The organism is uncultured Bacteroides sp. (genome assembly GCF_905207245.1).
In the GTDB taxonomy this organism is placed as follows: domain Bacteria; phylum Bacteroidota; class Bacteroidia; order Bacteroidales; family Bacteroidaceae; genus Bacteroides.
This window is the reverse complement of record NZ_CAJLKP010000042.1, coordinates 1-51,051: the sequence shown is the minus strand read 5'-3', so window position 1 is coordinate 51,051 and position 51,051 is coordinate 1. Positions and strand designations below refer to the sequence as shown.

At 39.0% G+C, this 51,051-nt stretch carries 56 protein-coding genes, 1 tRNA gene and 1 pseudogene; 35 read left to right on the top strand and 23 right to left on the bottom strand.

Features of this window, described 5'->3' with window-relative positions:
• Positions 1–108: 108 nt before the first annotated feature.
• From QZ135_RS13800 to QZ135_RS13735, 14 genes are all read right to left on the bottom strand, one after another.
• The gene (locus QZ135_RS13800) at positions 109–270 is read right to left on the bottom strand and encodes a hypothetical protein (protein ID WP_294610277.1); all 162 of its coding nucleotides are present in this window, start codon (positions 268–270) and stop codon (positions 109–111) included.
• On the bottom strand, positions 267–464 hold the full coding sequence (locus QZ135_RS13795) for a hypothetical protein (RefSeq protein ID WP_294610274.1): 198 nt from the start codon (positions 462–464) through the stop codon (positions 267–269). Before QZ135_RS13795 ends, QZ135_RS13800 begins: the two co-directional genes overlap by 4 nt.
• A gap of 163 nt (positions 465–627) precedes the next feature.
• The gene (locus tag QZ135_RS13790) at positions 628–978 is read right to left on the bottom strand and encodes a hypothetical protein (RefSeq protein ID WP_294610270.1); all 351 of its coding nucleotides are present in this window, start codon (positions 976–978) and stop codon (positions 628–630) included.
• 142 nt (positions 979–1,120) lie between these two features.
• Positions 1,121–1,426 carry a hypothetical protein gene (locus QZ135_RS13785; RefSeq protein WP_294610267.1) on the bottom strand — a complete coding sequence of 102 codons (306 nt, stop codon included), beginning with the start codon at positions 1,424–1,426 and terminating at the stop codon, positions 1,121–1,123.
• Positions 1,427–1,558: 132 nt separating this feature from the next.
• The gene (locus tag QZ135_RS13780; protein ID WP_294610264.1) at positions 1,559–1,744 is read right to left on the bottom strand and encodes a hypothetical protein; all 186 of its coding nucleotides are present in this window, start codon (positions 1,742–1,744) and stop codon (positions 1,559–1,561) included.
• Positions 1,745–1,760: 16 nt separating this feature from the next.
• Entirely contained in the window at positions 1,761–2,009 is a 249-nt protein-coding gene (locus QZ135_RS13775; protein WP_294610261.1) for a hypothetical protein, read from the bottom strand.
• Positions 1,993–2,265 carry a hypothetical protein gene (locus tag QZ135_RS13770; protein ID WP_294610257.1) on the bottom strand — a complete coding sequence of 91 codons (273 nt, stop codon included), beginning with the start codon at positions 2,263–2,265 and terminating at the stop codon, positions 1,993–1,995. Before QZ135_RS13770 ends, QZ135_RS13775 begins: the two co-directional genes overlap by 17 nt.
• A 1,007-nt stretch (positions 2,266–3,272) precedes the next feature.
• Positions 3,273–3,509: a hypothetical protein gene (locus QZ135_RS13765; RefSeq protein WP_294610253.1), complete on the bottom strand. Its 237-nt coding sequence runs from the start codon at positions 3,507–3,509 to the stop codon at positions 3,273–3,275.
• Positions 3,510–3,517: 8 nt separating this feature from the next.
• Positions 3,518–3,742, bottom strand: a complete 225-nt coding sequence (locus tag QZ135_RS13760) for a hypothetical protein (RefSeq protein WP_294610250.1) — start codon at positions 3,740–3,742, stop codon at positions 3,518–3,520.
• Positions 3,739–4,023, bottom strand: a complete 285-nt coding sequence (locus QZ135_RS13755) for a hypothetical protein (protein WP_294610246.1) — start codon at positions 4,021–4,023, stop codon at positions 3,739–3,741. Before QZ135_RS13755 ends, QZ135_RS13760 begins: the two co-directional genes overlap by 4 nt.
• A 370-nt stretch (positions 4,024–4,393) precedes the next feature.
• Positions 4,394–4,537: a hypothetical protein gene (locus QZ135_RS13750; protein WP_294610243.1), complete on the bottom strand. Its 144-nt coding sequence runs from the start codon at positions 4,535–4,537 to the stop codon at positions 4,394–4,396.
• Positions 4,538–4,942: 405 nt separating this feature from the next.
• Positions 4,943–5,305 (bottom strand): hypothetical protein, encoded by a 363-nt coding sequence (locus tag QZ135_RS13745; RefSeq protein WP_294610240.1) that lies wholly within the window; start codon positions 5,303–5,305, stop codon positions 4,943–4,945.
• A gap of 21 nt (positions 5,306–5,326) precedes the next feature.
• Positions 5,327–5,476 carry a hypothetical protein gene (locus QZ135_RS13740; RefSeq protein WP_294610237.1) on the bottom strand — a complete coding sequence of 50 codons (150 nt, stop codon included), beginning with the start codon at positions 5,474–5,476 and terminating at the stop codon, positions 5,327–5,329.
• Between the two features lie 66 nt (positions 5,477–5,542).
• Positions 5,543–5,938: a hypothetical protein gene (locus QZ135_RS13735; RefSeq protein WP_294610234.1), complete on the bottom strand. Its 396-nt coding sequence runs from the start codon at positions 5,936–5,938 to the stop codon at positions 5,543–5,545.
• Positions 5,939–8,242: 2,304 nt separating this feature from the next.
• Here QZ135_RS13735 and QZ135_RS13730 point away from each other — a divergent pair.
• The 17 genes from QZ135_RS13730 (at position 8,243) to QZ135_RS13650 (ending at position 20,643) form a co-directional block, all read left to right on the top strand.
• The gene (locus tag QZ135_RS13730) at positions 8,243–8,740 is read left to right on the top strand and encodes a hypothetical protein (protein WP_294610231.1); all 498 of its coding nucleotides are present in this window, start codon (positions 8,243–8,245) and stop codon (positions 8,738–8,740) included.
• Positions 8,727–10,193 (top strand): phage/plasmid primase, P4 family, encoded by a 1,467-nt coding sequence (locus QZ135_RS13725; RefSeq protein ID WP_294610227.1) that lies wholly within the window; start codon positions 8,727–8,729, stop codon positions 10,191–10,193. Before QZ135_RS13730 ends, QZ135_RS13725 begins: the two co-directional genes overlap by 14 nt.
• 100 nt (positions 10,194–10,293) lie before the next feature.
• The gene (locus QZ135_RS13720) at positions 10,294–10,890 is read left to right on the top strand and encodes a hypothetical protein (protein WP_294610224.1); all 597 of its coding nucleotides are present in this window, start codon (positions 10,294–10,296) and stop codon (positions 10,888–10,890) included.
• Between the two features lie 375 nt (positions 10,891–11,265).
• Positions 11,266–12,099: a DUF6371 domain-containing protein gene (locus QZ135_RS13715; RefSeq protein WP_294610220.1), complete on the top strand. Its 834-nt coding sequence runs from the start codon at positions 11,266–11,268 to the stop codon at positions 12,097–12,099.
• Positions 12,084–12,626, top strand: coding sequence for a hypothetical protein (locus QZ135_RS13710; RefSeq protein WP_294610217.1), 543 nt, complete (start codon positions 12,084–12,086; stop codon positions 12,624–12,626). The genes QZ135_RS13715 and QZ135_RS13710 overlap by 16 nt, the downstream gene beginning before the upstream one ends.
• Positions 12,627–12,634: 8 nt before the next feature.
• The gene (locus tag QZ135_RS13705; RefSeq protein WP_294610214.1) at positions 12,635–12,850 is read left to right on the top strand and encodes a hypothetical protein; all 216 of its coding nucleotides are present in this window, start codon (positions 12,635–12,637) and stop codon (positions 12,848–12,850) included.
• The gene (gene dut, locus QZ135_RS13700; protein WP_294610211.1) at positions 12,843–13,328 is read left to right on the top strand and encodes a dUTP diphosphatase; all 486 of its coding nucleotides are present in this window, start codon (positions 12,843–12,845) and stop codon (positions 13,326–13,328) included. The genes QZ135_RS13705 and dut overlap by 8 nt, the downstream gene beginning before the upstream one ends.
• A gap of 270 nt (positions 13,329–13,598) precedes the next feature.
• Complete coding sequence (gene iscB / locus QZ135_RS13695) at positions 13,599–14,855, top strand: RNA-guided endonuclease IscB (RefSeq protein WP_294610208.1); 1,257 nt, start codon at positions 13,599–13,601, stop codon at positions 14,853–14,855.
• Between the two features lie 33 nt (positions 14,856–14,888).
• On the top strand, positions 14,889–15,380 hold the full coding sequence (locus QZ135_RS13690; RefSeq protein WP_294610205.1) for a lipocalin family protein: 492 nt from the start codon (positions 14,889–14,891) through the stop codon (positions 15,378–15,380).
• Positions 15,377–15,877: a DUF6378 domain-containing protein gene (locus QZ135_RS13685; RefSeq protein WP_294610201.1), complete on the top strand. Its 501-nt coding sequence runs from the start codon at positions 15,377–15,379 to the stop codon at positions 15,875–15,877. Before QZ135_RS13690 ends, QZ135_RS13685 begins: the two co-directional genes overlap by 4 nt.
• Positions 15,861–16,136 carry a hypothetical protein gene (locus tag QZ135_RS13680; RefSeq protein WP_294610198.1) on the top strand — a complete coding sequence of 92 codons (276 nt, stop codon included), beginning with the start codon at positions 15,861–15,863 and terminating at the stop codon, positions 16,134–16,136. The genes QZ135_RS13685 and QZ135_RS13680 overlap by 17 nt, the downstream gene beginning before the upstream one ends.
• On the top strand, positions 16,136–16,822 hold the full coding sequence (locus QZ135_RS13675) for a hypothetical protein (protein ID WP_294610194.1): 687 nt from the start codon (positions 16,136–16,138) through the stop codon (positions 16,820–16,822). The genes QZ135_RS13680 and QZ135_RS13675 overlap by 1 nt, the downstream gene beginning before the upstream one ends.
• A gap of 360 nt (positions 16,823–17,182) precedes the next feature.
• On the top strand, positions 17,183–17,422 hold the full coding sequence (locus QZ135_RS13670) for a hypothetical protein (RefSeq protein WP_294610191.1): 240 nt from the start codon (positions 17,183–17,185) through the stop codon (positions 17,420–17,422).
• Positions 17,423–17,687: 265 nt separating this feature from the next.
• On the top strand, positions 17,688–18,023 hold the full coding sequence (locus QZ135_RS13665; RefSeq protein WP_294610188.1) for a DUF3127 domain-containing protein: 336 nt from the start codon (positions 17,688–17,690) through the stop codon (positions 18,021–18,023).
• 257 nt (positions 18,024–18,280) lie between these two features.
• Positions 18,281–18,946 (top strand): DUF2829 domain-containing protein, encoded by a 666-nt coding sequence (locus tag QZ135_RS13660; RefSeq protein WP_294610185.1) that lies wholly within the window; start codon positions 18,281–18,283, stop codon positions 18,944–18,946.
• Between the two features lie 170 nt (positions 18,947–19,116).
• Positions 19,117–19,287 (top strand): hypothetical protein, encoded by a 171-nt coding sequence (locus QZ135_RS13655; protein WP_294610182.1) that lies wholly within the window; start codon positions 19,117–19,119, stop codon positions 19,285–19,287.
• 345 nt (positions 19,288–19,632) lie between these two features.
• Positions 19,633–20,643 carry a hypothetical protein gene (locus QZ135_RS13650; protein ID WP_294610179.1) on the top strand — a complete coding sequence of 337 codons (1,011 nt, stop codon included), beginning with the start codon at positions 19,633–19,635 and terminating at the stop codon, positions 20,641–20,643.
• Here the strand turns inward: QZ135_RS13650 and QZ135_RS13645 are convergent.
• Entirely contained in the window at positions 20,633–21,445 is an 813-nt protein-coding gene (locus tag QZ135_RS13645) for a hypothetical protein (RefSeq protein ID WP_294610177.1), read from the bottom strand. The genes QZ135_RS13650 and QZ135_RS13645 overlap by 11 nt on opposite strands.
• A 646-nt stretch (positions 21,446–22,091) precedes the next feature.
• Here QZ135_RS13645 and QZ135_RS13640 point away from each other — a divergent pair.
• Positions 22,092–22,520: a DUF5675 family protein gene (locus QZ135_RS13640; RefSeq protein ID WP_294610174.1), complete on the top strand. Its 429-nt coding sequence runs from the start codon at positions 22,092–22,094 to the stop codon at positions 22,518–22,520.
• 92 nt (positions 22,521–22,612) lie between these two features.
• Here the strand turns inward: QZ135_RS13640 and QZ135_RS24915 are convergent, their stop codons facing one another.
• The 4 genes from QZ135_RS24915 to QZ135_RS13615 all read right to left on the bottom strand — a co-directional run bounded on the left by QZ135_RS24915 (position 22,613) and on the right by QZ135_RS13615 (position 27,122).
• Positions 22,613–23,242: a phage antirepressor KilAC domain-containing protein gene (locus tag QZ135_RS24915; RefSeq protein ID WP_365978919.1), complete on the bottom strand. Its 630-nt coding sequence runs from the start codon at positions 23,240–23,242 to the stop codon at positions 22,613–22,615.
• Positions 23,243–23,591: 349 nt separating this feature from the next.
• Positions 23,592–23,786: a hypothetical protein gene (locus tag QZ135_RS13625; RefSeq protein ID WP_294610171.1), complete on the bottom strand. Its 195-nt coding sequence runs from the start codon at positions 23,784–23,786 to the stop codon at positions 23,592–23,594.
• An 84-nt stretch (positions 23,787–23,870) separates the two neighbouring features.
• Positions 23,871–25,400: a phage portal protein gene (locus tag QZ135_RS13620; protein WP_294610167.1), complete on the bottom strand. Its 1,530-nt coding sequence runs from the start codon at positions 25,398–25,400 to the stop codon at positions 23,871–23,873.
• Positions 25,401–25,406: 6 nt separating this feature from the next.
• Positions 25,407–27,122: a terminase family protein gene (locus tag QZ135_RS13615; RefSeq protein WP_294610164.1), complete on the bottom strand. Its 1,716-nt coding sequence runs from the start codon at positions 27,120–27,122 to the stop codon at positions 25,407–25,409.
• Positions 27,123–27,268: 146 nt separating this feature from the next.
• Between QZ135_RS13615 and QZ135_RS13610 the strand changes: the two genes are divergently transcribed.
• From QZ135_RS13610 to QZ135_RS13545, 14 genes are all read left to right on the top strand, one after another.
• Entirely contained in the window at positions 27,269–28,048 is a 780-nt protein-coding gene (locus tag QZ135_RS13610; RefSeq protein WP_294610161.1) for a hypothetical protein, read from the top strand.
• 128 nt (positions 28,049–28,176) lie between these two features.
• Complete coding sequence (locus QZ135_RS13605; RefSeq protein WP_294610158.1) at positions 28,177–28,719, top strand: hypothetical protein; 543 nt, start codon at positions 28,177–28,179, stop codon at positions 28,717–28,719.
• Between the two features lie 17 nt (positions 28,720–28,736).
• Positions 28,737–29,864 carry a major capsid protein gene (locus QZ135_RS13600; RefSeq protein WP_294610156.1) on the top strand — a complete coding sequence of 376 codons (1,128 nt, stop codon included), beginning with the start codon at positions 28,737–28,739 and terminating at the stop codon, positions 29,862–29,864.
• 11 nt (positions 29,865–29,875) lie between these two features.
• On the top strand, positions 29,876–30,472 hold the full coding sequence (locus QZ135_RS13595; RefSeq protein WP_294610154.1) for a hypothetical protein: 597 nt from the start codon (positions 29,876–29,878) through the stop codon (positions 30,470–30,472).
• A gap of 1 nt (position 30,473) precedes the next feature.
• A complete protein-coding gene (locus tag QZ135_RS13590; RefSeq protein ID WP_294610150.1) occupies positions 30,474–30,827 on the top strand; it encodes a hypothetical protein in 354 nt (117 codons plus the stop codon).
• A 105-nt stretch (positions 30,828–30,932) separates the two neighbouring features.
• Complete coding sequence (locus tag QZ135_RS13585; protein ID WP_294610147.1) at positions 30,933–31,208, top strand: hypothetical protein; 276 nt, start codon at positions 30,933–30,935, stop codon at positions 31,206–31,208.
• Positions 31,195–31,698, top strand: coding sequence for a hypothetical protein (locus QZ135_RS13580; RefSeq protein ID WP_294610144.1), 504 nt, complete (start codon positions 31,195–31,197; stop codon positions 31,696–31,698). The genes QZ135_RS13585 and QZ135_RS13580 overlap by 14 nt, the downstream gene beginning before the upstream one ends.
• Positions 31,699–31,738: 40 nt before the next feature.
• Positions 31,739–32,116 (top strand): hypothetical protein, encoded by a 378-nt coding sequence (locus QZ135_RS13575; RefSeq protein WP_294610141.1) that lies wholly within the window; start codon positions 31,739–31,741, stop codon positions 32,114–32,116.
• 92 nt (positions 32,117–32,208) lie between these two features.
• The gene (locus QZ135_RS13570; protein ID WP_294610138.1) at positions 32,209–32,823 is read left to right on the top strand and encodes a hypothetical protein; all 615 of its coding nucleotides are present in this window, start codon (positions 32,209–32,211) and stop codon (positions 32,821–32,823) included.
• Between the two features lie 116 nt (positions 32,824–32,939).
• A complete protein-coding gene (locus tag QZ135_RS13565; protein WP_294610135.1) occupies positions 32,940–33,452 on the top strand; it encodes a hypothetical protein in 513 nt (170 codons plus the stop codon).
• A 2-nt stretch (positions 33,453–33,454) separates the two neighbouring features.
• On the top strand, positions 33,455–33,994 hold the full coding sequence (locus QZ135_RS13560; protein ID WP_294610132.1) for a hypothetical protein: 540 nt from the start codon (positions 33,455–33,457) through the stop codon (positions 33,992–33,994).
• A gap of 80 nt (positions 33,995–34,074) precedes the next feature.
• A complete protein-coding gene (locus QZ135_RS13555) occupies positions 34,075–34,254 on the top strand; it encodes a hypothetical protein (protein ID WP_294610128.1) in 180 nt (59 codons plus the stop codon).
• Positions 34,251–34,655, top strand: a complete 405-nt coding sequence (locus QZ135_RS13550; protein ID WP_294610126.1) for a hypothetical protein — start codon at positions 34,251–34,253, stop codon at positions 34,653–34,655. Before QZ135_RS13555 ends, QZ135_RS13550 begins: the two co-directional genes overlap by 4 nt.
• A gap of 285 nt (positions 34,656–34,940) precedes the next feature.
• Positions 34,941–36,020, top strand: a complete 1,080-nt coding sequence (locus QZ135_RS13545; protein ID WP_294610123.1) for a hypothetical protein — start codon at positions 34,941–34,943, stop codon at positions 36,018–36,020.
• Between the two features lie 34 nt (positions 36,021–36,054).
• Here the strand turns inward: QZ135_RS13545 and QZ135_RS13540 are convergent, their stop codons facing one another.
• The 3 genes from QZ135_RS13540 to QZ135_RS13530 all read right to left on the bottom strand — a co-directional run bounded on the left by QZ135_RS13540 (position 36,055) and on the right by QZ135_RS13530 (position 37,824).
• Complete coding sequence (locus QZ135_RS13540; protein WP_294610120.1) at positions 36,055–36,333, bottom strand: hypothetical protein; 279 nt, start codon at positions 36,331–36,333, stop codon at positions 36,055–36,057.
• A 598-nt stretch (positions 36,334–36,931) separates the two neighbouring features.
• Complete coding sequence (locus tag QZ135_RS13535; RefSeq protein ID WP_294610116.1) at positions 36,932–37,468, bottom strand: hypothetical protein; 537 nt, start codon at positions 37,466–37,468, stop codon at positions 36,932–36,934.
• 14 nt (positions 37,469–37,482) lie between these two features.
• Positions 37,483–37,824 (bottom strand): hypothetical protein, encoded by a 342-nt coding sequence (locus tag QZ135_RS13530; protein WP_178284804.1) that lies wholly within the window; start codon positions 37,822–37,824, stop codon positions 37,483–37,485.
• Between the two features lie 151 nt (positions 37,825–37,975).
• Here QZ135_RS13530 and QZ135_RS13525 point away from each other — a divergent pair, with 151 nt between their 5' ends.
• A complete protein-coding gene (locus QZ135_RS13525) occupies positions 37,976–44,155 on the top strand; it encodes a tape measure protein (protein ID WP_294610106.1) in 6,180 nt (2,059 codons plus the stop codon).
• A 74-nt stretch (positions 44,156–44,229) separates the two neighbouring features.
• Here QZ135_RS13525 and QZ135_RS13520 read toward each other — a convergent pair.
• A tRNA-Cys gene (locus QZ135_RS13520) sits at positions 44,230–44,301 on the bottom strand.
• A gap of 93 nt (positions 44,302–44,394) precedes the next feature.
• Between QZ135_RS13520 and QZ135_RS13515 the strand changes: the two genes are divergently transcribed.
• Positions 44,395–44,892: a hypothetical protein gene (locus QZ135_RS13515; RefSeq protein WP_294610104.1), complete on the top strand. Its 498-nt coding sequence runs from the start codon at positions 44,395–44,397 to the stop codon at positions 44,890–44,892.
• A 6-nt stretch (positions 44,893–44,898) separates the two neighbouring features.
• Positions 44,899–51,051, top strand: a pseudogene (locus QZ135_RS13510) (hypothetical protein); the annotation flags it as partial.

The window sequence follows — 51,051 nt, the reverse complement described above, 5'->3', positions numbered from 1 at the left end:
TCATCTCTCCAAACTTTGCCAAATCTTTACCAAACAAAGTTCTGTCAACTGTCCTGTGATTAAACAGGATATTTTCTCTTGCTGCTTCTTCTACTGTCTGTTTCATAATCAAAATACTATTTTAAAATCCTTTCCTTTTAATGTAGGAAGCCTGTCTGTAACAAACTTCTCCAGTTCCTCTTCGTCTATCGGGAACAACGGGCAGTATTGGTATCTGAACGTATGTATAAACCGCCCGTCAAGCATTACATCAAAAACCAGTGTTTTCATATCTTGTTCACTTTTGTCCATAAACTAAACTCGGTATAGAGATATTTCCATTTATCCCTGTAACGGTATTTGTCGTTAGGATATCGGCAATGGACACAATAATCCGTCTTGTATAATACTTCATATATTACACCCCTGTGTTCAAACAGTTCGTCTATGTCAAGGGTTCCTACTTCCACCTTTTCCATCATCATAAACAAAAAATTGTGTAAATAATAACAAATATGAAGTAAGATAATGTTATAATCACCCACTTCCAAAACTTATATTTATCCCTTTTTAAGCCATATATGAATGTGGTCAATACAAGAGTGATAAATATAAAGTATATTGCAAAGCTGATTCCGTAAAATGTGTTCACTTCCTCTTCCTCCTATGTGTTTTAGGGTTCTTGTTATTTTTTCTACGTTTCGCAATTTGTTTTCTGACAAACCTATCGTCCTTGATACGGCATTTGGTTCTTGGTTCATGGATATAAATCCAATTACTTTCACCAACAACAGGTTTATCAAAATTCGTCAGAATATGCGTTTTATCACCATAACCAATACTATCCTTATCTGTTACTATAACAGCATCACAATCACTGTTTCTAGCTTCCTCAACAGAATCATAACGTTCAAGGGAATATCCTGTTTCCAATTCTTTTAATAGAGGGTATTCGGATGAATTTATCATTGAACCAACAACAGCAATTTTCTTGGTCATATTTTATACTTTTTATAGTTCTTACAATACTTGGGTGTTTTTCTAGCCGTTATTCTCTTTTGTAAAGCCATGCAATACATAAACGGACGAATAACGCACTCACTACAATGTGCTCCTAAATTCATTATTTTTGCCATAATAATTACTCCTTTACCAGTTCTATCGTAGGGCATTGACAAGACCAAACATATAAGCCCATCTCCGACATGGTTCCATCTTTCTTCACCTTGTTAAACAATGGTTCAATATTGTCAAGAGAATTAATCCTATAATCCTTGACATAGGCATATCGTTTTGATTCATTAGTAGTAATACACACCTTGCTTCCGATAGGATACTTCACATTGGATTCAATATACTCCTTCTTTAATTTTATCATTTCGTTCTTCAATTCGTTTATCTTTGAATTGATAATTTCTTTCTTTGATTTAAATTCTTCTTTATTCATATACACAAACGTTTAACATTCAGACAAAATCTGTAACACAATAAGCCATACAATGACAATCATCAATCGTCCAACATATTTCCACATATAGCTTTCATTATCATAGCAAAAACAATTCCAAAAAGCATAAATTCACTCCTTCCTAACATTATTGTCCACCCACCTCATTGCGCCCTTTAGCGCATCAGTTGTAGACCTGTAAAACATATCAACAAAGAGATCCATCCGTTCACCTTTTATTATTCGGTACATGAAGTTTTTTTCTCCTGTGACCTCTATTGTACAGCCTTTATAATATGCAACGTATTTTTTTCTCATACGGCAAAGATATAGTTTATTTGTTTTCCAACAACTTTTTATTAACTTTTATTAAGCGTTTTTCCCAGTCGTTCAGATCTACACCCGTCTTAATCTTCTCCATAACCGAAGCTATGTCAAAAGATTTGCATTTTTCATACAGATCACTCATTGTCGTTCCTTGTATGATAACTCCGTTCTTTTCCCCGGAAAAATATCCGTCAACACTCTCTATTACATCCCATTTCCGCCCTTCCAGGATGTATTGTTTATTGTTCGTTCCCATTATATTTAGCTATTATATTATTCATTTCATTGTTCTTGGCTTCCGTAAGCCCTAATTCGGATATATTTTGAAGCGCAATTTCGCATTGTTGGCTAATGTATGAGATTTCATCGGCATCAATATCACGGCTATCGTATATAAACGCTTTCGACAGCTTGATGGCAAGACCTTGACACACATCCCCGGCAACTTTTTCGGCTGCTATAATGTTAGAGCAAATAATTTGCTTAATACTTAGTTGTTTGTTCGTTCCCATATTCTTTTGTTTTTAAGTTAGTAATCAAGTTCATTTGAAAGTCTTGTGTATTTGTTAATACTATCTCTGTATGATTCAAATAACGGACAATCTTTCAACATAGTAATTTAATGCGAAAGAATACTTTTTCTTTAGTTCATTCTTACTTTGTTGTTTATCGAAGTATTCACTACATGATGATAGGCTTAATGATAATAAAGCCAAAATTGCAATTCGTTTCATAATGATTATTTTTAAATTAAATGATACTTACAAGTTTTTCAAATGAATATACCCCATGAAGTTTTCCTAACTCTTCTTTATGACGCAATATAACACGCCACGGGTAAATTATTTCATTTCTGGATAACTTTCTTTACCCCCTTTGAACTCCATCAGTTTAACGCAATAGTTGTTGAATAGTATTTGCGCCTGTCTGTCAGTAGCTAACAACTTGAATGTACTTTCCATGTCTTTTTATTTTTAAGTTAATAAATAGTTCCCGGCGGCGGTGGCGATCCGCTTGTTGTTCTCCACGCCGGGAAAATATTTCACATTATTTCCGCTTTATCTTAACTCTCTAAACGAAACAGTTTCAAAATCACTCTTAACAATCTCTATCTGTACAGGCTTAACAAAGCGGTCCAATTCCTTGCGTATCTCTCTCATTTGTTCAAACGGTACGGTTACAATGTTTCCAGCAACTAACAAATTGCGTAAAATGCTATCTAAATTATTGTATATTTTTATAAAAATCACAATACATACCGTACAGATCTATTATATCTGAGTCGGTTAGTATTCTCTTTAAAACTCTTATTACTCTAATTACTCTCATTACTTGTTCAAATATGATTTAGGAAGCAAAGGGAAAACTCTTAACACTTCATTAAAACGCACGTTCCCAAACTTTTCGATATATACGGAAAAATAACGTTCACTCCGCCTACGATCAATATTTATGCAGCTAGGTACGTCCTTTCGATTTAACGTTTTATAGTCGTTTGCGTGCTCTCTTACAAACTTAATCAATTCGGGCGTGCTCTGTATAGTTTGATTATGTTTTGTGTCCTGGTGCCGTTATGATACGCTTGTTTAACCTGTTTTTCGGGTAACTTGTGCCCGTCATAGCTTTTCCAAAACTTAATATTTTCCTTAATAAGGTCCAATGTATTAATACTTCTACTAGCTTTAAACGTTCCTATCTTAATACTTTCGTTTTCAAGGATAGGATATAATTCTTTTTGTAAGTTTTGTTTTTTCATAATACTAATTATTTAGATAATTCGTTTAACACTTCGTTGAGATTTGGTAACACCCACGTTTTTAGGTATAATTCCAGTCTTTCCCTAACATAGTTTGCTGTTTCTTCGTCAAACGTAGGGCAATCGCCTGGTACTATTGGTTTTTGAAAGCATGCTACCTTATTATTATTCATTACATTGCTTACCTTGGTAATTGCCTCCTGTAATTGTTCTTTAGCGTATTTCTTTTTCATAGGTCATTATAACGGTTTAATTGTTCATGAATGAATTGAATATGTGTTTTTTGCTCATTCAACGACAAAGAATAAAATTTGTTTTCGCTTATAATCTTACATTTGTTGTCTTTGCAATATCTTTTAAAATCTTTTTCCGTGCCGTTCCCAAAATTGAAAGCTAGTTTAATTTTTTCATTGCACCAAACAGAGTAGCCACCGTCTTGTATAGCTTCATTGATTGATTTATACCGGCGGCCTGATATACCGCCGCTAAAACTGTCAATAGTAAATTGTATCATAATTATGTTGTTTTTTATAAATGATTAATAGGTAAGTTCCGCCAATACGTCCGTATTATATACGGGTAACTGTTTTAAGTATCTGATACGTCCGTCTAGGGGTGTTTCCGTGATAGTTAGCCCTAGTAGCTTGTATAGTGGTGCATCTATAACGGCTTTTTCGAGTTCCTGTATTTCCTTGTATCTTTCCGATCCAGTTTGCATTCCGTTCGGACCGTGGTAAAACTGTTTAAAAAACTAGTGATCCTTATGCCTTAATATACAACTATATGTTATATCTTCTATTGTTGCTCTATACGATTTACATATATATGGGTAATATATCGGTATTGGTTGATATCTTTCATTACAGGGTTTTATTTGCCCTTTATTAGCGATTATTTATATAGTATTGCACACCATCAAGAATGTATTTGGCATGTTCCCGGGCCGCTTCCTGTTTTTCCTGTCTGGTGGGTGTTATCCCGTCGTACTTGTATAACAGTTTGGCGGCCTCTCTGATTATGGTTTTCATTGTGCTACAATTTGCAAGGTATTCTAATTGTGGTTGTACACCTTTGTTCGCTTTTTTGATCACACAGCTTTGCAACCATGATGTAATATTGTATATCTCACTTGTATTACGTATATACATTGCAAGTAAATTAGGTATGTCGTTTCTTCTTTTCATAATGTTACGTTTTTAATTGTTATTGTTTATGTTTTTCGATATAATCAGTTACCCGTATTGATAGATACAGGCAACATAATAGTATTAATGTTTCGATCATCGTTATTTACTTTTGATTTTTCCAAACTCTATAATCATTATCACTTTCAAAACACATATAACCGCCAAAAACCTTGGCAACATGTGCAGGGGTAAACGGGCAATTTTTAATTGCCCGATACCTTGTACTAACTTGTGCAAAAAACGTTCTCATTCCTCTTCCCTCCTTTCCATTTCATCCAAAACTTCCGAAATTGCTTGCCCTAACAGGTAACAGCGTATAGTTACGTCACATGATTCCGCGCCTTTTTCCAAATAACTCATATCGCAACCGAACTCCGTTAACGCTTCACTTAACAGATCCCAATTGTGACACAAGTATTCCTCAGCCGTCCAAGTGTTAAAGGTATAAGATCCTGATGCGTTTCCCGTTACACTATCACATGTAAACAGTGTATCGTTGAGATCTTGTTCCACTTCGTCCCGGTTTTCGGAGGTTACCACTATTCCGTTCTCATTGATATAATTCAAAACATCTTCTCTAACCGCTGCAAAATAATCGTATCTTTCCATAATTGTAATATTTAATTTGATTTATACTAATTCCCATTCCTTTTTTACAAAGCCTTTAAAGCTGCCAAACGATTTTCTAAACGCTGTTAACGCTTCTTTCTTCGTATTTCCATAATAGCAATAACGCGCTTCATTTATTCTTTCATATCCTTTAAAATTTATCTGATTCATAACTTTTGTTTATGAATTCTCATAGCTTATCCCAGTCGGTGCCGGAAATGAATATCACAACACCGATCAACCAATTATATAAGGTTTTTTCATTGGTATATATTCCATCCCGTTGAGAGAGTAGATAGGTAGGAAGTATCTGAACGAACCGTTTCCGGCATTATAAAACCCTTTGAAAACGAAGTCAGCCGGAGAAGCATTATTAATTATCTCAAGCTCTCTATACCCATATACGTTACTTTCTCCATTCTTCTTAATGAACATCTTTAACCAGTTCAAGCCCTGAACGCCTTGTTCCTCTGTCAATGGGATACCGTAACCATCTCCGATACTTTCCAACCAATCGTAATCTATAACATCTTTTTGCTGCTTGTTAGATCGGTTCTTTAATAACTGTAATTGTTGTTTAGTAATTACACCGTTTTCTTTAATCTCTGAAAAAATGCTTTCTAAAGTCTTCATAATGATATAATTTAAATCGTTAATAATTTCCCATTCATAATGTATAAGTTTATATTGTGTTCTGTATCTATACGGGCTTACAACCGTTACCAACCACACCAACCACACCAACCAGGCTATAGATGGCAGCTACATTACAATATGTGCGTATCGTATGTTTTTACGGCTTATATATACCGACCAGTATTAAGGCTTATGTATAGGATACAGATACGCGCATACATTAATATTATATCGTATCAGGAGCTAATCACATATCGCACTAAAACATTATCGCCATTATCTAACATTCCGTGCCTCTGCATCGTGGCTAGCTACACCGCTATTTATATTCCGCTTATCCTGGTTTGCGGATCTGTACTATACTGTCACTATAGCAAGCTGTTTCAATACGTCAAGTATCTATTTGTCCTTCCGACACTGCAAACATACAGCGCTTTTGATTAGGTTGTATATTTCATTAACGTTAATTATAAATTAAGCCCGTTTTTTCCAAAATAAATACTTTTTATATGCATATTTTAAATTAATATTGCATAATATTAATAGATCAGACCGCGCAAGACCAATATTATGTTTAATTTCAAGATTTTTCAATGTTAATTTATGTTAAATTTGTTTGTAAGTGTCTGGTAATCAAGGAATTACGAAATCTTCGTAGAAGTCACTTGTAAAGATATTTTATTTGTAAAGATTTCGAAATTCGATTGTCGTAGAAAAGAATTCTTTTTTATTTACAAACATTGAGAATCGCGGTAAATAAACGTGCGTAATTGCCTGTAAATCAGTACCATACCCCCTTTTGTGGGGGCTTCGCGTCGGGTGTGTCGCTCCCGATAATTTTTTTTTCTGAAAAATTTTTTTTCTCCAAATTTTGCTCGGATGGCTGATTTTGCGGTTTGGATGTGTATTTTCGGTAGTTTTCAACAAAATCGGATAAATATTTACATAAAAAGTTACGAAAATCGTAGGTTTTTTGGTGTGTTTCGTAGGTGTGGTTGCATTTTTTATGTCTTTTTTTGCAGTATAAGTTATTGGTTTACAGTATTCTTCGTTGATTTCGTCGTTTTGATATGTATCTATACTAAATTACGTATGCAGTTTTGGTGTCTGTATTTGTATGTGTTATGTATGCATTGTGTATGTATATGTATTGTAATAGAGTATGTAAGGTGTACGTGTATGTATATGTTGTAAATATATATTACTTTTAACATTTAATATGCTATTTAATAGAGAGCAAATTTTTTACGATTAACGATTCAATTTTTTTTGACAAGTATAAAACGTTGAAAATAAGCTGTTTAGTCGTTAATTTTTGCGAGTTTTTTGACAAGTGTTGAAAAACGAAGAGTTTACGAAGTCTACGAAAAATCAACGAATTTCGTAGGTTTTTTACGAATTTCTCCGAATCAATTAGTTGCATATGCAACTATCGGTGTTGAGATTTTTTATTTTATGTTAAATTAAGTCAATTTTACATTTCTTAACGTAGAAAATAATAAGTAAATAAAAAATTATAGTTAAATCATTTTAACTAAAATGAGAAAAATTATGACAAAAATAAAAAATAACAACAATCAACATTTTTTACTTTTCCTGTTCAAAGCATACTGTGGACGTGAAAGTAAAAAATCTTGTGTAAAAGAAGATAAACTATCTTTCTTGACACGTATTTGTTAACCACGTAAACATTTGCAGTTAATTAATTTAACTATTTGTTTTCGTATTGTTTTTTGCTATATATTTGCAGGTGAAATCAGATAAAATGTGTGTGTAAAGATGGAAGAAGAAATAGAGATTAAACTTAGATTGCCCGAATCAAGGCGTGTCGTATGCCTGTCCGATGCAATGCCCGACAGGGAGCGTTGGTACAAGGGGATGAGGGTTCAGACACGGCTGTTCGGGTGGGTTACGCTCGTTAACGTTGCGGACAGACAGTGTTTCCTCAAACTTGACGAGCCGTTGAAGGACGGTACTAGGACGGTTCTTGTGTCGGAAGCGTCCTTCATAAAACGCGTGCCCGTACCTTTAACTGCAAAGTCTATGGCTGCACAGGTCGCTGGTGTCAGCGTGGAGGGTGAGGTGCTGGAGTACGAGAGGAAGATGAAGGACAAATGGGAGAAGGATAGGAAGCGTATAGCCGAGATATGTGCAAGGTACGGGTATGTGCTTCCTTCCGAGTGGAAGCGGTCGTTAAGGAGATTTGCTTCGTGGTGCGAGGACCAGGTAAGACAGTACGGGCATATCGTGGATGCCGACTATCTCATGCGGCATGACACGTCCGTTGTGGGCGGAAGGAGCGTGGATGATCTAAGGTTCGTGCCCGATGTGGATATGGTGGATGGTACCGGGGCGAACGGGAAGCCTTCCGCCGCTCGCGTTTCACGGTGCGCGCTCATGCCGGGAAGCATTGTAACTGCCATACGTAACGCAGGGAACGAGATGGACAAGTCGGTGTCGTTGTGGCGGAACAGCTACTTCGTGAAGATGAGACGTTTCGGATATACGTTCAATACCTGCTGTGACGGGGCAAAGACACGTGATGATGCGTTCACATGGTTCAAGGACATTACCATACAGTACATGGCTGACCTTATAGAGTATTACGGGATAAGACGTGATTCCATCGTGTGCCGGAAGCTGGAGCACATCGCGGACGTGTATTCTTCGCTTGATGATATGGACGCACGCCCTGACATATCAACGGACGATTATGACCTGTATCCTGTTGTGATGTTCGGGAAGGTTGTGGACCGGGAGAAATCGGTAGAGAAAGGAGGGGAAGATGACTGTCGCTGAATCTGCAAAGGCTTCTTATGAATACATCCTTGATTCCGTTATGGGAAAGCTGGCGGACAAGGGTGGTGGTCGAGGTTTCCGTAAAGCAAGGGATGAAGGCGAGTGGAAACGTTCCATATCCGCTATGGTTGAGATGGATATAGCCGATGCGTGCAGGGAGTGCAATTTCAGACGGCACAGGAGCGGTTCCATCATGGCTTTTGACGGTAAGATATTCGTTCCCATGATGAAGGAGGATCTGATGCGCCTGTGTATGGATTTGTGCCGCATAAACGGTCTTAGCGAACTGTACATGACCGATACGAGCGAGCGTTTCTACCGTACCATCATAAAGAACGTGACGCATGAGATATTCAATCCCAAGCGTAACTTCATCACGTTTGACAATTGTGTCCTTGACACGGAAACGATGGAAACGTTCGATTTCTCTCCCATGATAGAATCGTGCATACGTATCAATATCAATTATGACCCGTTGGCGCGCAGCCCGTTGTGGGAGAAGTTCCTGGACGATGTGATTCCTGTGAAGGATACCCAGGATGCCTTGCAGGAGTTTGTAGGGTGTGCTTTTGTTGACAGGAAGAAGATAAAGATGGAGAAGATGTGTTACCTTCTCGGTTGTGGTAGTAACGGTAAGTCGGTGTTCTTTGACGCTGTTGTCAACGCGCTAGGGAAAGATAATGTTTCTTATATGGAGATGGCTGACCTGTCGGGTGACAAGTCTACGTGCGAGTACAATATAGCTATGATAAACGGCAAGCTGCTCAACTACGCTTCCGAGATGGGTGGGAAGGATGTGAGCGGTGGAAAATACAAGAAGTTCATTTCCGGTGAGCCTACTATGGCGCGCCTTCCGTTCGGTGAGCCTTTCCTTGCCGACATGATGCCACCGTTTATGGCCAACCTTAACAAGATGCCTTCCGTTTCGGACCAGACTTACGGCCATTTCAGACGCTCCCTTGTCATTCCGTTTTATCGTGTGTTCAAGGAATCGGAACAGGACAGGTCGCTTCCGTTGAAGCTGTCAAAGGAATCAGCTGCTATCATAAACTGGATCATAGAGGGTGCAAGACGGTTTGTTAAGAATAAAGGTGAGTTTACGAGAAGTTATACGATAGAATCCGTTACGGAGAATGCAAGACGTGATTCCAACAGTGTCCTGTCGTATCTTTACGATTCGGGGTATGATTCTTCGGGAGATATTGAGGAATCGGCTATTCGTGACCGTGACCTGTATGTTAAATACATAGCATACTGCAATGACTGTGGTGTAAGACCTTATAGCAAGAGAAAGATGGTTGACATGATACGCCAGGAAGGCTATTCCGTCACTTCCGCGTGGGATGAGAACAGGAATAGGCTGTTTCAGGTCGTATTAAGACGGAAGTATAATCCTGACGAATATCTTCTCCAACAGGCTGATGATATAATGAAGGAGGATTTGCCGTTTTAAGAGTGGTTTGTTTCGTATTTCTTATTTTAATATTGTTTAACCGTTATTGTTTTTACCATATTGCTTTAATATGTATTTTTGCTGAAAAATTTTATTGTGTATGGATAATAAAGAGATTATTTTATTTGATAGAAGTATTCGTGTTACTTCTGATTGGTATGTATGTGTGTCTGATGCCCAGTGTGCGATAAATGAAGCCCGTAACAGGGTTGGTTTGAAAAGGTATAATTTCAGCCAGTGGTTAAAGACGCTTTACGTAAGTGATATGGTTTGCAGTATTAATGAGAGCGGAAAGGATGCTTTCAAGGTTGAGTTTGACAATGGTTCGGGTAAGATAGAGCAGTATTGTCATTTTGGTGTGTTTGTTAATATGATTTTGTCGGCAAGCCCTGTTAGTGGTGTGCTTGACGATGAGGATTGGTTTAATGATTACGTTTGTGATGTATATTCCATTGACGGTCATGTTTATGAACACGCCAAGATACTTGCCATTGGCGGTTTGTGGCGTTATACTACAAAGAATGCCAGGTTCAGTGATGATATCCGTATGATGGATGATATCATGTATTCCGTTCCCGATGGTGACAAGGATGCCGTGTATAGCCTGTTCTTTGATTTGCTAGGTACGTTTTATTACAATTGGGAGTTTGCGTTGCGTTATGCGAAGAAACTTCTTTTAGGGGGTATGGAGGAATGATTATGAGGTGTTTTATTCGTTTTGTCATGTTTCTCATATATGTTGACATTGTATTTGTTCTTCTTGTGTTTATGGTTCCTGCCGAAATGGTGTACAGGTGGACGAGTGGTCGTAAGCCTGTAGGATATGTTTCATGTCTTTCTGAATTTCTAGGATATCCTGACGGTTATCGTTATACGTTGAGCGATTTCTTTAGGGATATAAAACAGGGATGGCGTAATTTTAAGTAGTATGGGTTCTATTGATTATGAGTATATATTTGCCAATCTTGACACCGTGCTTGGGCTTCCTTTAAGGCGTAGGGGTAAGCGGTGGACGTTGCCTGCAAGGATAAATCTAGAGAGCCATAGCAGGAAGGATAAGCTGGTTTTCTATATGAACAAGTCGGGCAGTATCACCGTTACCGAGCAGGGAGGTGATTCTGTCAACCTGTTTGACTTTCTCGTGTCTTATCTTCCCGGTTGCAGTAGTGCTTCTGATGCTTTTAGGATTCTGTCAAGCCCGGACGGTTGCAGGATGAGTTTGAAGGATTTCTACGAGAGGGAGTATGATTCGGGTAGACAGGAATCAAGGTTTGTTGATGTGAAGTATGTTGACAGGCTTAGCGATGTCGGGCATTGGAAGGGTAATAACCTGTACGAGTACCTTTCAGGTGTTTTCGGTGTTGATTCCGTTAATGATGTGTTTTCAAGGTATAAGGTAGGATGTCTTGGAAAGGAATCCGCTGTGTTCTGGTATTCTGATAAGGATGGTAACGTGTGCCATGATAACAGGATAAGATATGGGGTGAACGGTCACAGGAAGAAGGAAACCCATGCTTTCAGGAAGTTTACTACGGGCGAGGGGTTTACCCATCGTGGTTATTTTAAGCCGTTTTTAGTGGATTATTGCAGCGATGCGATAACTTGTATGGTTGAATCGGAGAAAACCGCTCTGATAGCTTCTATGACTTTTGGTAACGGTTTTATATGGACAGCTTGTGGCGGAATGAATCAGCTTGGAAATAAATTGCCAAAAAATGTTATTTTGTTCCCCGACTTTGATAATAAAGCTATATCTTTGTGGGGTGACAAGGGACGTGTTGCGAGATGGTGGGAATACCCTAGCCTGTCTTTTGGATTGAAGCATAACGATGATATCGGAGATGCTGTCATTAATAATTTGAATAGTATTAACGTTAAACAATTTAGAGAATGGATATTGAAGTAGGAATTGATTTTAAGGAAAATTTTCTTTCATTGCGTAATTATATCTCTTTGGGATTTAGTTGTGACGATATTGATTTCAAGAACGCGGTTATTGCTTCCATTGACAGAATGATGGAAGAAGTGTCGGATGAGTATGATGTGAATTTCTTTGACGCATTGCAGAATGTGATTGACAACCTTAGTGGTATTAATACAGTGGATGATGTTCACGATATTTGCTGTGAATTTTATCATGTGATGGATGAGAACGAGCGTGTAATGCACCGTGAGTTCTTTGAAAAACTGAAAAAATATCGTGAAAGCAAGATTGAACGTATTGTTCCTTTAAAGGGAAAAGACTGCATTGTCATGGGTAATAAGTATGTTGAATTAGGTAGCGGCAAAGAGTGTGTCGTTGACAGTGTTATCCACATGCTTAGTGAGAATGATAAAATGATTAAAGATGCTGTTTTGTATGTAGACCATCTTGGTCAGCGAATAGCGTGCTCTATTGATGAGTTTAGGAAAAAGTTTGGGGTGAGGAAATAAGTCGTGTTATGGCTAATAAAGGAGAAATAAGGATTGACGGTAAGGTGATGGGAAAGGATTACGGCAGGTATTTCTATTCTCCGCGTGGTAATATGTGGGCTGTCACCTTATGTACGTATGACTGTGATGATGGTCGTATGTTTGAAAAAATAGAGTTGTATAGAACGAAGGATCAGGCTAGGGAAGCTGCATTCAGATTAAACACGGATGTTAAAAATGGATAAAGTAAAATTTGTAAAATTAAGACGGGATGCAGTTCTTCCCGAAAAAAAAACTGTTGGTGCTGCCGGATACGATTTGTATGTTCCTGACAACACATTGATAAGAAAAGGTCGTAATCTGATTAAACTTGGTATAGCCATTCAGATGCCATCAAATATGAAGGCTATTATCAAGCCGAGAAGCGGATTTTCCCTGAAAGGTATTATTGGCGTTGACGGGAAGTATCATGACGCAGATGTGTTGGATGGTGTTATTGATTGTGATTATACAGGTTGTATCGGTGTTATAGTGAAGAGTTTTGAGAAAGAGCCTTTCTATATTGCCGCCAAGGAGCGAATTGCTCAGCTTCTTTTCAGTAATTATATTGAGGTTGAATTTGTTGAGGTTGAAAGCCTTGATTCAACGGATAGGGGCGATGGAGGTTTTGGTCACACAAATTTGACTATCCGCAATTATCCCCAAAGGGTGATTTATGGGTAAGCAGATTAGCCTAAGCACAGGTTGTACCTGTGCTACGTTAGAAATGAATGTATAGGAACGTTGGGATGTTTATCCAAGTCCCAACCTCTTCGGTCAGTGATTAAACAGAACCTAAAGGAACGGTGTTGCTGACAACTGAAACCATTTCATAACCTTGGCGATGGGTAACTTACGGGAGAAGTCCTGGGCAGCTTTATTTTAGCTGCCGTAATACTTAAAAATTAGAGATATACAATGGAATAACTTAACTGAAGAAAAACTAATAAACTTATGGTATATGTCCTTAATAAAAATAATGAACCAGTAATGCCATGCTCAGAGAGAAAAGCAAGACTTCTCTTGAAACAGGGAAGGGCTGTCATATACAGAAAGGACGTGTTTACCATTAAACTGATAAATGGAAGCTATGGATACAAACAGCACATAACAATTGGAATTGACTGTGGAAGCAAACATATAGGAATTTCTGCAACAACCAATAAGAAAGAACTGTTCTCGGCAAATGCCGAACTAAGAAATGACATTGTTAAACTACTTTCTGACAGAAAGTCATTAAGAAGAAACAGAAGGTACAGAAAGACAAGATACAGGAAACCAAGGTTTGACAACAGAAGGATTAAAGAAGGGTGGATCGCACCCTCAATCAGACAAAAGATTGACTCACATGTAAGGATTGTCAGTTTAATCCACAAATTGTTACCTGTGAAACAGGTTAATGTGGAGGTGGTTGCATTTGACATGCAGAAGATTAAAAATCCAGACATTAAAAGATCTGAATATCAGATGGGGGAACAACTTGATTCTTATAATGTAAGGGAATATGTATTGTTCAGGGACAATCACATTTGTCAACATTGCAAGGGAAAAAGCAAGGATGATGTATTGCAGGTTCATCATATTGAGAGCAGGAAAACAGGTGGCAATGCTCCTAACAACTTGGTTACACTTTGCAAGACTTGTCATGAAAAGTACCATTCAGGTGAAATAACATTGAATGTTAATCGTGGAAAGTCATTTAGGGATGCGAGTGCAATGAGTACGATGAGGTGGTTCTTGTATGAAGAACTGAAGAGTAGGTTCAGCAATGTGAATATTACTTATGGTTATATTACTAAGTACAAGAGGATTAAGTTAGGCTTGTCTAAGGAGCATTACAACGATGCTTATTGCATAGCTGGTAATCTTAATACAAGTAGGCTTTGCAATCATCATTTAATAAGGTTCATACCTAGGCATAGTAGGATATTGCATGTACAGAAATTCAGCAAAGGCGGTGTAAGAAGAAGTGCTAGTGCTCCTTATTGGCTTAACGGTGGTAAACCTTCAAAACATGGTATTATATTTACTAGATTTGACAAGGTTAAGTTCAATAGTGTTGTTTGTTTCATTAGTGGAAGCAGTAATGGTTTTGCTTCATTAAGAGATATAAATTGGAATAAGGTTCACGGTTGTAAGACAACTGTAACTGTTAATAAATTAGTATTAGTTTCTCGAAGGCGTGGCAGCATGTTGTTTGGGGAATTATGAGGATAGTCATATTCTTCAATAGTATTATTGGGGTTGTGTAGTTGTTCCGATGATAAGGATGATGAATACAAGAATGCTATTATCGGGACATGGGAACTTGTTCAGGTAAAAGTGGATGGTAGATGGTATCCTATGATAAGACCTACTTACGCTAAGTTTAATCAGGATGGTACTTATGTAGGAATGGGCTATTTTGGGAATGGTTACGGTACTTATGATATATCTAGTAAAACCATTACATGTTATGTTGATGGATATGAGTACGTAAGATACAAGATTGTTGAACTGATGTCCAATACCTGTATGCTGAAGATGATGATGGGAGGTGACAGTATGGATATTAAATGTAAAAAAACGATGAAAACAAAAAAGATAAACAAAATTTACGACAAGGGCTATGACAGTGTATTGAACAAGTATTTTATCTTAGCCATGTTTGTTGAGTTTGGTGAAACGAAGTATGACCGTATTTTCTTTTCTGACAAGAAGGATGCGGATAACATAAAGGTAGGTGATTTGTTATGATTGGAGTTACATTGAATAGCAGGGTGAAAATTATAAACCGTGATAAATACATTTCACTTCACGGTGAAGATTCTGTAAGCAAGTCAAATGTGTTCGGTAAATTTGTCACTGTTAAATACTGTTTTGAGAATGGTGAAAAGTTTATTTGTGCGGATGACCAGGGTAAAGAGTATATTCTTTTCTCAGATTGTATTGCTTATGTTGATCATGTTAAAGAGAGAAGCATCCTTGATGAGGCAAAGGATATCCGTAGCAACAGCAGACAGTCTGACTATGGCGATGCAGTAGTCAATTTTGAAAACATTTCCAAGATGGCTTCTTTGATTACTGGAAAGGAATTATCTCCTTATGACTGTGTTGCTGTACAGATAGCTGTAAAGCTATGCAGACAGGGATTCCATAAAAAGCGTGACAATATGGTTGATTTGGCTGGTTACGCTGATATAATGCAATTAATCGTAGACCGGGAAAATTTGGAAAATGGGGAAAAAGGCTGATAACGCTTTGGTTTTTAGGAGAGTCCTAGCGGCAAGCGGACTCTCCGATACTGATGTTAACAGGAAAAGCAGGAAGCATGATATTGTTATGAACCGTGCGCTTGTGTGCTGTGTTATGCGTGACATGGGTTTAAGTATGTCTGATATTTCTTATTTCCTATGTATTGACAGGAGTAGCATATACAATCTTTTTAAATATTCTTCTGAACTTGACGAGAGGGTAAGGGAGATAAAATCTAGGATAAAGGAGGAAAGGTAATGGGTTTGAATAAAGGATGGGGTAAACTTCCCCTTAGTAACAATCTTCTTATTGACGATGAAAAACAGAAGAAGATTGATATAGCAAAGCATATTGATGATGCGAATGAGATGGAGTTATGGGCTGCGTCCGCTTATGTCATAGATACGAATCCTGTCTTGTTTTACAAGGCTACGCACGTTGTTGACGAGGGTATGTCAGAGCGTTCTTTGCTTATGAAAGCCAAGCAATGGGTGAACTCTCCAAGAATAACCCAGATTGTCAATTATGCCAAATCTTCCATGCTTGCTTCCGATTATGTGACACCATCCATGAGGCGTGTATTGGAAGGTGAGAATAAGGAAAAGACAAAGACTTTGATAAACAAGGATAACCTTGAATTTGAAGATGCGATAAGCCTTATAGAAAGTTTCCTAAAGCGTTCTGATATAGATACTGCTGATTTTAAGGATGTGAAAGGTGCACTTGATATGCTTGCAAAGTTCAAAGGTTGGCTTTCTGATGATGATGCTGGTGAAGATTTCTACGACAAGACCACCATAGCGTTTTTTCCATACGATTGCGACAAGTGTGTCCGTGCCAAGGCAGGGTTATGCAACAAGTGTGTATATCATCGTGAATCAACAGGCGATCTTAGTGATGATGAACGTAAATGGATAAAGGAAAACGATACATGGAAAGGATAGTCTATGTCGGTAAGGAAAGCCACTAATTTGACGGTAAGGAATAAAGAAAGGGAAAGGCGTGTAAGGGAAATAGAGGAAGAGGGAGTGTTTGATTATTACCATAAATTTACTCCTGTCCAGTTGTACAAGTACCTTTCGCCTCTATGTAGTATTGATGCGTTACGGGTATTACGTTTGTGTGTATTATCCGCACAGAGGGGAGATAATATGATAACGTTGAAGTTTATAAGGAGGCAACTGAAATATAAGCCTAGGCGTTCTGTTTTTGATTCATTGATAAATGCCGGATTGATAGTAGAACCAGTTCCTAATGTTTTTTCCTGTACGGTGAAGGTGAACGAGTATTCTCATATATTAAGCATGATGCGTATTGATGATAATGCTCCAGATGTTGTAGATGTGGATGATTTAAATTGTTATAAAGTTGTAGCAGAGGATAATATTAGTTACCGTGTTGTTAGCAAACGGGGGAGTGTTATAAAGAGTTTCACTGAAAAGAGTGAAGCAAGCAATTATCTTGACGAACTGTATTTTCCTAAAGGTGAAGATGGTGATGTGGAAGCATTGTCAAAAGAGGAAGAGGAAGAATTAACTGTTTGATTAACAATTTTTATTATTGTTTTTTTGTATTAGTTTATTTTTTAATATTACTTTTGTCGCATGAGATATTGCTATGATAAAAAACGGTATGATTATCTTGTCAACGAGATTTTAAAATGTGGCAAGATACTTAAAGAGAACACCACTAACGGTAAGGAAGTTAGTTGGAAGGTTTTCTGGATAAGGGTGGACGCTCACAAAAGAAGGCTGTCCGCGATGAGAGAATTGGACAAAATAAAGGAAGAAAAATATAAAAAATAAAAAAATGGATTTAGTATTAAATTGTAAAGTAAAGAAAGTAGGTCAGTTACAGGCTGGTACAAGTAAGGCAGGTAATCCTTGGCAGAAGAGAAATTATCTCGTTGAGGAAATTGGTTCCATGTATTCCAAAGAGGTGTATTTCTATGTAATGGGCACCCTGTGTGATCTTCAATTGAAAGAGGGTGATACTATTACTGCCCATCTTGAAATCAGAGCAAGAGAATACCAGGGTAAATATTACAATGAAGTTGGGTGCTTTAAGATAGATATGCCGCAACCATCACCTGATCCATCACCTGCACCTGTCCAGCCTGAAAGACGTGATGATTTACCCTTTTAGCATTGCAATGCTGTCCGAAATGTGTGGTTTTTGCTTATATTGATTAAATTCTTGTTTTTGTTTGCGGATGGAGGTTTATCTTTTTTGCCATATTTCGGGTTTTCCTCCATCCGATTTTATTTGTAGTGGCATTAAGGAACAAATTTACACCATTATAAAGTATTCGGTGATTCTTTTGTGATAACTGATAGTGGGCGTTGGTATCGCCCAGAACGAATTAACGTTTTAAAATGTGTATAAAAATTAACATTAATGCCATGACAAGAGGTGATGCGTGGGGGAAACATCTTCTTAGAGAAAAACCGTCAACGGAAAATTTTGATAATGAGGGCTATCATGCCCGTTATGAAGATGGGTATGAAAGCTGGAGTCCTAAAGATACGTTTGAAAAGGCGTATAATATTGCCGAAACACCAGTTGACCGTATGCAGATAGAAGCCGAAGAACTCAATGGAAGATATGTAAAGTTGGCCGCTTTCATAGATTCAGGGAAAATGGATGAAGTCGTTAATGATATGTACAACAAGTGTTTACTGGAAATGCAGTGTTGTACTATGTTCGACTATATACGGCTTCTTGATACTCGCATACAGCGTATGCAAGGTTCTGATGGTGCTAAAGTAATAAAGATGAATTTTGGTATGGCTATTATGGCTCTCAAAGCAGGCTATCCAATTCGTAGAAGTGGTTGGGACGGTAAAGGTTTGATGGTATTCAAACAAGTGCCAGCTCATATCGAAAGCGACATTATCCCTAAGATGCAATCTCTTCCCCAATCGGCAAAAGACCTTATTCTGAAAGGTAAGGGATTTATTGACTATACAAGCCAGTGTCTTATCTACAATGAGAATACTGGACGCGCTGATTCATGGGTTCCGTCTATCAGTGATGTGTTTGCCGATGATTGGGAAATTGTTGTTTAATTTTGGCTTAATTCGCAATAATTATTATATTTGTACCATAAAAGATCCTTAAAACAATATTTGTCTTATGGACTGTTGCCTGGATCTTAATTCTTTTCATAATTTAAAAGGGGTAGGGGTGGTATAGTCCTTTTCATTTATGCTATAACCACCCCTTATTTACTAAACACATGAGAAAAAAAGAACTTCTTAAAAAGTTGAGAGAGTATCAATCTTGGCGGAAAGGTGCTGACACTCCCATGATGCCGCCATCCGAAGTCACAAGGATTATTGATTCCGCAATAACGGTGATAGAAAAGTCTGATACAAGCAAGGCGAATGCTGTGCTGTTTAAAAAGTGATAGACAAACTTCACATCACTGTCGGTGCTCTGATTTTGGACGGGTATGATGAGTTAGATTCCTGTGTAAAATATGTTAATGATTTAATACGTGAGTTAGATGAAAATTAATTTGTTTGTAAATGGAAATTTGGTGTGCGACCGAAGCAAAGCGAGGGAGCACAGGGGCAGTCTAGCTGCACAGGGGCAGTCGAAGTTATAACACTATGTGGTGGGGAACTTCCTAGTGATTATGACATTTCTGATGCTGTTATAATTGATGGCGATATTCATTGTCGTAGTATCAGTTGTAATGGCGTTGTTGTTTGTAAAGGTTCTTTTACCGTTATAGAGGAAGGGGGTGATTATGGGTCACTCTAACGGTAAAATCACCGCACCTGTAGGGTTGGATAGTGATGTATATCCTACTCTAGGCATCGGTCCTACTAGTGATGGTTATGATTTAGGATATGCTTGTCTTAGCGAAAAAATTAATATGTGGAGTTATATAAAACCCAAAGAAGCGTCTAGCCCTTCATTTGACAACGCTAGTTTACCTGGTATAATTTATGATTCTGTAAATAAGAAATTAGTATATGATAGACCTAAAACATGGGCCAGGCTTACTGATTTTGATGGATACGATCATGGGGCTAAACCTCTTACAATAGATAAAGATATTCTAACTAATCCTGTAGATGCTACAAAGACAACGTTTGTACTTACAATTTCACCATATTGGGCTGATTCTAGGTATAATTGGGGTAAAATACTTGGGGGATTTACTTGGTCTAATATGAAGATAAAGGTGGAAGTATATAATCAATTAAAGAAGTTGGTGGATTCTGGGGTTTTCGTTGTAAGTAGTATTGATAGTACAGGAAAAATTTCAATTACCCTTAATCGCAATAATCTCATATCTATGGGGGATACATATATTTATATTAAGGGTTATTTTTGTGATTACAGTGGAAATGTATTATGCTTAATCCCTACTACATCTGACGGATTTATTCGTAAGCCGATAGTGGTTACTCAAAGTCTTTCTATTACACTTGGAGATACAACAGCCAACGCTTCTGGATTCTCTGTTTACGGACAGTTGACAAATGGGTCTACTTCTTCTAAATGCAGATTAAACATTACAAATAATACTTCTAGTGATTACGTTGCTTCATCCGGCAGACCATACGCTAGATATAGATGGAGAGCGAAAGATGGATCTTATACAGGTCAATGGTCAGGTAATATCTTTATGCCTTCGTGCACAAATATTCCTAAATCATTTACACGTAATGATGTGGTTGATGCAGGAAATCCCCCGTCTTATGGTAATGTTACTCAATGGTATGTTGATTATCAAGTTATTATATATTAAACACTGGATACAATATACACAAGCAATGGGCATGGAACGGCAGCTTAGGTCTGTCTGTGTGTATTCTATATTGCTCGTCAATGCAGAACTGGCATGGGTTCTTAGATGTTACTGCTGTCCTCCATCCCTTGAAATTTGGAATGTTTTTCCATGAGTTGTAATTTGCTTCATTGAAAATTCCTAGAATCATCTGTTGTTCTATAACATACAACTGGCTTATACCGTTTGTAGCATATCCTCTCCCATAGTGTTTCTGTTTGCTTGGCGGAATAAATGATACGTTATATGGTGATGATATGTTGTTCCATATCTTCTTTTGAACCTCATCCGTTATTTTCTCTATATTGTTCGTTTTTGTGGACAGTAATGTATTGGCAAGATATACTTCAACAACAGCGCGGAATCTGTTTGTATTTGTGTTTATTCTCTGCTTTGTCGTTTCTCCACCGTATGTCCTTTCCATATATTCCTTAATGCCGTTGTCCGTCATTGAAATATACTCCCATCCAAGATCATCGTTTAGTTCTAGTGACAGTTTATTGCTTTCCAGTACATATTGGTATATGTCGTTATATATATCCTCACGAAACTTTTTGGTCAGTTCTAGCACTTTTTCTTTTTGGTTATCCGGGAGTTTTGATATTGACTTGAACGATTTAGCCCCTGCCAAAAGGAATATGGCTAGAAGGTCTTTAGAAAACTTCTCCGCACGCTCTTTGGTTGACGATTTTATACCGTTGGCAAGTCTTTTTACCTGGAAGTAATAGTCTGCAATCTTAGATGTTTCTTCTTTGTTGATCATTGGCTTCTACTCTTTCTGTTATTCCGTTTGCTACCATGTTTATCATCAAACTCTTGAAATCGCTTTGGCTGTAAACTTTTTGCCCGATTGATGCTAGAGTTTGAAAGATTACAATTTGATTATCATACAAAACCTTTTGGTTCTGTATGATAGCGTCAAGTTTCGATAATATTTCTCTTTCGTTGTCCATAGTGCAAAGGTATGTATTTTAAACAAAAAAGGCAACAGTAAAGATTCACATCTGCCTGCTGCCAAGTAAAAATCATCGTAATGGTTCATTTATGTGGTGCAAAGTAACAAAAATATGTTTTATATATATATAACTAAACTGAATTTTTAATTAATGTTAACATATTGGTTCACGTTTGTATATAAAAAAGCAAGAGAACAGATTGAGCCTTTCTCTTGCCTAAATGAATAAATCTAAAAAATGCAATATGTTACTGCTAGTTGTATCCATTTAATGCTTTTTGGAAATTGTTGAGGTTGCCAAAATAATATAGACAACCCCATTAAATGATATCTTTAAATAAGTTTTACTTTTTGCAGTTAAATCTGCACATCTAAATATCAACTAGCTTAATTATTACATTGCAAATATAATACTTTTTTTGTACATTTGCAATGTATCAATAAATAAAAAATTATGGAACTATTAGTAGAAAGAAAATGGTGTAAGCCTGATTATACTATAGGACGTTTGTATATTGATGGTGAGTTTTTCAGTAATACGCTTGAAGATCGTGTTGTTGACGTGAATAAGAACGGATTGTTTGATGGAAACGAGAAGAAGGTTTATGCTGAATCTGCTATCCCTTATGGAAGATACCAGGTTATATACAACTGGTCACCAAAATTCGGGCGTAATATGCCAAGACTGTTGAACGTTCCTCATTTTGAGGGTATTCTTTTTCACGCTGGGAATACAGCAAAGGATTCTGCCGGATGTGTCCTTGTAGGTAACAATACATCAAAAGGCAGACTTACCGAATCACGCTATACTTCTGACAAGTTGAACAAATTGATTGACGATGCGATAAAGCGTGGCGAACAGGTTTGGGTTACGATTAAGTAGTGTGTTATCTCATCAACTATGTGTTGAAGGAGTTACAGGAGCGATGTTTTTGTCGCTCCTTGTTTTTTAGTAATAATAGATTATGTACAGTGCTATACTATTCTCGCCAATTTTCCATCGGACGGTTTTCCGCCAAACAGGTGATTAATGTATGCAAGACCTTTTTGTGTGCATAGAACAACCATCACGACAAAACCTGGGTGATTCTCTCTTGGAATAGGCTTTTCTTTCATCTCGAAATACCCAGCATCAATATACTTCTGTTTTGGCTCGTTCCTGTTAGCAAAGAATACTCCTGCTTCACGAAGTTTCTTGAACAAAGAGTTTCTCCCAAAAGGCAAGCCAAGTATCTTTGCCGCCTGTCCTATATCGCACTTGCCTTCCATTGCAAAGGCTTTGTCTGCGAAGTCCGCTTTGGGCTGTAGTTTTTCTATTTGTTTCTGCTGCTTTTTATTTTCCAAAGCCAATCGTTCTTTTTCCTCTTCGGCTTGTATAACCATTAATGCAAGCTCCTTTCGGGAAAGTTCATGCTTGTTTTCCTCACATGCGATAAAATATTTTCTAGCTTGCCTTCCCCGTTCGTTGTTCTCAATCATGGATAGCTCTTTTGCCATACTGATTGATAGAGCATATTCGATTCGTTTAGTAGCTCCTATTTCTCGCTCCACAATTTCGGTGAATGATTGAAAATCAATACCTTCAATAAAATCATAAGATTTAATACGATCTTTAATTCATGTTGAAAAATCCCTTTTACTTTCAAGAAAAGAATGCAAATCACGTGCATTAACGGCTCTCTTACCGTTATTATCACTAATAGGAATAAGTTCATTCGTTGTGACGTTCATATTTTAACGAATTGTGATAAAAAGAAACCCTCCGTAGGTGTGAACGTCACAACATACGCAGGGCATAGAAGTCGCAGATTGTTTCCTTTCTGCCACCTTAGAGGGGTTCTTAATATCTTGTACAAAATCTGTTCGATTTATTTTGCCAAATATTATGTTATGACGTTCACCACAAAGAAAAGCATAATTTGTGATATATCAAAACTTGTGGTGTGATTTTTTTTCACATCAATCCAAGTACCATACCTACTGCTCCCCAGAATACATCTCTCCATTCGGGCACTCCTTGTCTAAGCCACTTATCGTAGACGATTTCTTTTCCCACAAGAATGAACAAGGTTAGTGCTATTGCTGTCCATACGGAGAAAAACCATTGCGCCATGCTTACTACAAGTATTCCTGCAATGAGGTGTTCCATTCCGTCAACTCTCAAATTGTTAAGGCATATATAGTCCAATGCCTTTCTTATTTTTCTTAGAAAGTTTGTAAATTTTCCCATAGTTTAGCTGTTTTCGTTGTTTTCGTTGTTTTCATTATTTTCCTCTATCACCCTAGCTTCCATATCGTTTAATCTTCTGTCTTGTTCGTCCATTCTATCATCTTCGTTATTTGCTGAGAAATCGCTTTCTTCTCTTGCTGTCTGTAATGATATTATTCGGGAGTTTACAAGTTGAACGAGTGTATTGTTCCATTCAGAGAAATCTATGTATGAGTATGGCTCTATGGTAGCGTTTATTCTTAGAGCGTTATAACCTGTTGCGTCACCTTCCATTACTCCTACATAGTATTTGAATATATTCGCCATGTCATTTATGGCTGTATTCATCATTTGTGCATCACTTCTCGCCCATTCCATTTCCGGCTCGTAATACATTGCTGTTGTTCCAGTAGGTCTGTCACCTGACGATGATTGCATTGGCGGAACGACACCGCTTCCGTCAAGTATCCCGTTGTATATGTTGTCTATTTCGGTGAACAGTGAGTTTGAAGCGTCCATTTTACCCATGAACTGTGCATCATCTTCTGCTCCTACACGTAAAATGGAAGTTCCTCCCAATCCGTTTCTTTGAATGTTTATTCTTCCGTTTGTCTTGATAAGTAGCATTTGGAATGCCTGTCGTGTGTTGTATTCTCCTATCATTGACATTAGGAACTCGAAATCGTCTATCAAGTCCTGTACTGCCCCCCAAAATGGAAGTTCAAGACGTAGATATACTACAGGTATAAATCCCAGGTTATGGAATTGATGCAGTTGTATGATATTCCCGTTATCGTCAATATCCGTTGCTATATCTCCGTTGGAATCAAGCGTGTAAAACTCATCTTTAGTCCATACATCGACAAGTGTGTCTGTATGTTCTTCTCCATCAGCCGATATATATGTGGTTGTATATTCCCTTGCGAAAGCTATTCTTTCGCCTCTTCTGTTTTTATGTTCATACAGTATATCTCCTTTTGAGTAGCTGAAAGACCTGTATTTTATCTCGTCCTTATCCTTATATATATATATGGCAGCATCTCCTACCTTTCCAGCTTCGCTTATAAGTTCAAACTTGGCTGTTTCCATGAGAGAATCAGTCCAGTATTCCTTGTATGTTGTCAGCTTATCCCTGTTCTGCTGGTTTGACGCGCTTTTTTTTATCTGGAATTTAAGAGGATTGGTACACAGGTGTGATACCCTTTTCTTATGTATCATCCTTTGGAGAGGGAATGCCCGTCTTTGCAGTACGTAGGGAGTTGATGCCGATTTCTTTTTTCTTTTCTGAGCACCTACATTCGCGCTTTCATCATCCGATGATGTGGCATCATCGTCTGACGGGATACTGTCTTTCCAGTCGGGTCTGTTGTGTATATAATGTCCTGATGTATCCCATTGCGCTAGGAAATCATCCTGTGACATATATTTGTATATCAAAGTGGAGCGTCTTGGCTTTTTCTTTGTTCCTCCACCTCTCCCATCGTCACATCTTGACGGAAGTGCCACTTTGAACGGTTCTTTTCGTAATAAAACGTCTAATTTTAAAATTTCCATAGGTAATTATAAATATTTTAATTCATCCATTATATCGCTAGGTATGTCAATCATTACATCGCATATATCAAAATATGTCCTGTATAAAAATGTTCCTTCTATCAAGTCAGGAGAGCATCCTACAATCTTTTTTGCCTCCTGTTTTTTCAGCAGTCTTAGTTTCCCGTTTTCCCTTTCCACGTCACGTCTTATTGCTCTTCTCTGATCCATCAGTGCTTCCCGTATTGTTTTGTTCACATACGGTTTGTCGAGAAGTTCCGGGTTTATACTGAATCCGCAATATCCTAGGTTTGTTCCTTTTATACGTGTTACCATTTCATCTGCAAGCTGTGCCCTTAGATCGAAATAGAATCTTACAGGTTGATCATCCTTGCTTTTGTCTAGTCTTTTCGGAACACCTCTAAGTATTGCTAGGCTTTCGGGGAATGCGTCACGGAATGTAGGTGCTCCAAGACCGTCAAATGCCAGTCTGTTTTCACCGATTCCCCATTTCCGTAGATTGTTTCTTACCCATCGGTTCAAATCCCTAGGCTTTAATGTGTTTGACCATTCTAGGTCTTGTAAGTGGTGTCCTATGAAGTGCCCCATTACACAAACGTCACCAAGACCGTATGCTATATCCAGTGTAGCACATTCAAAATAATCGTCAAACACAGGCTGAGATGAGAACATTTCCTCCATTTCGTCACGGGTTATCCACTCGTTTCCCCCTTTTATCAGCTTCCATGAACCTAATGCGTTTATGGATACTTCCTGTGCTGTTCCTCCAAGGTTTTTCTGATAGTCGGGATTGGAAGCCATAAGTATCTTGTTATCTTCCAGCCCGGAAGCTATAAAGGTTATGCTCTTGATGTATCTTTTACAGTTTGTTTCGTCAATTTTGGTATTTTTACCGAATCTTGCGATGATATAATCTTTTGCCTGAGCAAATACTTCTTGTGGGCTGTCACCCCATGCTGTTTCATGTATAGTATCTCCATATTGAAAGAAATATCTTACTTTTCCAGATCTTTCTGGAATTGCTATTCCGTCATCGTCTACCCACCATGATACCAGTGCTCTCCAGAAATCGCTGTACGGGTTTGGATTGCACGCGCCTATAAGACTTGTTCTTAGTCCTGATGATGAACGCAATACTGTTTGAAGGTAGTTTATGATAGGTTCCGTTGCCTGTGAGCACTCGTCTATCGCTACCTTCACAACGTTACCACCCTGTTGTCTGTCCTTAAATTCATTTACGCCTTTTTCTCCCGACAAGCAGGCATCCCCGAAATAATCGTATCGTATTTCACCTCCTGCGTCAAGTCTTGAAAGGCGTTTTGAATCAATATACTCACCATAAGGTTCAACCATCTTTGAAACCACTTTAAGAATACCGTCCGCTTTTTCTGCGGATGTCTTGTCCTTACGGAAAACAAGTGCGGAAAATGACGGGTGGTTGCATGAACTCAGTATATCCATTCCAAGACATACGGATTTTCCTCCCCCACGATTCCCGTGAAGTACCTTTATTCCTGCCCTGTTCCTTAGAAATGCCTCCTGTGAACCTTTCTGTGGGGCAAGCATATTTACCTTGTACCCCTTGCTTCTTCTGTCCTCTATATATCTTTGGACGAAATCAAGGCTTTTATATGGTATGATTCCCCTTTTGCCATATCGTTTCAGCGATTTGACAACATCCTTAGTCTTTAATCCTCGGTATTTTAAGTCAATTTCTTCCATCGTTTTCTATGTATCCCGCAAATATAATATTTTTTTAAATATTTTTTTGCTTATACACATTTTTTAACTACATTTGCATCGGTAAGAGGTACTTACTGTGCGCAAAGGTCTTGTGCATGAATCACATAAAAAAAAATAAATAGTATATGGATGAAAATGTAAAAGTCATTTTTGAAGGTATCAAGAATGCGTTAGGAGAAAGTAGCTCCGTTATTACAGATCGTACAATCGAACAGACAATCAATGAGTTCTCAACGTTCGCACCGCAGGAAAATGCGGAAAAGTTCTGGAATGAAAGTGTTGTTAATCATTTAAAGAACACTGTGGCAGGTCAGGTAAGAGCATTTGCGTCTGATAAGCGCAAGGAGTGGGATACAATCAAGGAACAGGAGATATCCAACTTGAAAAAAGAATGGGAAAAATCACATCCTGCACCACAACCTACACCAGCACCGCAACCACAACCTACACCGGCACCAGCACCAACACCAGCACCCGAACCGAAACCGTTTGAGTTGCCCGATGATGTCAAGGCTAAACTTGAAGAGTTTGAAAAGTTCAAGAAAGAGTTTGAAGCTAAAGAGCAGGAGGAAAAGCAGAAGCAGATTGTAACTGAAAAGCGCAAGAAGCTGTCTGATTTGATTAAACGCCCGGAAGCAGGTATGCCTAACGAGTTGTTGCGCAACATCATTTTTGAGAACATTCAGATTTCGCCCGAAGAGGAAGATACAAGCATTCTTCTGAAAATACAGGGAAAGTACAATGAAACGTGTACTAAATACACAAAGGATGGCATTAATCCTTTCATCTCTGACAAGGGTGGTTCTAGCGATGTAAAGTCATTCATAGATAGAAAGAGAGAAGAAGATAAGGCTAACAAGGAAAACAACATTGTCAGCCGATATTACAGTAAAATTAACAAATAGTTTTTTTAATTATGAAAGCAGGAGTTCTTGCAACAAGTTATAGTAAGATTGGTGGCGCAAGACATATCTTTTCTAATGATACGTCTTTGCACGTACTGTTGGTAGGATGTAACGTTCCAGTAGAACGTATGCCTACAGTTGGGAACAAACTTCCGGCTGGTACCATGATTAAATGTGATTCCTCAAAGCAGAATGGCGGTGACATTCACTATTCATTCAGAATGTACGAGAAATCGGATTCTGGTGCTACGGTAAAAGTTGAAAAAATCATGGGTAATACAGTTGCCAAGGTTGGCATGGTTGTCGGTAAAGCACCTACTACTGCCGCAGGTGCTACAACTGGCTTTACCATTAACGCTATTGATTCGTCTCATGACGAATATGACATCCTTACATTGTCCGGGGATGCAGGTAAATTGGAATTGACCGATATTTTGGTTGAAGTTACACAGGTTGGTGCTAGCGCAAAATTCAAGGTTATTCCTAATGCTATCCTGCCTTATGATGTTGACACCATTCCCGGTGCCACTCTATATCCCTTCAACGGTGCATGGATGGTGACAAGTGAGATTTTGGAAAAACGCATTCCGCCAGTAGCTTCGGCAATCAAAAAGGCGATGAAGGATGATGAATCATATCCTTGCGTTTTCCGTTACACATTGTATAACTAATTAAATTTTTTCGTTTTATGCAAAGATCGACATTTAGTTTCTATGATTGGCATTTTTCCGGGGAGATGCAGGAACTTATGGATTATGCCAATCAGAAATTTGATAACGAAAACTGGAGAAGCTACGGAGATTGGGATGTTCCTCAGATGAGCAAATCATGGAACGTGATGGTTGACGAATACACACAGGCTACCCGTCCTGTGATGCTTGCTCCTTTGGCTGAAAAGCCTATCATGGATACTACGGGATTTGAATGGTATTCGGGCCGTATTCCGAAGATGGGTCACGCCATTCAGTTTATGGAAACCGATATTCAGGAGTTCTATGAACTTGACATTCCGCAAGGTGCATTGCTTGACAAGATCCGTGAGAAGTGGTTCACAAAGATGGAAGCGTGTATTCAAGGTTTCCATACCGAGTTGAACTGTATGACTTATCAGGCTCTTTCTACAGGTATGCTTAACTATACAGCTAGTGGTACCAACTCAATCCCTGTTCAGATTGACTATCGTGTTCCTGCAAAACACAAGTTGAAAGCGTTGAAACAGAAATGGTTTAGCGATACAGACTGGACACCGAACGAGAACGCTGATCCCATTAAAGACCTTCAAAGAATGTGCAAGATTGCCGATAATGACGGTGTACCATACGATCATTTTGAAATGTCAAAGGATTTGTATGATAATTTCTTGATGCACCCGAAAGTGACAGCAGCAGTACAGGCACGTCTTGTTCCTGCCGCAGCATCTACTACAATTTATCCTATGAACAATCAGGAAATTGTTGATGTGCTGATGAAGGTGTTCTCTATTCCTGTGATTATCCCTATTGAGGAAAAATCAAAATGGAACAAACTTGGCGTGATTGAGGAAGCCAAACCGTCTTTTGAAAAGAACACCGTTGTTCTTGTTCAGAGCGGTCAGTTCTTCCGTATCAAGAACTCACCGTCAATGTATTTGCAGGATACCAACCCGGCTGTACGTATTTCTTCTTTGGAAGGCGGACGTATCGCGTTCTTGCATCAGTATTCTTCTGAACCGTATGCTGAGAAGAGTTCAGGTGAATTGTGGGCGTGTCCTGTGATGAAGAATCCGAACAACCTTATCATTATGAAGGTTGACGAACAGTCAACTACGGGATTGTAAAAAGTTGAACCATGAAGGTCATTATTGATATAAATGGCGAAGGCACAGCAAAGGGCGCAGGGGAGTATTTCATTGGAGATACTCTCACGCTCCAAGCTATTCCCGAAGAAAGTGTAGAGTTCGGATACTGGCTTATTGCCGACAATGAAACATTGAAGCCGGAGGATAGACTGAAAGTTTCGGATAATCCGTTCACTATTCAAGTTACCCCTCAGATAACAGCAAAGGGTAACATGAAGGTGGAAGCATATTTCTATATGTCTATGCGTGAATATCTGAAAGCACAGATTGACTATGAGTTGAAAAACACATCATATATCAGTGTTGCCCAGAAATGGGGATTTCGTTTGTCTGATGATAGCCGTGAAACGTCTGAGATGAAGAAGGATTTGGCTTATGCTGATTTGTTGCTCATTGTTTGTACTGCCCCTTCAACGATACAGGGAAAGACAAAGAAAGCCGGAAACTGGTCAATTACCGACACAAGCAAGACTATTTCTATCAATGACAAGAAAAGATTGGAGCAACGCGCAAAGGATTTATACGCCAAATGGGGTTTGAATTTGGATGTTGGAACTGATGTTGAAATAACTAGATTAAGATGGTAGTATGGGAAAGAGTATTTTAGGTGAGGATATGTTTCCTGATATGGTGAGAATTTATCAGAACAAGAACAGTTCGGATAAATATCAGACCACCCCGTATTGGGAGATGATATACGAAGGAAAGGCAAACATACAGGAAAAGGATACTGGTTCGGAAACGAATGATGTTGACAAATCCGAATATGCCGCCTACCTAGAAGATAACGATGTAACCATACCTTCTGGGTGTCTGTTGGATTGGCAGAATTTCAACCATCCGTTTTCGGACAACAGCAATAGTTGGCGTGAGATAAAGAAACCTCCATTTAACAATATGGAATTTGGTACGGTGATATACTTTAACCAAATAGAAAACTAGAATACTATGACAATCAATTGGACGGAAATAATACTTGCTTTGTTGGGTACAAATGGCATAACCCTTCTAACTTCAATGTTAATGTTTAAGCAGAAGAAGGAAAAGATGGAAACTGAAATTGATTCTTCTACCTTGGACAATCTTGAAAAGGGATTTGCTATTCAGGGTGCTCAGTTGAAGAAGGCGCAAGAGGAAATTTTGAGTTATCAGCAATCTCTCCACGATGCTTATCAGAAGATACAGGAACTTTATAATGAGATGAATGATATTAAAACGGAACTGAAATGCGCTAAGGTTGATCGAGATTTGCTAAAAAAGCAGATTGAGAAACTGAGTAAACCAGTAACAAGAAAGACAAGTACAAAAAATGCAGGCAAATAACAACGATAAAGTATTGAAAGAGTTTGGTAGTAATGTCCAGCTTGCCTTGGATGCTTCTATCATGCAGTTCATGGAGGATATTGCCACGAATGTCATGGATGATATAAAAGACTTGGAGGGCTTTACCAACCAAACTTTCAATCTTGAAGATAGTTATGGATGTGGCATTTACAAAGATGGGGTCCTAAAGAAGATTGTGTGGGCAAATGCAACGAAAGTTGCAAATGAGCCTAGGAAACGTAACAATGTCGAGTATTGGGGGCGTGAACTTGCCGAAGATTTCTTCAATAGTTATAAATCCGATGGTTCTGAAAAATATGAACTGGTTGTCGCTGCTGTCATGTATTATGCTAAGTATGTGGAAAACTATCATTTGTTGAATGTTCTTTCAGATTCTTGGATTAAGACAAAGACAGATTTAAAAGGGGGTAAATATACTGTGGTTTTTAAGAAAATTGCAGCTAATATGTTAAACAAATATTTTAAGTGAAGTTATGGGCTACTTTAATCCTTCAACAATAAATACCACCTTGTACAATATTGTATTGGACAAGAAGATTGCTGACGATGTATATAAGGTGCAGCGTCCTGCAAGTGTTGATGATAAGGTAACTAGTTTTATTGTCGTAAACAACAATACAAGAATTGTCAGCAATACCGAGAGCGGCCCTTACGGTCACTTCGGGAAAGGCGAAACGATGGCTACGGTTACTCTGTTTGTAAGGGCATTGCCCGGGAACGTATATCCGTCTGTCATGGATGCGTTGAGTGAGAAAATGGTAGAACTGTTCCCGCAAAAGACTGTGCAGCTTCATTTCGAGATATTTAATGTTTTACCACCAATGTTTGACGGGGTTGGGTTCTATTATATGTCCGTCCTGTTGAATGTTGATATTTCAAAGGATTAGCTGCATGAGAAACGTGAGAAAAAAACAGTGGAGGCGCATCGGCAGATACGTTTTCAACAATTAACAATAACTTTTTAAATACAGAAAATAGAATGGCACGAGTAAATTTAGACACTAGCCCTGCTTACTTGAACGGGCAGTCGGCTGCTTTGACATTTGATGCGATTGAAATCACCGATAGTACTCAATATTCAAGTTTTAGGAATCCGAAGATTCTTCCCAATATTGAGTCTGGTACTACGGAATCTTCTGGTACTGACGCTGATACTTCTGAAACAAAGAACGAACAGGGTGCTACCGTATTCCAAAATATCACACCAGGAACTATGGCATTTACCTTTACAGGTATGTCTACATCAAAAGCTGCTTTCGCTTTCTTTACGCAAGGAAATGAAGCAAAGGCTGAGTTGGAATTGAGTGACTTAACTGATACCATTGATGCTTTTGGAAAAGGTGCTACTCAGAAACTGAAAGCGTTTGGTGTAAGCTCATTCAAGCAGTTTGTACGTCCTATCGGTATTATCAACGGTACTGGTGACCGTATGATCTTCTTCCCGAAGGCATCATGGGCTGTCAGCTTCACAGGTGCTCCAAGTAACGCTGGATACCTTGGATTCTCCGTTACTGTGACAGCATTGGAAGTTAACACTCAGTATTTGAAAACCATGATGGTTCTCGAACTTGACAATTCGTCGTCTGCTGGTTGATGTAGACAATTGATGGATTATTAGCCGGGCATTTTGTCCGGCTTTTATTGTTTTTTAACTGATTGTGTTTGATTTTTATTAACCTTTGTTGTATTTTTGCTTTAAAAATTAACACCATGACAGATAAAGAATTGTCTGATAAATTAAAGCAAAAGGCTATAAGTCTTGGAGCTTGCGAAAAAGGGTTAAACGAATGGGGTAACCTAGATAAATATGAATTATGCGAGATGTATATTAGATACATTGATTTCTGCCTGCTTAACAGATACCCGTCAAATGAAATAATCAAGAAGGAGTTTGCAGGATTTAGGGAGAAGTTTAATGTATTCGTTGATGATACAAACCTGTTCATAAGCAATCCTAAATGGTCTATTTTTAATGGTTCGTGTGATTGTGTTGTCACATTCAACGATTTCGGTATAGGAGAAATGTATGTCAAGGATAACAGCCGTGTAAGCCTTGTTGCGCTTGACAACAGCATAGTACACGTTTCTTTGATTGACGATGCCAAACTTGATATTGTATCGTCTAAATATACAAGGGTATTCGTTTATACAAATACTCCAAAGAACATATCAAAGGTAGATGTGAAAGGAAAATTAATGATTAAACCGTTCAAGTTAGTTTAAAAATGGGAATATTCAACTGGAAACAACCTGACTTAGATGATCAGATAAAGATGCAGAAGTTTGCCACTCATAAATACAAAGAGGTTATGGTTGGCAATAAGAAATTCAAGGTGCGTGGTCTTAGACTGGGTGCATACGATTATATTGTAGACAAGCTGTTGATACGTGACATTATCAATCCCGATACAGCGAAAAAGGAAATGATTGCAATTATGAAAAATGACGCATCTATTCCGTACAAAGTTGCAGCGGCAGGAGTGTTGAACAACTATTGGTTTTTTGAGATAATTCCTTTTGCAAGACGTATATACGCTTGGTGGTTAAGCAGGCACTATGACCATAAGGAACTCACTCCGTTGATAGAAGCCATCGTGGAGGGGGCTAATGTAAGTGATTTTTTTACAAATACAATCCGTTTAGCGTTCTTGATAGATACGACAGCGACATTAAGCAAGAAGGATGCCATGAAATTATCTCTCGATGCAAAATCGGCTCACGAGGATCTATCCAAAAAGATTTCCCCCAATTCAGAGGGGATTTAAGGCTATTCGGAGGATTGATGATAATCAAGGACTGGGCTTTGCTATGGAAATATTCATGGAGTTATATACAGGCAGTAATAATGGACCAGCCTAAACTTGATTATCATTTTGAAGAGAAAGTTAAGTTGTACAAGGCTTCTCTTACAGAAGATTTATATAAGGAAGCTAACAAGGATGCAAGTGGCTTTATATATAGATTCAAGGAATCTAAACCTAAAGAAGAGCATCCCGATATATTACTAAAAGATGTTTTGCGATGATAACAAAATACGATCCTAAAATATATCCCCTTAAACTGTATGTTGCAGTAGGGGATGACCAATGGGGGAAAATATATAGAAAATTCACCAAACTTAATCATGACCCGATAGATACATCCAAAGATGAAATTAAGAGATTTAATGGCATGACTATTTTTGTAAGAGAAAAAAGTACAAACCATTTAGGTGTACTTATTTGGTTATCCAACGATGGTATAGGGGTGAGAACTGTTTCTCATGAATCTGTTCATTATGTTTGTAATGTATTTGGGTATTGTGATATTTCTATGGGATATGAAAATGGGCAGGATGAGCACTTTGCATACCTTTTAGGTTGGTGTGTTGAGTGTGTAATGGATAGTGTTGCGAAATATTTAAAAAACAATAAACATGAAGATTAATTTGTTTGTAAACGGAAATTTGGTGTGCGACCGAAGCAAAGCGAGGGAGCACAGAGGGGTTTTAGCCCGACAGAGGGGTTTTAGCCCGACAGAGGGGTTTTAGCCCGACAGAGGGGTTTTAGCCCGACAGAGGGGTTTTATGAGATAATAGCCTTAGATGGTAGTGATATACCAGAAGAGTTTGATTTGTCACAAGCTGTCATTATTGATGGTGATGTACGTGTGACGGGTAGTTTGATTTCATGCGGCAATGTCGTCTGCAATAAATTTGTGGAGGTGTAGTCTATGGGTCACTCTAACGGTAAAATTACCTCTCCTGTAGGATTGGATAGTGATGTATATCCTACCCTAGGTATCGGTCCTACTAGCAATGGCTATGATTTAGGATATGCGTGCGCAAATACGCATGGGAAAATAAATAAATGGAGTAAATATAAACCTGTGAGGCAACCATACTTAGATGATCGTTCTGATTATTGGAAAGCTAATGATGGTTTATGTGGTCTAAGTGTAGTGGGATACATGTCTCCAGGAACGCTTGAAAGCGGATTTCTAAAAGACCTTTTTAATGGCGTAGACTGGGGATATAATGCTCCTACTGGTGGAGATTCAGCACCTTATCGGATATTGGATTTCAACGGATATAATCATAATGCTATAGTTCCTTTTGGAGATGACGTTCCATCAGATGTATATTTGGACACATCTAATAATCTAGAAATACAACTTGAACAGACAACAAATGCTGATGATAACATTTTGCTATCCTATTTAAGCTATCAAGGAACTCCATTTTCTGAAATGTATGCAGGGGTAGGACTTTTACAAAATACTAGATACATTTTAGTAACATCTGAAAGTATGTTTACTGATTCAGTATCTATAAGGTTATTAAATATAGGTAGTTATGTAGGTAAATGGAAAGTAGCTTTTTTCTTGTCATCTAATAAAATAGGAGTAGGTGATGAATTAAAACAAGGAATATACATACCTATTCCAGTAACACCAAAAACAATGACTATTCATGCAGCTGGATCTCTATACGTAATAGAAGCATTTGGTACATGGAACTCTTCTAATAACCAAATTACATACAACTTCATTATAACAAATAATAGTGGGTCATCTGTTACTATACGTGGTATAGTTCTTGTGTTAATGAGGACAAGAACAGTTCCAGAAGCTGGAGAAAATGCTGGTTCATTACTTACAGGACTTATTGCACAGGTTCCGGCAAAAGGAACATATAGATCATCTATGTATTCCTTTAATGTTAGTAGAGATTTTTCTTATGATTATTATATTGCAGCAAGAGCCACAGGGGTAAATACCACCTATAATATGGTTGAAGATTACGCTCCATAAATTTTATCAATCCCCAATAAAATAAGCCCGAAAGTTACACGAACTTTCGGGCTATTTTGTAACCTGAAAACAATATGAAACCGATACCTATGTATCCAAGATTGATTAGTATTTTTTGCCATTTAGACAATTCCTTTTCTACCTTTACTTCTACAATTTTCTCCACGGTTATTATCGAATCTTTCGTCACTACCGTTTCTTTCTCCAAGGATGGGATGCTGTCTTGTAAAAAGTCTTTCTTGTTTTTCAAACTATGAAAAAGCCTGCCATCCGACATTATTTTAGCGTCTGATACGGCTAATGATGTTTCCAAGTGTGAACTATCTTCAAATGTTGTATGTTGTATGTGTTCTGTTGGAAGAGTTATTATTTTTGATTGCCATACTACTCTTTCCGTTACTGTCGTGTTGTGGTCTACTATGGTTGTATTTGTCGAAGATGGAAGTAGCTTGCGTGAACAAGAACACGACAGTAACAAAAAAAATAGCAATATAGAAAACGGCTTATTCATGTGCGTTTTATTGTTAAAAACATTAAATCATATTATAAATCTGAAATTCATTTATTCGTCACATCAATCAACCCATATGAAATATATTTCAATTTCTTATAAGAAACATCTTTCTTGTTGCTTCCATTGTCTTTTAAATTAATGTTTATTCAACATAAGTCGGGATTACTCCCGTTAAATACCCATCGCCAATGTTGGATGAGGTTTTCATAAGCAGCACCGTTTCACCGAATACGCTACTCCTTTTAACCACTTAACTTAGAGCTACAGACTTGGGTAAACATCCGTAGGTAACTATATATCATTCTCATCCAACGTAGCACTCAAAGTGCTTAGGCTAATAACCTGACTCCAAATGAAGCATATATAAAATATACAGTAAACTTTAATATATTATATATTATTCGAGGTTATCGACAAGATTTGTTGCGATAAGCGAGATAAATTCCTCCTTCGGTATTTCCAATGCTTCGGGAGAGTTCCATTTCACCTTAATTGCACCGTCAGTACCAATGAGTTCAATGATTTTAGTGAATCCTTCAAAGGCGAAGTATCTAGGCTTCATATCACATTCCTCTTTCATTTTCTCTTGATATGCTTCGGAGTATGCCTTATTCAACTCTTCTGTTTCCTTGTTGAAATCTTCTTCTGTCTTTCTGATTTCATCCGCTTCTTTCTTTTCCTCTTTTGTCGCATCTTCCTTTCCGTCAATCTCTTTCATGTGATTGATTTTCTGTGCGCGCTCGTCATATCCTTCCTTCTTTATTTCTTTAAGAACCTGTTGCATATCATCATCGAATGCTTTTGCAGCCTTGTCGTAAGCAACACGCATAAGCATGATTTTTGCTTTCAGTTCTGATGGAAGTTCCTTCCCTTCTAGTGATAAGGGGATATTCAAGAGAGTTAATCTCTTTAAAAACATTTCTTGGTTCGTCATTTTTCTTGCCTTTTTTAGATTGAAACTGATGAGATTCCTTTCGTGTTAATGTATTTTTTCACATCGGTTACGAAAGAGTTGATGATGGTAATGATAGCAATTTGTGCTTCCAAATCGGGATGATCGTTGTAGTTGATTGCGATACCACCGTTCTGATTGAAATAGAATGTGGCGAGTTGGTTCTCTGATTCCAATGACTTCACCTCTCCGCCATCAAATGAATCAATGTTTTTTCCGTTTGATACGTTTACATTCGCATTCACCTTGTATTGTTTTTCCACATTAGCTTCATTGCTGAATGTTACGCTGGCTGAATTTACGCCAACGAGTGTTACTTTGTTTTCTTCTATAGCCATAGTTAAAAAATTATTTTATTGCAAAGATAACATAATCGTTTTTATCTACCATTTTAAATATGTTAAAAAATACTAATGGATTTTTGTTTGTTGTAAATCATGCTCTTGTGCTTATTTTTGCTATTTTTGCAATAATTAAAAAACAATAACTATGGCTGATGTTGATTTAGGAGCATTAAAGTTTAAGATCGGTCTAGATGATTCCGGTCTTGACAAACAGATAAAGGATATACAGAAGAAGTTGCAGGACACATTTAACCAGGAGATGTCCTTCAAGCCTATGTTGACCGATATAGGCAAAATGAATGACGAACTTAGCGAGGTTGTAGATAAGATAAACAAAGCGAATGAAAACGCGTCCAAGGTAGGGAAAGGGAAGTCGAACAAGAAAATGGATATACTTGTTCAGATGGAAGAGTTGTCAAACAAGATTGTCGAAGCGACAAGGGAGTATGACAAGCTGGAAAAGACTTACCGTAACCTAGGCAATGCAGGCGGAGATAAGGGGATGGCTACAAGAAAAGCCAATCTTGAAAGTCAGAAGAAAGCGATAGATGATCTTGTGGCTGAATTGAACAGATTGAAAACCGCATATTCCCTTACTGCTAACAGTGCGCCTAAATTGTCCATTTCCGATGAAAGAGAACTTAATCTTCTACGCCAGCAATACGAGATGGAGATTGCACGGACAAAAGAGATGGATAGACAAGCATCAAAGCAGGAACAGGCGAGTAAGAAGATGCAGCAGACCAATCAGAAGTATCTACAATACTTTTCTAGTCAGTCTGGACTTGCCCTTGGTATGCCGGAGGGAAGTGCTGAGGACTTGAACAAGAAGATTGCCGCTATACAGAAACGCCTTGAACTATTGAATAAATTTAAGGTTGAAGTTCCTTTAAACAGCAATCAGATAACAAAGGCTGACGCTCTTATTCAGAAATTGCAAGGCAGGCTGGAAAAGTTGCAATCATCTTTAAGAAAAACGTCAACGCATGACTTGCTTAATATCAATCCTACGTCTATCAATCAGGCTAACAATCTTATTTCTGAATTGACGAACAGGCGTAATGCGCTTAATACGACTGATGCAAACTATAACCGTACCCTTACTCTTCTCAACAGGAAGATACAGGAACACAACAAGTTTGTAAATGAAGCCACATCCTATGGAACAAAGATGCAGCAGACCAATCAGAAAAATGCTGCAAGTTCAAAAGAGTTTTCCGAGGAACTGACAAAGCAGAGCAGAATGATGCGTGAGTTTGTCAATACGATAAAGACTTATGCAGGATTCTACTTTTTCAGAGATATGTTTCAGGAACTTGTTGCTATCCGTGGAGAGTTCGAGTTGCAACAGGTATCATTACGTGCCATCATACAAGATGCAAGACGGGCTGACCAGATATTCAGTCAGATTAAGGGGCTTGCTGTAATATCTCCTTTCCAGTTCAGTGATTTGGTTGGATATACCAAACAGCTTGCTGCATTCCAGATACCTGTCAACGAATTGTACGGTACAATGAAAAGTCTTGCGGACGTTTCCGCAGGTCTTGGCGTTGATATGGGTCGTATCATTCTTGCCTATGGACAGATAAGAAGCGCAGGTGTATTGAGAGGGCAGGAATTACGTCAATTGACAGAGGCCGGTATTCCTGCATTGGACGCATTAAGAAAAAAACTGGAAGAAGTAAGAGGCGTGGCTCAAACTACTGATGATGTGTTCAACGCCATATCAACACGTCAGATTCCTTTTGAGTATATTCGGGAGATGTTTACCACAATGACGGAAGATGGTGGTATGTTCTACAAAATGCAGGAAATACAAGCTGCATCTTTGAAAGGTATGGTAAGTAACCTTGCCGATTCATACAAGATTATGATGAATGACATAGGCGAGGCGAATGATTCCGTTCTGAAAGGAATTGTTGGAAGCATAACCGATGCGATGAACAACTGGAGATATTTCTCCAAAGCAATAGAGGGTGTTGCTGTAGGATATGCCGCATTGAAAGGATTGCAGTTGGCTAGAACAGCCATGCTAGGAAAAGAAGTTGTCGCAACAACTAATGCTATTAAGGCTGAGAAATTACGGGAAGCCCAGTTGCTTAAACAGGCTGCAATGTACAGAACGCTCACTACTGCCGAGAGGTGGAAGATAGCGACAGCGTCAAAACTGTCTGCCGTAGAGATAGTTGCTGCCGTTAATTCGGGAAAGATGTCAGCAGAGATGGCAAAACGTATTCTTGCCACGAATATGCTGACACAGGCTGAACGGCATCTTCTTGTCACCGAACTTAAACTGACAGGTGCGGAAGCTGCAAGAATGTTGTCTATGACAAAAACGACAATGTTGATGAACAGATTCAAACTGGCAACATTCGGTTTGACAAATTCATTGAAAACATTGTGGCTTACGATAAAGGCTAATCCGCTCATGACGATACTTACTGTTGCAGGACTTGTAGCGGAAGCGTTTCATATTATGTCTGCACGTTCGGAAGAGTTCAATCAGAAGATAAAGGATAGTGCAAAGTCTTTCCGTGAATCATACAGTGATTTGCAAAAAGACCTTGACAAGATAAACTTCGATAAACTCACCCCGGAAAACCTTGAACAGCTTGACACGAAACAGTTGCAGACGTATGAAGAAACACTGACTGGAATATTGTCTAAATATGGCAATATGGGGCAATATATAGTACAAAACAGTAAGAAAATAGATGATCAGAGATCTCGTGTGGAATATCTGCAAAAGTCAGCATCGGAACTAGAGCAGGTTTATAAACGTGCTGCTGAAAATGCGGATATAATGTTCAAGGCGGATAAGGCAACATCTACGGGCGTATTTGGCGATTCATTCTCTGATATGCTTAAAGATTACGAGAAATCGTCTGTAAAACTCACTTCGGCAAGTAAGGATATAGAAGAGTTTCGTGGGCAGATAGTACAGGCATCCAAGGAGATTATAAATATGGGTAAGGGTACTAAGGAATGGAGAAACGAACTTACCGAACTGATAAACAAAGGGGCTTCGGCGGCTACTATTGTAGAGAAGATACGTTCTTTGGCTGAAACGTCAGGAGATGCACGGACATTTGAAATATTCAAGAACAAAACCCATTTTGACAGTGAGGAATTGTTGAAGGAGTATGAGAAATTGAGGATGGGCATTACGGATGAAGTAAAAAAACTTGAATCATCATTTAATTTATTTGCAAAATATACTGAGAAAAAACTTAAAGATGTATTTGGTAATATAGATGTAAAAAACCTTACTGATGAGCAACAGAAACAATTAAAGATACATCTTGATGAATTTGCAGTAGCTAATGAATTAGGGGAAAATGCTAGAAAGAAATTAAACGAACTGGCAAAAGAAAGATGGCGTATTCAATTTGAACTTGATGATAGGGAAGCCCAAGCAGGATTGACAGGATGGAAGAAATCTCTTGACGAGATTACAGGAAAAGCGTGGACTATAACAATCAAAACGTCAGATATAAAGACTGTAGAAGATTTCTTTAATGCCGTAAAAAAGGAATATAAGGATTCAAAAAGTACAATAGAAAACTATCAGAGAACTATTGACAAATTTTCCAAAGAGGGTAAACTGAAAAAAGTAGGGGATAAATACGAACTGACAGGATTGGTAGACCCTGAAGAACTTGAAACATTAAGGCAAATAATAAGCGAGTTTAACGCTGCCAACGAAGCGATGTCAAAGGCTACGGGAACAGCAAAACAATTCAACCTTGAACTGGAAAAGCAGAAAAAGGAAGCACAAAAAAGAGATCCTCTTGCTGACCTTTGGAAAAACAGGTTGTCATTGCTTGAATCCGCCTATTCCAAGTTCAAGGATTTGAGCATTAACATAGGTAAGGAAGAAGCCAAAAAGCAGATTGAATCCATCTACGGTTCACAGGCGTTAAAACTTGGCGTAGACCTTGTATATGACAAACAGGCTATTGTTGACAATTACAACAAGGCTGCAAAGGAATTGGAAACACGTGTTCCACAGGATGCTGTTAAAAATGCAAGGAAAGCAGCCGAATTGTCCTCTGAAATTTATGTTGATGCAGCCAAGAAGGTGATGAAGAGGATTACGGATGAGTTTGACAGATACAAGAACAAGTATGACTTTTACAGTGACATACTTGGGATAACGGGTGATTCCGAACTTGCCTTAGACCTTGCCGTTCAGTTTAGCGGTGACACATCTACTATGGCTGAAAGTTTTGCAGCAGGCATATATAACAATCTGCAATCCGCATTGGCAGGAATGAATCTTGACCTTGGCGTTTCTGTTGTGCCCGATACATCTTCATTCACCTCAATGAACCAGTATATAAATCAGATACAGGAAGCAATTAAGGGGAATAAGAATATCGGAGAAGATCAGAAAGAGGTTATCCAAGGAATGATTGATGCATGGAAAGGCTACTTTGGTGAGATGGCAAAGCAGTATGCTAATGACCTTGAAAAATATGGTGACTACTACACCCAAGTTGATATTATTAGAGAGAAGTACCGTCAAAGGATTGAAACGGCAAAGGGTATGGGCAACACATCCTTATCTTCCGCATTGCAGAAAAGCGAAGAGATGGACTTGTTCAAGCTGACCACAGACTATCAGAACTTCTTCGGTGCTGTTGAAGCGATGTCTATGGAAGCTGCAAATACCGTTGCCGACAAAGTAAGGGAAATGCTCAACAGTGCGTTCAGGTCTGGTGCTATCAGTGCAAAGGAATACATGAAAGAACTTGAACGTGTGGACAAGCAGATAGAGAAGATGATGAAGAATAACCAGTCTGACTTGCAGACGTACATGAAAGAAGGTATTGAAGGTCTGTATAACAAGCGTTATGATGCAGGAAAGTCAAAGATGATGGCAGGCATGAATGATATGCAACAGGCTATGGCTGACATCGAAAATGCTTCCAAGGCATACGAGGACGCGATGAAGAATGGTGATGAAGAAGCTGCCAACGCTGCGTTGAGTGCCAAGTCGGAAGCCGAATCAAGATATAAGAGCGGACAGGAAGCTGTCAATACTGGTAAAGAAATGATGGCTGCCGCACAGAACGCTTTGCAGACGGTGAATCTTATTGACTTTATCATAACCAACATATACAATGCCATAAAAGCCATGCAGCAGATAATCGCATCCGTGTCCAACCTTATGGATTCTATGGGTAAGGATACTGACAGTGGTTTCATGCGCGAGATGAACCAGTTCTCGGAAGCTATGGGCGTTATGAATGAAGGAGTGAAGAAATCATGGGATTCATTCAAAAGCGGTGATTTTGCAGGTGCGATAGGCTCGGTTATATCCATGCCGCTTGATGTTATCGCTACGTTTAACAGGCAGCATGATAAAAGGCTTCAAAAACATATAGAGAATCTTGAATTTGAATCAAAGAAACTTACCAATATCTATAATATGCTTGAAAAGGAATTTGAGCACATTATAGACCCGGCAAAACTTGATGAGGTTACATCCCAACAGGTATCAAATCTGAAAGAACAGTTGCAAATTCAAAAGGATATTCTAGCAGCCGAAGAAGATAAGAAAAAGTCAGATAGAGAAAAAGTAGAAGATTACAAACAGACAATAAAAGAATTGGAGTATGAGATAAGATATTATACGGAAACGCTTGCCAGCAAATTGTACAGCATTGACTTGAAAGACTGGGCTAGCCAGATAGGTGACGCTCTTGTCGAAGCATGGCTGAAAGGTGAGGATGCTGCAAAGGCTTATAAGGACACTGTGGCAGACGTTATGAGAGATGTTGTTAAGAGTTGGGTACAGCAACAGTACATAGAAAAGGCAATGCAACAGGTACAGACCACACTGTTCGGAGCAGACGGCAAAGGTGGTATGTTTGCGGATAACAAGATAGATAAGGATGAACTTATAATACTAGGAAATGTAATGGGCTCATTGGAATTAGCCTTTGCGGAAGCCGGAGGTGTAGTCAATGAGATAAACAACGCCCTTGGTGGTATGCTTACCGAAACGGAAGAGAACGCGGAAGGTCTGTCCAATGCCATTGCAGGAGTTGACGAGAATACATTTAACCAGGCATTGGGCTATCTTAACGGGATGAGATACGAAATGGTTGTACAAAGCGATCTTCTCCGTCAGTTGGTATCGTTAAACGGTGGTTCGGCAGGAACGGGAGGAACGAACATGACAGCCATACAGCAGTCACAGTTGGAGGTTCTCACCCAGCAGCTTGCCGCAACTATGGCGATAAAGACAGCACTCCTAAGTGTCGTTTCCATTGCCCCAAGGTCAGGCGGAAATGCGATAAAGGTTATAATTGACTAAAAACAAACGCCCTGCTAGCTTCACAGTTGGCAGGGCGTTCCAGTTTGATTATGAACAAAAAATCCAATCACTTGAGGTGCTTAGCGGAATCGAACCGCTGTTGTCGGTTTTGCAGACCGTTGACTAAACCACTCATCCAAAGCACCTATTGTGATGCAAATATAGAAAAATAATTTTTAAATTTACATAAACTTTAAAACTATTTTTGCTATTTTTGCACTAATAAACAATGTACACGAATGGCTATATCTAAATATTTTATAAAGAAAGGAAGCGATACGGCAAAGGATTTGTATGCCACATACAGGCTGTATATACTTGAAAGCAAGGGATTATGGGATTTGCCGACAAGAAAGGAAGCCTATGCCGAAAAATGGTATGACAAGAACGGTCAGAAGGTGTACGAACCTGTCACGCCTGTTTACCAGCCAACGGAAGGAAGCATAACATTTGCCGCTTTGGGAGATGTGGAAACGGTAAAGACGAATATCCGTTCGTTCTATTCATATATAACCAATGTGATACCTGCCACTCCCGGTACGCCTTACGGTTCATCCTCTTTCTCTATATGGAATGATATATGGGGGGAATCGGCAAAGCAGGTGATAAGATGCACGGGTTTTGAAACAGGCGCAAAGCTGAGTTATCAGGACGTTCAGGACTTGCAGAATCCTGACCGACTTGTGTCCGCCTATACATTTTCGTTAAATTTCAGTATTGACCAACCAACGCTTTAAAGACCAATGATTTTACAGATTAAAAGAGGAAATAGGGTTATTGCGGAGAGTGCTGATTTTTCATACAGCCCGTCTTTGCAGGAAGTGAGAAAATTGACTTGTGAAGTCGTTTCCGTTGTTCCGATAGAGTTCAAGGCATACAACTCAAAGAGTGAATCGGAATACGATACAGTCGTATATAACGGTAATACATTCATCCTGTACCAAGCCCCATCGGGAGATAATCTTAACGAAGCAGGAAAATACAAATACTCCCTTCTGTTTTACGGTAAGGAGGTGCTTTTGCAGAATGTGGCATTCCTTGACATAGTAAGCGGAACAGGCGGGGAGATAAACAAGATAAGATACACTCATGGCGGTCTGTTCCAGTTCTGGGGTGATGCAAAGCAGCTTGCCGCACGCATCGAAGCAAATATAGAATCTTACAATGCGTCATTGGGTGCAGGATATACAGGCATTGGCACATGGACGCTCAACGTGGATGCGGAAGGTGATCTCACAGAAGATATGATTGACATAACCGATGGGACTAACCTGTTTGAAGCATTGAAGAACTTCTATGACAAGTTTTATCTCAATTATTACTTCTCAACGACAGCGAACGGTGGGATAATAACCATTACGGACAAGACAAGACCGTCCGTAAACTGGACATTCAAGCAGGGTGACGGTGGGGGTGCTGTAAAAGTTTCCTCTTCCGTAGATACAAGCACACCTGTCATAACCCGAATCATACCACAAGGTGGAAGCAGGAACGTTCCGCCTGAATACAAGAAGGACGCTAAGCCTGCCGATGAATCACGCTATTGCCCGTACATCCTTCTTCCGAATGATTCTGACGGGAATATAAGATATTATATTGACAGCGAATACGGATTGAAGAACTATGGTGTGAGAGGGAAAACCATATCAAACACGTTCAGTGGGATATATCCTTCCATTAGAGGAAAAAAACTTGGTGATCTGTACCCGTCAGGACTTCCCGAATGGGATACATACAAGGCGGACGGAGAACCCGATCCTCAATCGGGAAAGGTGGCAGGTGAGGGTGCTAGCGCATCTACACGGATAGACAAGATTATCGGGTCTACTCCTATAAAGAGTAATGATAGTGACAGTTTCTTCATTTATATGACCTCTCCCGGATTCAACCTAGGGTACAAGGTATATGAGGACGGTGATTCATCCGACAAGATAAATGACAACGTGCAGCCTCAGTACAAGCCCCATGCTATGTTTGACAAGTACAGGGATTTTGAGAGTTTTGATATATATAGTACAAGGGCATATTATGACCAGCCTGTAAAGGCTACTGCATCATTCTCAGGGAAGATGCTTTTCAGTATATTACCTATAGGAAGTGATGCTGTAGGGAAAAAGGTGAAGATTAACCTACGTATGGTTTTAAACCGTGTATTGGGTCAGGCTTCTCCTTTGAAAGAGGTTGTTATCGGAGAGGAAGGTGCTACTAGTATGCTTGAAATACCTTACGACAAGACCGCTCTTGTAGGATATATAGAAAAAGGTAAGAATACGACAGTTACCATACGTATTGAGTTCACGTTTGATTCTGACGTTCCTGCCGGAAGCTGTAAGATAGGCTTTAGTGAGGAAATGACCTGCAACATACATTTCGGTAATCAGGACGGTTCACAGGATAGGTTCTATTACAAATACGCTTCTGTAACGGACGCGGTGTTCAGTATGCGTACAGGAACTTATACGGGAACGGAATTTAAGATAAACAAAAACGGTATTATTCCTCTTTACGGTGAGGTGAACGGTGATACGGGGGAAACGGAAGAGGATGTTGCCATGTTTAATAAGGGGGCACGATATAAAATATCATGCTACAGAACGGATAGCGACAATGCCAAACTTCCGCTTTATACGGATGGTAAATCTCCTTCAATTGCAGCAGGAACGGAGTTTGTCATTCTGAATATCGTCATGCCCAAATCTTATGTGACAATGGCTGAGAACACGCTTGAAAAGGCGGCTCTTGACTACCTGTCAAGATATGACCATGAGAACCGAACCGTTTCACTTGACATATCTAGCGGATTTGTCGCAGAGCATCCTAACCTTTTCATTGACTTCATAGAAGGAAATATGCTAAAGGTAAGGGATGATGGAATAGGCGTGTTCGATTTCTCTGATAACGGTCAGATAGTGGATATGCAGTTACAGATACAGTCTTTGGAGATTAAATATTCCAAGGAGAATATGTTTCCGTCATATTCATGCACCATTGCAAGAAGAAAGATACTGTCTTTCTATGAACGGCTGGCACAGGAGAATCAGACCGCTTCAACACAGAATACGACAAATGTAACATTAGGTGGAAGTGGTACGGGAAGCGGAACAAATATTTTCTCTGAACAGCTACTTAATGACCTTATTGCATCGTTTCAGAAGTTCAACGGATGGTTTGAATGGGATGAAGTAAACCAAGCGTTACGATGCAAGTCAGCGTTCTATACAAACCAATGGATATCAGCGTTGGGCGCACAGAGTGGTAGCGGAGAACCGGGAGGTGGTGAAGGTGGACTGATTAAGGCCGTGTACGGATTTGCCGATTTAGGTAAGACGTTTGACGATTCCAACCTTAGCAATACATTCAACGCATATACCATCAACGAGATATGGAAGCTAGCCAAGGAAGGCGGAATGAATACGGACAAATTGTGGCAGGAGTTGGAAAAGGATGATCCGACAAAGAAAATTCACATATCCCATCTTCCTGACAATAAATTTGTAACGCTTGATACGGAACAGACAGTTACTGCAAGCAAGATATTTACTGGTCAGTTGTCTACGGCAAATGTAGTTCCTAGCGTGAACAACGCATCCACACTTGGTCTTGAATCGAAGAGATGGGAGAATATTTATGCTGTAGATGCCAACATAAGCGGCACGGTGAAAACACAGTCGTTGCAGGTTGGCGATATAAAGATTATATATGATTCCGTAAACAAGGCAGTAACATTTGAGCATATAGATGGAAGTACGGAAATAGGCTTCTATACCAGAGGATGGATTTCCGCTTTAGGCGTATCGCCTGGAGGAAGCGGAGGAAGCGGTGGTGACGGACTTGTGAAAAACGTATATGGTTTTTCCAATCTCGGCACAACCTTCTCCGATTCAGACCTTGACAATACGTTTAATGCGTACACGATAAACGAGATTTGGAAAATGGCGAAGGAAGGTGGTGGTATAAAAAACATCACCCAGTCGGGAAGTGGAAATGCCGTAACAAACATGGCACTTAGTTCTGACGGGAAAACCATCACTGCCGTATTCGGGGAAACATTCGCTAGACAACAGGACTTGGGTACGCTGAATAATACCGTAACACAGTTAAGCAACAAGTTGAACAACTTCCTAGAAGGAAGCGATGCCGATAACATTATCAACAAATGGAAAGAACTTGAAGCGTTTCTTGACGGTCTTACGGAAAGCGACAACCTAGCCGAACTTCTTGCACTGAAAGCGGACAAGACCATAACGATAAGCGCAGGAACAGGTCTTACGGGAGGTGGAAACCTGTCCGCAAACCGCACATTGTCACTAGCCACCACAGGGGTGAAGGCTGGTACATATACGAAAGTTACAGTAGATACCTATGGGCGTGTTACAGTCGGTGATAATCCTACCACACTGGCAGGGTACGGGATTACTGATGCCGTTACCTTGACTACTGCTCAGACTATTTCGGGAAGAAAAACGTTTAGTCAGAATATAGTTTTCAATAATAACGGTGGTATAACATATACTGATTCAAATGTAGTATTAAGAAACTCAGACGGTCATACAATACTAGCTAGCTTTGGAAATGGCGAAATAAATCTAAGACCGAATGGGCATAATAATACGGAAGGTGCTGTTTGGATTAATAAGGTAGGAAATGTTCAAGCACCATCAGTGTCAACAAATGCCATTACGATAGGAGATGCCCAGCTTGTTTACGATTCGGCAAACAAGGCTCTGAGAGTGAAGCATAGAACAGACGGAAACACGGTAGGATTCTACTCGGACGGTTGGGTATCTGCTCTTGGTGTGAAAACAGGTGGTAGCGGTGGTGGTAGCGGTGTTGTAAATACCGTTTACAGCTTCGCAAACCTTACTGACGGCACAACCTTCTCCGATTCAGACCTTGACAATACGTTTAATGCGTACACGATAAAGAAACTGTACGATATGGCTGGGAAGGGCGGACTTGACGCTGATGCTATGTGGGCTGAATTGAAAAAGGCTGATTCAAGTAAAGTCATAGACGCAAGCCATATCCCTACTTCCGTATTGGACGGTAGATGGGTGAAAAAGGCTGGCGATACCATGACCGGAACACTTACTTCCGCATCTTCTTCCGGCTCAATCGTATTCAAGGGATTGGAAAATTGTGATATTACCAATATCTATAAGGATAACGGAGTTATCAAGAACGATGATGGTGGGTTAACTTCTATAAGAAACGGATTAAGGTTCAACTGGTATGACACTTACTGGTACATAGGAAACATTAGAGGCGGCAGTACGGAAAGTGCAGGATTTGGTGTAGTAGACCATAACAACAAGCTGGTTTTACGTGTCACTCCAAATGATGTGAGAGCACCTAGATTCATGTCAACTGTCGCCACAGGGGTATCACCTTTGATAGTTTCAAGCAATACGCTTGTTAATAATTTAAATGCAGATTTATTAGACGGTTATCATCAATCTAAATTTTTGCGGACAGATGGAGTTAACCAACATATAACACTTATAGGAGGGGATGGAAATACCGAAGGTTATAGGTTGGTGCTTGATGCTACCGTATCTGGTGGTTGGTCTATTAACAACATGACACTTCTAGTAAACAGCCGACATTCAGGTACAGGTATAGTAAGTATAGTATTTCAGACGACTAATCAAGAAAGCACTACTTTTGTAGGCTCTTTGAACTATTATGGAAGTCTTATTGGTTTTGGGAATAACATGTGGAGGTTATTTTATAATACATCTACCAAGAGATTAAGACTGTTTTGGCATTTCTATGATTATAATGATTGTCAGGTATCAATCCTAAACAGACGTGGTTCTATGTTAGACATAGCAAATTCAGGCTGGTACACTACAATACCTGACGGTATGGGAACAGAAATTCCATCATATTATAATAGGTCTGATACTACCGGCTCTCTTGCCACCTCCCGTACCCTTTGGGGTCAGCCTTTCAACGGTACAGCCAACGTAAGCGGAAACATGACGGGCGTTGGTAGCATTAACATGAGCGGTGTACTGACAATAAAGAATTCAACCTACAACAAACAGCTTATAATATGGTCAGCAGGTTCTACTGCAAAGAATCAAGGAGAAGGTATTTGGTTCAGAGGTAATGATGCAACCCAAGAAGTAGTATTACGCCATGAATGGTATGATACATTTGTTCCCGGCTACGGGATTGCTGTCAGCAAGCATGATTCCTTGGAAGCAGGGGATGCAAATATGTTTTTTTACAACACAGGACGGTTCATATCAAAAGCACCGCAAGGAACATCACCCTATCAATGCGTGTCTACTACTGTAAACGCCAATCTTAACGCAGATATGGTGGATGGATTGCACCTGTCTGATTTTGACGGACGCTACGTGAAGAAAGCAGGTGACACCATGACAGGGGATTTGACGATGAATAACACCAAAGGATTCAATATAGGCTGGTCAACTAGAGTGGTTAAAACTTCGAGTGTTTGGATTCACGGTGGCAGTGATGCAGCTTCCGTAGACGATGCGAACTTACGTTTTGGCTCATGGAATGGTATAGGCTGGTATCCTACAATCAGCGGACAAACCGTTGCACAAGGGAAAAACGCCATGTGGTTGAATGTAAGAACAGGGGTATTAGATGTACACAGCAACATTACTTCCCATAAAGGTTATCTTGCTGCAAACTGGGATTCGGCTAAACGGTTGGTATTGGGCGGTGGAGGTTCCTTTGCTTGGATTGATTCAAGAGATTCAAGCAATAATGTATTATGTAATATCGTACTGTACGATAATAAGGTTTATATAGGTAATTATGTTGAATCGAGCAGGTTCGTATCTACCGTAGGCACAGGCAAGCAGCCTTACCAATGCAATTCCACTACATTGAATACCAACTTGAACGCGGATTTG

Excerpts from the sequence above, each read along its gene's own strand:
- QZ135_RS13800 (WP_294610277.1), bottom strand. The coding sequence starts at position 270 with ATGAAAACACTGGTTTTTGATGTAATGCTTGACGGGCGGTTTATACAT.
- QZ135_RS13795 (WP_294610274.1), bottom strand. The coding sequence starts at position 464 with ATGATGATGGAAAAGGTGGAAGTAGGAACCCTTGACATAGACGAACTG.
- QZ135_RS13790 (WP_294610270.1), bottom strand. The coding sequence starts at position 978 with ATGACCAAGAAAATTGCTGTTGTTGGTTCAATGATAAATTCATCCGAA.
- QZ135_RS13785 (WP_294610267.1), bottom strand. The coding sequence starts at position 1,426 with ATGAATAAAGAAGAATTTAAATCAAAGAAAGAAATTATCAATTCAAAG.
- QZ135_RS13780 (WP_294610264.1), bottom strand. The coding sequence starts at position 1,744 with ATGAGAAAAAAATACGTTGCATATTATAAAGGCTGTACAATAGAGGTC.
- QZ135_RS13775 (WP_294610261.1), bottom strand. The coding sequence starts at position 2,009 with ATGGGAACGAACAATAAACAATACATCCTGGAAGGGCGGAAATGGGAT.
- QZ135_RS13770 (WP_294610257.1), bottom strand. The coding sequence starts at position 2,265 with ATGGGAACGAACAAACAACTAAGTATTAAGCAAATTATTTGCTCTAAC.
- QZ135_RS13765 (WP_294610253.1), bottom strand. The coding sequence starts at position 3,509 with ATGAAAAAACAAAACTTACAAAAAGAATTATATCCTATCCTTGAAAAC.
- QZ135_RS13760 (WP_294610250.1), bottom strand. The coding sequence starts at position 3,742 with ATGAAAAAGAAATACGCTAAAGAACAATTACAGGAGGCAATTACCAAG.
- QZ135_RS13755 (WP_294610246.1), bottom strand. The coding sequence starts at position 4,023 with ATGATACAATTTACTATTGACAGTTTTAGCGGCGGTATATCAGGCCGC.
- QZ135_RS13750 (WP_294610243.1), bottom strand. The coding sequence starts at position 4,537 with ATGAAAACCATAATCAGAGAGGCCGCCAAACTGTTATACAAGTACGAC.
- QZ135_RS13745 (WP_294610240.1), bottom strand. The coding sequence starts at position 5,305 with ATGGAAAGATACGATTATTTTGCAGCGGTTAGAGAAGATGTTTTGAAT.
- QZ135_RS13740 (WP_294610237.1), bottom strand. The coding sequence starts at position 5,476 with ATGAATCAGATAAATTTTAAAGGATATGAAAGAATAAATGAAGCGCGT.
- QZ135_RS13735 (WP_294610234.1), bottom strand. The coding sequence starts at position 5,938 with ATGAAGACTTTAGAAAGCATTTTTTCAGAGATTAAAGAAAACGGTGTA.
- QZ135_RS13725 (WP_294610227.1), top strand. The coding sequence starts at position 8,727 with ATGACTGTCGCTGAATCTGCAAAGGCTTCTTATGAATACATCCTTGAT.
- QZ135_RS13720 (WP_294610224.1), top strand. The coding sequence starts at position 10,294 with ATGGATAATAAAGAGATTATTTTATTTGATAGAAGTATTCGTGTTACT.
- QZ135_RS13715 (WP_294610220.1), top strand. The coding sequence starts at position 11,266 with ATGAACAAGTCGGGCAGTATCACCGTTACCGAGCAGGGAGGTGATTCT.
- QZ135_RS13710 (WP_294610217.1), top strand. The coding sequence starts at position 12,084 with ATGGATATTGAAGTAGGAATTGATTTTAAGGAAAATTTTCTTTCATTG.
- QZ135_RS13705 (WP_294610214.1), top strand. The coding sequence starts at position 12,635 with ATGGCTAATAAAGGAGAAATAAGGATTGACGGTAAGGTGATGGGAAAG.
- dut (WP_294610211.1), top strand. The coding sequence starts at position 12,843 with ATGGATAAAGTAAAATTTGTAAAATTAAGACGGGATGCAGTTCTTCCC.
- iscB (WP_294610208.1), top strand. The coding sequence starts at position 13,599 with ATGGTATATGTCCTTAATAAAAATAATGAACCAGTAATGCCATGCTCA.
- QZ135_RS13685 (WP_294610201.1), top strand. The coding sequence starts at position 15,377 with ATGATTGGAGTTACATTGAATAGCAGGGTGAAAATTATAAACCGTGAT.
- QZ135_RS13680 (WP_294610198.1), top strand. The coding sequence starts at position 15,861 with ATGGGGAAAAAGGCTGATAACGCTTTGGTTTTTAGGAGAGTCCTAGCG.
- QZ135_RS13675 (WP_294610194.1), top strand. The coding sequence starts at position 16,136 with ATGGGTTTGAATAAAGGATGGGGTAAACTTCCCCTTAGTAACAATCTT.
- QZ135_RS13670 (WP_294610191.1), top strand. The coding sequence starts at position 17,183 with ATGATGCGTATTGATGATAATGCTCCAGATGTTGTAGATGTGGATGAT.
- QZ135_RS13665 (WP_294610188.1), top strand. The coding sequence starts at position 17,688 with ATGGATTTAGTATTAAATTGTAAAGTAAAGAAAGTAGGTCAGTTACAG.
- QZ135_RS13660 (WP_294610185.1), top strand. The coding sequence starts at position 18,281 with ATGACAAGAGGTGATGCGTGGGGGAAACATCTTCTTAGAGAAAAACCG.
- QZ135_RS13655 (WP_294610182.1), top strand. The coding sequence starts at position 19,117 with ATGAGAAAAAAAGAACTTCTTAAAAAGTTGAGAGAGTATCAATCTTGG.
- QZ135_RS13650 (WP_294610179.1), top strand. The coding sequence starts at position 19,633 with ATGGGTCACTCTAACGGTAAAATCACCGCACCTGTAGGGTTGGATAGT.
- QZ135_RS13645 (WP_294610177.1), bottom strand. The coding sequence starts at position 21,445 with ATGATCAACAAAGAAGAAACATCTAAGATTGCAGACTATTACTTCCAG.
- QZ135_RS13640 (WP_294610174.1), top strand. The coding sequence starts at position 22,092 with ATGGAACTATTAGTAGAAAGAAAATGGTGTAAGCCTGATTATACTATA.
- QZ135_RS13625 (WP_294610171.1), bottom strand. The coding sequence starts at position 23,786 with ATGGAACACCTCATTGCAGGAATACTTGTAGTAAGCATGGCGCAATGG.
- QZ135_RS13620 (WP_294610167.1), bottom strand. The coding sequence starts at position 25,400 with ATGGAAATTTTAAAATTAGACGTTTTATTACGAAAAGAACCGTTCAAA.
- QZ135_RS13615 (WP_294610164.1), bottom strand. The coding sequence starts at position 27,122 with ATGGAAGAAATTGACTTAAAATACCGAGGATTAAAGACTAAGGATGTT.
- QZ135_RS13610 (WP_294610161.1), top strand. The coding sequence starts at position 27,269 with ATGGATGAAAATGTAAAAGTCATTTTTGAAGGTATCAAGAATGCGTTA.
- QZ135_RS13605 (WP_294610158.1), top strand. The coding sequence starts at position 28,177 with ATGCCTACAGTTGGGAACAAACTTCCGGCTGGTACCATGATTAAATGT.
- QZ135_RS13600 (WP_294610156.1), top strand. The coding sequence starts at position 28,737 with ATGCAAAGATCGACATTTAGTTTCTATGATTGGCATTTTTCCGGGGAG.
- QZ135_RS13595 (WP_294610154.1), top strand. The coding sequence starts at position 29,876 with ATGAAGGTCATTATTGATATAAATGGCGAAGGCACAGCAAAGGGCGCA.
- QZ135_RS13590 (WP_294610150.1), top strand. The coding sequence starts at position 30,474 with ATGGGAAAGAGTATTTTAGGTGAGGATATGTTTCCTGATATGGTGAGA.
- QZ135_RS13585 (WP_294610147.1), top strand. The coding sequence starts at position 30,933 with ATGGAAACTGAAATTGATTCTTCTACCTTGGACAATCTTGAAAAGGGA.
- QZ135_RS13580 (WP_294610144.1), top strand. The coding sequence starts at position 31,195 with ATGCAGGCAAATAACAACGATAAAGTATTGAAAGAGTTTGGTAGTAAT.
- QZ135_RS13570 (WP_294610138.1), top strand. The coding sequence starts at position 32,209 with ATGGCACGAGTAAATTTAGACACTAGCCCTGCTTACTTGAACGGGCAG.
- QZ135_RS13565 (WP_294610135.1), top strand. The coding sequence starts at position 32,940 with ATGACAGATAAAGAATTGTCTGATAAATTAAAGCAAAAGGCTATAAGT.
- QZ135_RS13560 (WP_294610132.1), top strand. The coding sequence starts at position 33,455 with ATGGGAATATTCAACTGGAAACAACCTGACTTAGATGATCAGATAAAG.
- QZ135_RS13555 (WP_294610128.1), top strand. The coding sequence starts at position 34,075 with ATGGACCAGCCTAAACTTGATTATCATTTTGAAGAGAAAGTTAAGTTG.
- QZ135_RS13550 (WP_294610126.1), top strand. The coding sequence starts at position 34,251 with ATGATAACAAAATACGATCCTAAAATATATCCCCTTAAACTGTATGTT.
- QZ135_RS13545 (WP_294610123.1), top strand. The coding sequence starts at position 34,941 with ATGGGTCACTCTAACGGTAAAATTACCTCTCCTGTAGGATTGGATAGT.
- QZ135_RS13535 (WP_294610116.1), bottom strand. The coding sequence starts at position 37,468 with ATGACGAACCAAGAAATGTTTTTAAAGAGATTAACTCTCTTGAATATC.
- QZ135_RS13530 (WP_178284804.1), bottom strand. The coding sequence starts at position 37,824 with ATGGCTATAGAAGAAAACAAAGTAACACTCGTTGGCGTAAATTCAGCC.
- QZ135_RS13525 (WP_294610106.1), top strand. The coding sequence starts at position 37,976 with ATGGCTGATGTTGATTTAGGAGCATTAAAGTTTAAGATCGGTCTAGAT.
- QZ135_RS13515 (WP_294610104.1), top strand. The coding sequence starts at position 44,395 with ATGGCTATATCTAAATATTTTATAAAGAAAGGAAGCGATACGGCAAAG.